A 57671-nucleotide genomic window follows, 5' to 3' on the forward strand; every position below is an offset into this window, starting at 1 on the left:
CGCCGTGGTTCAGCCAGACGCTGACGCTGCCGTCGTCGAGGATGGTGAGGTAGTCCGAGCGGCCGTCGCCGTCCCAGTCGGCGAAGCGGACCTGATCGTGCTTGCTGGTGATGCCCGAGGCGATGATGCCCCGGTTCTGCCAACCGCCGCCGCCATCGCCTCCGCGATTGATGTGGACGTTGACGGAGCCGTTGGGGTTGATGACCCAGTAGTCGGCCCTGCCGTCACCGTCGTAGTCGGCGAGACGCACGCGCGAGCGGTCCGTGGTGGTACCGCTGGCGACCCGGCCGATGCCCGCCCAGGCGTTGGGGCCGCGGTTCAGCCAGACGCTGACGTTGCCGTTCGCGGCGATGCTGATGTAGTCGGGCTTGCCGTCACCGTCCCAGTCGGCGAAGCGGATCTGGTCGGCGCCGCCGGCCTCGTTCGCGGCGGCGGAACGCCGCGGTTCGGTGGTCTTGGTGATCCACTGGGCGAGGTCGGCGATGCGGGCGGCGATGGCACCCGTGCGGGTTTCGGCCGGGTCGGTGCCCAGGCAGCCGCCCTGCCACGATCGGCTGTTGACGCCGACGAGTTCACCCGCGGTGTCGAGGAGGGGACCGCCGGTGTCTCCCTTGCAGAGGGCGTCGGTTCCCTTGCCGGTGATCGCCAGCGTGGTGGCGTCCGCGGAGTCGAGGGTGAAGGTACCGGTGTGGACCTTGCCCGGCACCCAAGCGGTCCTCGTCCGGCCGAAACCGGCGGAGTTGAGGCTTGTACCGGGGGCCGGGGCGGTGGCGGACACCTTGACCGTGGTCGCGCCCCTGACCGGCAGCATGAGACGGGCCAGGACCAGGTCGCGCTCGGCGCGGGGAACGAGTTCGGTGACTTCGCGGGTCTCCCCGCCGGCCAGGGTCACGGTGGCCGGCAGAGCGGGCTTCCCCGCGGGGACCTGCCCGCCCGCGCTCGTGGCGAAGCAACTCGCGGCGGTGACGATCCACCACTCGTCCACGAGCGTGCCGGTGCAGGCCCGGCTGTTCGCTTCGTCGCCGATGTCGACCTTGACGACGGAAGCGTACTGACCGGACGGGGCTTCGGAACCGGCGAGGGCCTGGGCGGGGGCCGCCGAGACCAGGCTTGCGGCCACCGCGGTGGCCGTGGCCAGCAGGCAGGTCATCCGCACCGAGCGCGGACGGGTATCAGTCATGGGCTTTCCTTCACGATGGGCCCCGCGACGGGCGCCTGGTGCCCCTGATGTCCCGGAGACGCCAGGGGCAGCGGGCAAGGCGCGGGTGTCAGAGGGTGCCGGTAAGGACGATGGCGCCGGGCACTGCCGGGACACCCCGGAGGTCGACCTGGCTGGTGGCGGTCCAGGTGCGGTCGGTGTGGCGGACCGTGTGCAGCGCCTTGTTGTCGGCGGTAGTGACGGCGAGCTGGAGTTCGCCGTCCACGGCGGCCGCGGAGACGGACGTGGCGGTGACGGTGCCGAGGATGCCCTTCAGGTCGCCGAGGGGGGTCCAGGTGCCGTTGCCGTTGCGGATGGCGTGGTACTGGCGGGTGCCGTTGTCGGTGGCGATGACGATGTGGGCGTCGTTGGCGGTACCGGCCATGCCGACGGAGGTGATGGGGCCGACGGGGGAGCCGACGGCCGCGGCGACGTCGCCCCACTTGGTCCACTGACCGGCGGTGTTGCGGATGGTGTGGTGGGCCTTGCCGCCGCTGATGGCGGTGACCTGGAGCTGGCCGCCGGCGCTGGCGGTGGCGGCGGCCGTGACCTGGCCGATCGGGCCGACGGCGCCGGCGATGTCGCCGAAGCTGGTCCAGTGGCCGGTGGCATTGCGGACGGTGTGGAACATCTTGCCGTCGGCGAGGGCGACGACGTGGAGGTCGTTGCCGATGGAGACGGCGGAGACCTGGGTGAGGTTGCCGAGACGGCCGGCGACCGCGCCGACGTCGCCGAAGGTGCCCCATGTTCCGTCCGCCTTGCGAATGGTGTGGAACAGGCGGGCGTCCTTGCTGATCGCGAGGACGTGGGTGTCGCCATTGATGCCGGCGGAGGCGGCGGCGCGGATGCCACCGATGTCACCGGCCTTGCTCTGGACGTCGGTGAAGCCTGTCCAGTCGCCACCGGCAAGACGGATGCCCTGGTAGACGGTGTTGCCGGCCTGGACGAGGGTCTCGGTCTTCCAGCCGGTGGCCAGGGAACGGGTCTGGAGAATCCACTCGCGCAGGTCGTCGGTGCGGACGGCGATGGCGCTCGTGCGGGTCTCGGCGGGGTCGGTGCCGAGACAGCCGCCCTGCCAGGAGCGGCTGCTGAGGGCGACGAGTTCGCCGCCGGCGTTCAGAACGGGGCCTCCGGCGTCGCCCTGGCAGATGGTTCCGCCCGGCCCGGCTTCGTCGAGGGTGAGGGTGGTGGCGGTACCGGCGGAGGCTTTGAACGAGGCCGTGTGCACCTTGCCGGGGACCCACTCGGTCCTGGTGCGGCCGTAGCCGGCGGCGGTGACCGCGGCGTCGGCGGCAGGAGCGGCGGAGGCGAGCGTGGCCGGGGTGACGTCGGTGACGAGCCGGTCCAGGCGCAGGAGGGCGAGATCCCGGTCCGTACGGGGAGCGAGCTCGGTGACGCGGTAGGTCGTCGAGCCCACGGTCGCCTTGATCGGCTGCTTCGACGCCCCGGCGGTGGCGTCCGTCCCCAGGCAGCTCTTGGCGGTCAGGAGCCAGTCGGCGGCGATCAGGGTGGCCGAGCACCCCCGGGCGTGGGCCTCGTCGCCGATGGTGAGCTGGGCCGTGTAGGCGTACGTACCGGTGTCCGGGGACCCGACGGTGGCGTGGGCGGAGCCGATGGCGAAGGGGAGGCTGAAGCCTATGGCGAGCGTGAGACCGGCCGCCATCCACGGACGCCGCGGACGCGTATCGAACATGAGCATTCCTTCTGCAGGGAGTGGAAGGGAGAGCCGAGCCGGAGAGCGCCGAACCGAGCAGCAACGGCACACCGCCCCGTTACGGTCCCGCGAGACACGGGGCACCGTCGGGAGGCGGGGGCCAGGAGACGACTCGGGCTCGGCGAGCGCCGTGATCTTCTTGTCGTGGGCGGGGCCAACGGGCCCGTGAGCGGCACCGGCGGCACCGGCGGCCGGATGAGTGCCCTTCTTAGGGGCGGAGGGCCGGCCTGGCGGCGGAAGGGCACCGCAAGCGCAGGCAGGCCTCAGCCCGTCACCCGGAGTTCCACGAGCACCGCGGGGCGGGGGTCCTTTTCGTCGCCCTCACCCACGGGCTTGTAGTCGTCCTTGGGGACATCGACGGTCGTGGTCTTCCCCTCCGCCGTGAGACTGGCCCGGACGGCACGGTCGTCGGTCCGGATGGCGTGGACGCGATCGACTTCGAGGCTGAGATATCCGGTCTTTCCCGACGTGCTGAAGCAGTACCGGCCCTCGGTGTTCTGCAGGGTCCACACCTGGATCTGATGGGGGGCGGAACACTCCGTCAAGGTGATGCGACCGTCACCGCGGTGCAGCCGGATTCCCTTTTCCTTGAGAATCCCTTCGGCGTCCGGGTAGGTGAAGTCCTCTACGGCGAAGGGCGGCTCCGCCTCTGCTCCGTTCGCGGCCGCCAGGGCCGTCGGCGCGGTCCGTGGAGCGGCGTTCGCCGAGGTGAGCGCCGAGAGCCCGGTGAGCGTCAACACAGTGCCGACGACGCCCGCGAGCATCATTTTACGCACGCCAAGTATCACGAGATTTTCCCTTCGAAGGACGCGGCGCAAGACGGCAGCCGCAAAGAAGGCCCGATCGCGTGGGCCTTTCCAAAAAGTATCACCTCCATTCACCGGTCCGTCACACCTTCGGCCCGCATAACGACGTCATAACAGATGACCGACCAATGGAACGCGGGAGCGTGACAACCCGTCACCCCCGGAATTTCCTATTCCGTATTTCGTGAGGGACGTCGGCGTCCTGAGATATATGCTGCGTCGGCCGATATTCGGCGACCTCGCCCTGACCAGGCGAGGTTTATTGAATGGAAAACTGAAACGTGAATAGAGCTGGGAGAAGGCGGGCGCGGGGCATGCGTACGGTGTGCCTCGGCGCCCTGACGCTCTCGCTGACCTTGGGAGCCCTGGCGCCGGCGCACGCGGACGACGCACCGGCTGCCACCGCGACGGCTCCCGTGACCGACCGTCAACGCATCCTGGACGCCTGGAATGCCGGCGGCCCCTCCGTTCGGGCGGCCGCAGAGGTGGCCCTGCAGGGATCCGAGGCCGACATCCGGCTGTTCCTCGACAAGGAGCAGGCCGTCGCGGAACGCCACGACGTGCAGATGCTGTTCTCGCAGCTGTACTCCGTGAGCGGACCCAAGGTGCGGGAAACGGCCGTCAAGGCCTTGGACAGCGGTGACGCCGACCAGGCACGCGCGTTCCTGCGTGACGGCTGGCGGGAGCCGCTGCAGCAGGACAGACAGCTACGGATCTCACAGCTGATCAGCGAGGGCGGCCCGAACGTCAAGTCCGCCGGTGTCGCCGCGCTGGACGGGGGGCCCGACAAGGTCCGTGAGTTTCTGGAGAAGGGGCAGTTCACCGCTGCCGAGGCGGACGACCGCCTCGCTCTCTCCCGCATAGTCAGCACCGGTGGGCCGGCGACCAAGGCGGCGGCGATGGCCGCCGTCGACGGCACCATCGAGGACGTACGGGAGTTCCTCCAGGTCGGGCAGTACATCGCCCGCGCGAGGGACAAGGAGCGGGCCACCGTCGCGGAGCTCGTGGAACGGGCGAAGGCGGCCGGAGCGCAGGCGAAGCAGCAGACCGATGCCGCCAAGGAGGCTTCGGCCCGAGCCGTCCAGGCGTCTGCCCTGGCGAAGGAGTCGGCGCTCCAGGCCGCCAGGGAAACCGCGGCGGCCGGCAGGGACGCGAAGCTCGCCTCCGCCGCCGCCGGAAGGGCCGCCCGCGCCGCCAAGGGTGCTGCCGCGGCAGCACAGCAGGCCATCGCCGCAGCCCGCGCCGCCAACGCCGCCGCACGGGTCGCCTCCGCCGCGGCATCGCAGGCCGCCTTCGCCGCGGCCGGCGCCGCGGACGCGGCCGCCCGCGCCCGAGGGGCGGCGTCAGCGGCCGCCACCGACGCCGGCCAGGCCTCCGCCGCCCGCAAGGCCGCGGAGGACGCACGGTCCATCGCGAAGCAGGCACGTCAGGCCGCGCTCGCGGCCCAGGCCGCCGGAGTCGCCGCGCTCGCCGCCGGTTCCGCCGCCGCGTCGGCCACGAGCGCGGGCCGCAACGCCGACGAGGCCGCCCGCGAGGCCGACCGTGCCGGCGCTCTCGCCCGTGCGGCCGGGGGGAGCTCCGCCGAGGCCGACGCGGCCGCCGCCACCGCCCGCCGCCAGGGCCGCGAGGCCGCCCGCGCCGCGGGTGTGTCCCAGAGCCTCGCCGAGGAGTCCGCCGCAGCGGCCCACCAGGCCAGGGACGCCGCCAACAGCGCCGCCGACCACGCCGACAACGCGGCCGGGGCGGCGGAGGAGGCGGCCAGGCAGGCCGGCAAGTCCGCCGACGCCGCCAAGGAGTCCACCGCTCACGCCGACGAGGCGAAGAAGGCCGCCGACATCTCGACAGTCGCGGTCAAGCAGGCGCGTGAGACCTTCGAGCTGACCCGCAAGAGCGAGGCCGAAGAACTCACCGCCCGAACCGCCGCGGCTCTGGAAGCCGCACGGGAGAGCCGGGCGGCCTACGAACGGAACGCGGCCCAGGCCAACAAGAACGCCAAGGCCCTGGACGGCCTGGACACCCTGGTCGACCAGGTCTCCGAGTACGCCGCCCGGCCGGACGCGGACCGGTCACGGATCGTCGCGAAGGGCCGCTGGGTCGCCCTGGTGACCATGAAGACGCGCGGCCCGTGGAGCAGCACCGCGGCCGGCGACGTCCTGGCGGGTTCCGACGAGGACGTCGTCGCCTACATGCGTACGGGCTGGAAGGAGGCCGCGCAACGGGACGAGCGGGCCCGTGTCGAGCGCCTGGCCGAGGAAGCGGAGTCGCCGGCTGTGCGCAAGGCCGCCGAGCAGGCCTTGGGCACGGACGCCACACGCATACACGCCTTCCTCACCACCGGACAGCACGAGGCCGCGGCCAACGACTACCGGCTGCGGATCTCGCAGCTCGTGAGTACCGGCGACGTGGCCACCAAAGAGGCGGCCACCGCCGCCCTGGACGGCAACACGACCACGTTGCGGACGTTCCTCACGTCCGGTCAATACACCGCGCGCGTCAAGGACGAGCAACTCGGCGCCTCGCGGCTCGCCAGCACCGGCGGCCCCGAGCTCAAGGCCGCGGCGAGCGTCGCCGTCGAGGGCACTCCCCAGGCACTGCACCAGTTCATCACGGTGGGCCAGCACCGGGCCCGACGCCAGGATGCGCTGGCCGCGACGCACATCGCCGACATCCAGCACATGATCGCCGAGGCGGCCGCCGCCGCCGCCACCGCCCAGCAGAACGCCGCCGAGGCGCAGCGGGTGGCCGCGCTCGCCCGGAGCAAGTCGGGCGAGGCCAAGACGTGGGCCGACAAGGCCGGCGCATCGGCGCAGGAGGCGAAGAAGTACGCCGCCGAAGCCGGCGAGTCCGCCAATCAGGCGTCCTCGTCGGCCGCAGAGGCCCAGAAGTCGGCCAAGGCGGCCCGCAAGGCGCAGGCGGACGCCGCGAAGGCCGTCGCCGAAGCACAGCTCTCGGCGGGGAAGGCGCGCACCTCCGCCGCGTGGGCCCGCCATTCCGCCGAGGACGCCTCCGAGTCCGCGCGGCAGGCGCGTGCGTCCGCCGAGGCTGCCGGGAAGGACGCGGCGGAAGCCGACAAGGCCGCCACCGAGGCCAAGGCGATCGCCGAGACCAAGAGGCGCGCCGAGGAAGAGGCCCGGCGCCGGGACGAGCAGGCCCGCAAGGCCCGCGAGGAGGCGCTGCGCAAGACCGCCGAGGAGGAGGCCCGGGCCGACGAGTGGACCTGGTCCGACAGCGGACACCTGCTGCTCGACGTCGCCGGCCTCGTCCCCGGCCTCGGTGAGTTCGCCGACGGCGCCAACTGCGCCTGGTACGGGGCGGAGGGCGACGCTGTCGACGCAGCCCTGTCCTGCGCCTCGGCCGTTCCGGTGGCGGGCTACGGGGCCTCCGCCGTGAAGTTCGGCAAGTGGGGTGACAAGGCCTACGGCATGTTCAAGGGCATGTTCGGCAAGAAGCCCAAGGTCTGCCCGGTGCCCCGGGCCAACAGCTTCACGCCCCGGACACCCGTTCTCATGGCGGACGGCACGCAGAAGCAGATCCAGCACGTACGACTCGGGGACCAGGTCCTCGCGACCGACCCGCGCTCCGGCCTGACGCTGCCGCAGACGGTACAGAGAGTGATCACCGGTACCGGGCCGAAAAGCCTCGTCCGTCTCACCCTGGACACCGATGGTCCGAGCGGCGGCGCCACGGGCTCGTTCACGGCGACCGACAACCACCCGCTGTGGCATGTCGACCGACGTGCCTGGGTCGAGGCCGGGCAGGTACGCCCGGGCGACCGGCTCCGCAGTGCCGACGGGCAGCTCCGTACCGTCGTCGCCACACGTGCGTGGGCGGAAACACGTACGGTCTACAACCTCACCGTCGCCCACACCCACACCTTCTACGTGAAGGCCGGCGCCACCACCGTCCTCGTGCACAACGACGGCGGCTTCGACTGGGAAAAGGGGCTGGAGGAGCTCAAGCGGGACTGGCAGTCGGGGAACCAGAACGACGACGGCCACCACTCACCTCGCGGTAACCAGGCGGAGAACAAGCAGTTCAAGGACGCCTTGCGGTCCATCGAGCGCGACCTCGGCCGCCAGGTGACCCCTGCCGAGCGCCGTGCCCTGCACGACCGGATCACCGGTCAGGGGTACGACTACCATCGCATCATCGATGAGGCCAAGGGGTTGTTCGGTGGATGCTGACATGGAGTCGACCGGCGTCCGGCGGCTGCTGACCGGAGCAGTGATCCGCTCGGTCGGCCGCGCCGCGGACATGGGAGTGCTGGAACTCACGGGCGGACAGGGGGAGGACCTCGCGCTGCACATCCAGTGCGCCTTCCGGGTGCTCCACGACGGCCAGGTACTGCTGGGCTCACGCGACATGACGTATGCGCGCGGCCACGCCGAACCGGACGCCTTCGACACCTTCGCCACCGTGTACGACGACCGCGCGGCGCTCCTCAGCCGCGTTCTCGGCGGGGCCTGCCCGCAGGTCGAGACGGTCCTTCAGGGCCCGGCAGGGGCACTGACCCTGGAGGCGAGCCGCGGGTTCAGGGTCGAGGTCCTCCCGGACCGCTCCGGCGCGGAGGAGTCCTGGCGCGCCTTCACACGAGGCGGACAGCACTACGGGTACCCGCCGGGCCTGGTCTAGGAGTCCGGCCGGGCGGCATATGAAGGACGGGCTCAGGGCACGCCACCCGCGTGGACGCGCCCTCTGAACGCGAGCGGGGCGGTACAGCTTTCTGTACCGCCCCGCTCGTTCTGTGGCAGCGCCTTCGCCGCCGTCCTCAGTGGCCGCCGGACCCTCGATGCGCGACGCTCCGCAGAAAGGCGTCAAGGTATTCGGCGAACCCCGGCGCCGCGGCGACGAAGTGACCGGCGCCCGGATGCACACTGCGCTTGCCACCGAGCGCATCCGCGAGGGCGTCGCAGATCCGCTCGAGCGCGGCCGAGTGGTCCCCGGACGCGACGAGCACCGGAACGCCGGTGTCCCGGATCACCTCGAGCCGTGGGCGCGCCTCGCTGGTCGGCCGGCTCCCGTGCGCCCGCCGGACGCCGGCGACCACGCCTTCAGGGAGCGGGCCGTCGCCGATGGGCGCGCCCGCGAGACGGAGGAACTCGCGCAGCTCGGTCGGGTCCGTACCCATTCCGTGGGTGAGGACCGCATCGCCGATGCGCTCGAGCCGCGCCACATCGGGATCGTCCGGGACAAGGTGGTTGAGCGGCGGTTCGATCAAGGTGAGTGAGCGCATGCCGCCCGGCGCGGCAGCGGCCGCGAGCAGCGTCCCGAGAACGCCGTAGGAGTGGGCGACCACGTGGGGGCGGCCGGCGAGCAGCGGCGCCAGGTCCCGGGCGTCCACCTCGAAGTCCTGGCGCTCCAGCGGTGGTGGACTCGGCGGATAACCCCGGCGATGGACGTACGCCAGCGTCCACCGGTCCGACAGTGGAGCGAGAGCGCCCCACGTCGTCCGCGGACCGGCACCGCCATGCACCAGCAGAACCTCCGGCCCAGAGCCATCGCGCACCACCACGATCTCGCCCACGGAAGCGAGCATAGCGGCGCACAGTGAGGACACGGAGCCGGGAACAGCCTCTTCAGCGGCACCTCGTGAGCCACCTCGCATGCCGGGCGGTGCCGGCCGGCAGCGCGAGCAACGCGGGCCGGAAGGCGGGCCGCACCTGCCGCCAGGGCCCTCCCCTCCCCCGCCGTCCGCGGGGTCCGCGGACCGCCGGCGGTGTCGCCGGTGAGGAGTCGCGCGTGGGCGGGCAGACGGATCGCGGAGGTGGCCCACCACCCGCGGCCGAGGGCGAGGGTGTCCACCGCGCGAGCCACGAGGGCCACCCCCACGGTGGCGTGACGCCGGCCGCCGGTCCGGACCGGCGGCATGGCGGGCATCGCCGTCGCCCTAACGCAGAGCGGCGGCGGCCAGGCCCTCGAGTGCCTCGCGCCGTACTTCCCCACCGTTCACCAGTCGGTCGAAGACCAGTCCGTCGAGGCACGTCAGCAGCGTGTCGGTCCGGTTATCGACGTCCGTGACGCCGTGGGCGGTGAGGAACCGGCGGACGGCCTCGCGGCCGGTGTTCTCACGGGGGACGAGGATGTCGCGCAGCTCCGGGTCGCGCACGCTCTCGACGGCGCAGGCATGGCGGGCGAGCGAGCGACGGCGTCCCTCACCGGTGAGTCGCCGCCGGGTGAGCAGCGCCATGCCGTCGACCAGGTCCTCGCGGTTACGGAGGGGTGGGAGCTCTTCGGCCGTCGCGTGCAGTTCCGCCTGGTCGAGGTGCACGAGGCGGGTGACGAGTCCGGTGAGCAGGGCGGCGCGGGTGCGGAAGTAGGCCGAGGTGGTGCCCGGCGGCATGGCGGCTCTCCGGTCGACCGCGCGGTGCGTCAGGCCGCGCATTCCCTCGTCGGCGAGTACGTCGAGAGCCGCGTCCGCCAGAAGGGTGCGCCGATCGGTAGTCATAGCTCCTTTCTACACCTGTAGAGAGCCGAGTTACCCTTCTTCTACAGATGTAGAAGAAGGGAGCTCCGGCATGGGGAGCAGGGCAGTGGTGGTCGGAGGCGGGATCGGCGGGCTGGCCGCCGCGATCGGTCTGGACCGGATCGGATGGGAGGTGACGGTGGTCGAGCGTGCGGCCGTGCTCCAGGACGCCGGGGCAGGCATTTCCCTGGCGGCCAACGGCATGCGGGCCCTGGACGAACTCGGTGTCGGCCAGGCACTTCGGGACGCGTCCCGAGGCCAGTACACCGGCGGAACCCGGACGCCCCGGGGCCGCTGGCTGACGCGGATGGACGGCGCGGCGCTGGAGGAAGCGGTGGGCACGCCGATCGTGGGCATCCCCCGCTCCACCTTGCACCGCCTGCTCCGCGACTCCTTGCCCGCCGCATCACTGGTCGTCGGCTTCGAGGCGGCCTCGGTGCGGCAGACCGGCCAGGCGACGGTACGCGTCGGCTGTGGCGAGACGGTCCTGGAGGCCGATCTGGTGGTGGCGGCCGACGGCATCCGCAGCACCGTCCGCGGCCACCTCTTCCCGGACCATCCCGGCCCGGTGCACAGCGGCTCGACGGTGCTGCGCGCCATCACCGAGCACGCGGTCGATCTCCACACCGACTTCGAGCTGACCTGGGGCCGGGGCGCGGAGTTCGGACACATCACCTTCCTGGACGGGAGGGCCGAGTGGCACGCCGTCCTCGATCTCCCCGCCGGAACGTGGTTCGCCGACCCGCTGGCCGAACTGCGCCGGCGGTTCCGCACCTGGCACGACCCGATCCCCGCCCTGCTCGACGCGACCCTGCCGGAGGCCGTGCTGCACCACGACGTTCACGAACTCCGCATGCCTCTCCCCTCGTTCACGGCCGGCCGGATCGCGCTGCTGGGCGACGCGGCCCATGCCATGACCCCCAACCTCGGGCAGGGCGCCTGCCAGGCACTGGAGGACGCGGTCACCCTCGCCGCCGCCCTCCGCTCCGAGTCCACCGTCGAGGCCGCGCTCGTCCACTACGACGCCGAGCGCCGGCCGCGCAGCCAGGCTGTCGCACGGGCCGCCCGGCAGGCCGGGAGAATGGGCCGGCAGCTCTCGCACCCCCTCGCCGTCGGCCTGCGGAACACGGCGATGCGGCTGACACCGTCCCGGATCGCCACACGCATGATCCTGCGTCACCACGCCTGGACACCCCCGTCGCTGCGGTGATCTCCCCCACACGCCCGTCGCCCCGCCACCGGACACGTGCCTTCACCTGCTTGCGGCGTCCGGCACAGGCCCGTACCGCTGCCGTGTTCCGGGCGAAGTCCCAGGTCGTCCGCGTTCCGCCCCGGCGGCCTGCGTGCACCCACCTCCCCGTTCCCGGCACGCCCGGTCCGCGACGGGCGACACCGGGCCTCGGCATCAATGGGTCGTGGCGCCAACAGGCCCTGGCCGCAACGGTCGTGGCGACAGGGGCCCTTGCCGAAATACCGGCCCGTCGTGCCCTTGTCGTCGTGACAAGGTGTCCCTTGAGTGAAGGAGGTGCTTCCCATCAACCCGACCAACGGAACCCCGCGGAACGCCCAGGTGACCGCCGCACTGAGCGCCGAGAACGCGTCGATCCGGCTACGGGCGGCCATGGCGGCGGGCTCGACCCCCGACCCTGGCTTCCTGGAGCCGCTCGTCGAGCGGTGCGCGGTCGAGCCGGACTTCTTCGTGCGGGACACGCTGTCCTGGGCCCTGGCCCGCCTTTCGCCGGAGATCACCCTGCCCCGGCTCCGCCAGGAGCTCGCCTCGGACCGGCCTCAGGCGCGCAGCCAGGCGCTGCACACGCTCTCGAAGATCGGTGACAAAAGCGCCTGGGCCTGGATCACGTGGTCCATGCTGCGGGACAGCGACGACGAGTTCGCGCGGACCGCGTGGCGGGTCGCGGTCGCCCTCGTACCCGAGGACGAGAGGGAAAGCTTGGTCGACGAACTGGTCATGCAGCTCGGCCGCGGGGATCGCCATGTGCGGCTGAGCCTCACCCGGGCCCTCGTATCCCTGGGAGACCTGACGGTGCCCGCTCTGACCAAGGCTGCGACGCACCCGGACCCGGCAGTGGCGACGCACGCCAGGGCCACCGAGCTGCTCCGGCTGAACCCGGCGACCGATTTCGACGCGGCTGTCGCCGAAGCGAGGCGCGTCGTCGCGCGGGGACCGGATCGAGCGACTGCCGCCGTGGCGGCGCCGCCCGCGGCCGGCACCGTAGCGATGACCGGTGCCCGGGAGACCGACGAGCCCGCTCCGCCGGCCGGGCCGGACGGGGCCGCGGTGGACGCCGACGCCGCGGAGCCTCGGGAGAATACGGAACGCTGACCGGCGAGGTGGTACGGCATTCGGGGTGAGCTCCCGCATGCTCCGGCGGCCCCTCGGCGGCCGCCCCCGTGAGCCGGTACCCGCCGCTGTGAGCCATGTGCCCGCCCCCGACGTCTTCGGGGGCGGGCACCGGCGCTCCTGGCGGAGACGACCGGACATACGGGGGCGGCCGGGCCTGCCACCGAGCGAGGCCATCGCCGGGGCACGGCTGACCACGCGCGCCCAGGCGCCGCCCCACGTTCTCCGGTGCCGTGGACGCGGGCCCGCGCGCCACGGGGGCGAGGGTGGACGGTCAGCGGCGTTCGTAGGCGGTGAAGGGCTTGTTCCGTGCCCCGTACGACTCGTAGCGGGCGCCGATGAACCGGTCCTCGTACGCGAAGAGGGTGTCCACCGGATCGTCGCCCTCGGGGAATCGAAGGACCTCGCGCTGCTCGCCCGTGGCACCGTCGAGGACCCGGAGGCTGTAGGTGGAATCGCGGTCGCCGAGGAAGGACGTCTCGTGGCGAGAGGTGAGGACGGTGATGTCCCCGTCCTGGGACTGGATGTGGTAGCCGGTGTCTCCGTCGAGGCGGTCGTCGTCCGGGTCGCCACCCCAGACCAGGTCTCCGGTGGCCAGGTCGAAGGCGGTCAGGCCGTAGACGTACCGGCTGATCCGCACCTGATGGCGGGTCAGGGCGTAGAGCCTGCTGCCGTCGGTCACCGCCGTGAGCCGCTGTTCACGCCGGATCTCGCCGTAGGGACCGCTGAAGTCGATGGGCGGGTTCGGGCGGCCGTTCCTGTCGAAGGAGAAGTAGGCGCCGAAGTCGGAGTCGCCCGATGCCGAAGCCGCCACGATCAGCGGGTCGGCCGAGACGAAGTCCGCCCGGGCGTCCCAGGGGACGGCGCTCCGGCCCCCGAGGGGAGCGGACCACAGGAGTGCGCCGGTGGCCGGGGCGAAGGCGGCGGCGTGCAGTTCGGCGTCCCTCGGGATCCTGTCGCCCCGGGGGTCGTCCGCTCCGCCGCAGGCGAGGAGCGCGACGACCTGGCGTTCGGCCACCGCGGTCCGGCCCGGGACGCAGCCCTTGGGCACGGCCGCCTTCCAGCGCGGCTTCCCGCTGTGCACGTCCACGGCGTGCAGCTCGTCCTGTGTGAGCAGCACGGCGACGCCGCCGCCGACGGACACCGGAGAGGGCTGGAGGGGATGGAGCCCGGACTCGCCGGCGGTGAGAGGGGCCTTCCAGATCTCGCGGCCGTTCTTCATGTCGATCGCGACGGCGGTGGCGCAGAGCTCCCCCTTGGCCGCGTGGGGAGCACCGTCCCCGTCGCGGGTGAGGACCAGGACCGAGGCGTCGGTGTCCGCGCGGGCGTGGCAGACCGCCGAGCGGCCGGGCGGCACGTACTCCCATCTCCGCTCGCCGCTACCGGCGTCGTACCCGCGCACCGCGTCGAAGCGGCTGCGGACCACGGTGGCGCCGGACAGCCAGGCGCCGTTGCCCTGCTGTTCCGCCTTGCGGTCCGCGGGGGTGTCCCAGACGACGCCCAAGTCCTCGGCCCCGGAGGAGCATCCGGCGATCGGTGCGCAGAGGACCACCAGAACCGCCACCGTCGCGAGAAGGGTGCGCCTGGTCCGTCTCCCGGACAGCCCGTCGTTCACCTGCGCCGTCATGTCTGCTTCCCCCGAGCGCGCCCGCCGTCGACGGTCCACAGGGCTTCCCGCGTGCCTCGGCGGCGATCAGCATAGGGAGCCGGTCCGCCCCGGCGGAAGGTGCTCCCGCCGGCCGGACGCGTACGGCGCGAGACCGGCCCTGCCGGCCAGGGGCCTGTTCCGCACCGGGACAGGCCCCTGGGCGTCGCGCCGGGTGAGGATCAGGCGGCGACGACGCCACACTCCTCGATGACGAGCTTCTTGGCGGTGGTGCCGGAGCGGCTGCCGAGGGCCTCGATCGCCTTGACGACATCCGCGCCCTCGACGACCTCGCCGAAGACGACGTGCTTGCCGTCGAGCCACGGGGTCACCACGGTCGTGATGAAGAACTGCGAACCGTTGCTGTTCGGGCCCGCGTTGGCCATGCTCAGCAGGAACGGCCGGTCGTGCTTGAGCTGGAAGTTCTCGTCGGCGAACTTCTCGCCGTAGATGCTCTTGCCGCCGGTGCCGTTGCCGTTGGTGAAGTCACCGCCCTGCAGCATGAACTCGGGGATGACACGGTGGAAGGGCGCGCCCTTGTAGCCGAAGCCGTTCTGGCCGGTGGCCAGCTCGCGGAAGTTGCGGGCGGTCTTCGGCACGACGTCGTCGAACAGACGGAAGACGATGCGGCCGAGGTCCTCACCGTTGGCGGAAACCTGGAAGTAGACGTTTTCACTCATGGTCCCGATTCTCCACGACGGTGGCGGTGCGCAGCCACCAGGGGGCGGCCGGACGGTGCGGTGCCCGGTCTCCCTACCTGCCACCGGGGGCGTTATCGTGCCCGGATGGAGGCCTGGGAGCGCTGGGAGCGGCGGGTGCAGACGGCGGCGCATCCCGTGGCGTACCGGCTGGTGCGCGCGGTCGCCGCCCGCGGCCCGGTGGTGCGGGTGCCGAAGGTCGGTGTGGTGGTGAGCGACGCCGGTCTCGCCCGGGCTGTGCTCACGGACCCGGAGGGGTACACGAAGACCGGGCCGGGCGCGGCGGCCGCGCTGTGGAGCCCGGTGCTCGGCTCGCGGGTGCTGATCACTCTGGAGGGCGACGAGCACGCGGCGCTGCGCAGGCGGCTCAGCGGGCTGTTCACGCAGGCTCATGTGGATGCCGTGTGCGAGCGGGTGCTGCGCGCTCCGCTCGGGGCACTGGAGCGGCGGCTGGCGGCGGGCGAGGAGGTGGATCTCGTCCCGGTGGTCCGGGACGGGGCGGCCGAGGTGATCCGCGAGCTGGTCGGGCTTCCGGCCGGTGGTACCGACTTCGCCGAGGCCGCCGCGGTGGTCTCGTCCGTACGGCTGTGGCGGACCACACTGACCGGGCGCCAGATGGGGCGTGCCCGGGCGGCACTGACCCGGCTGACCGAGGCGGCGGTGGCGGCCTACCGGGCCGGCGACGAGTCCACGGTTCCGGGGCGACTGCGCGCGCTGGGCTTGGACGAGACCGAGGCGCGGGGTGCCGTCGGACTGTTCCTGCTGACGGGCACCGAGACGCTGGTCTCCTTCCTGCCCCGGCTGGTCGCACTGGCCCATGACACGGGCCGGGGGCCGGACGCGATCACCGGCGCCCTGGTGGAGGAGGCGCTGCGGGTCACCGCGCCGACCCCGGTGATGCTGCGCAGCGCCGCCCGGGCCGGGCGGATAGGGGGCGTACGGGTGGACGCCGGGGAGCGCGTGGTGATCGCCGCACTTCTGCCTGGGGATGCCGCTGGCCATGGCGGAGATCCGTGCGGTGACCGCCGTCCTGCGCCGCTTCCCGCAGTTGGTGATAACCGCGCGGCGCCCGGCGCGCGGTGTCCTGATCCCCGCCTACGCTCGGCTGTCGCTGCGGGCGACGGGCTGAACCGCGGACGGCTCCGCTCGCCATGGGTACGGCGGGGCGGGCAGTTCGCTTCCCGCAGCCCCGGACCGGCCGGGGCGGTTGCCGGGTGCACGACCCGTTACCGCTTCTGGCAGCGGGACGGCACCTCGGAGGAGGGCTCTGCCGGGCTCCAGCCAAGGTCGACGGGTGTGCGGACAAGACCCACGCCGCCCGGAGAAACCGATTCCCCGCATGGATAAGGGGGCCCGCACCACACCGGATCAGGCCGATCATGTCCGCAACCACAAGGAGCTCGGCCCGCGGCGGGCGGCAAGACATCCTTCCGAGTGAGCCGGTGGTGCTCGCCACCCAGACCGCCAACGTCCGTTCGATCCGCCTCGCGGCCAAGCTGGCGTTTCACCGAAGCGGAGCGGTTCCGGGCTTGGGACGCGCCAACAGGCGGCTGTGGCCCCTTGACTCCGGGCACCCGATGCCGCGCCGCTGCCGACCCGGGTCAGGAGGCGCCCGGGCACGGAGGCGGGAGCGCGGCCGCCGACCCCACCGCGTCCCGGGCAGGCGCCGTGGACCGCATGCACAGGACCGGTTTGGGCGACATAAGACCTACGCGTCAGTTAGTCATACTGGATCAAGCCATGTACGTGCCGGATGATCACGGTCGAGAATCAGGAACGGGTGTGCGAGACACGTCGATTCGGCGGTGCCTCGCCACCCGCTACAGATGGAGACCCCCACCCGTGATAGTCCCGCCGCTCTTCTCCCCCATAGCGCCCGCGATCCACCCGCGGCACGCCGAGCTCGACCAGCGCACGGCCCGGTGGGCCGAGTCCCACCGGATCGGCTCCGATGATCTGCGCCGGCGGCTCGTACAGCACGAGATCGGAAGCTTCGCCGCCCGCGTCATGCCGCACGGCCGCGAGGAAGTCGTCGGCCTGATGGCCGACTTCGTCCTGTGGCTGTTCGGCGTGGACGACGGCTGCTGCGAGGAGGGAGACCTGGGCCGCCGCCCGGGGGAACTCGCCGGAACGCTGCACCGCCTGCTGCGTGTGGCGCAGAACCCGGAGGCGCCCCTACTGCTCGACGACCCGATGGCCGGTGGTCTGCGCGACCTACGAACCCGGGTCGACAGGTACGGCACGGCCGGCCAGGCGGCACGGTGGGTGGGGCACCTGCGGGAATACTTCTTCTCCGTGGTGTGGGAGGCGTCCCACCGGAGTGCGGGCACGGTGCCAAGCCTTTCCGATTACACCCTGATGCGGCTGTACGACGGGGCGACGACGGTGGTCTTCCCCCTGCTGGAGATGGCCCAGGGGTACGAACTCCAGCCGTACGAGCGGGACTACCGCGCTGTGCGAGCGGCCGAAGAAATGGCGTCCTTCGTCATCACGTGGGACAACGACATCCTGTCCGACCACAAGGAACGAGCAGGGCACGGCTACTTCCTGAACGTGCTCCGGGTCCTGGAAGCGGGGGGCCTCACCCCCCAGGAGGCGATGACCACGGCCATCGCCCAGCGGGACCGGGTGCTGGTGGCGTTCGCCCGCTTGGCCGACCATCTGTCCGTTGTGGGAAGTCCCCAGATGCGGCAGTACATGCAGGGCCTGTGCCACTTCATCCGCGGCTCGCAGGACTGGGGCGTCAGCTCCATCCGGTACACCACGCCGGAGGACCCGGCAAGGCTCCCCTTGGTCTTCACGGAGACGCCTACCGACGGCAGCGCCGAGCCGCTCGGGATCGACGCGGTCTCGTGGTGGTGGGACGTGGTACCCGCCGCCCCGGCCCAGGCGGGGCGGCGGGTGGCTCCCCGGCCGGGGGAGGGAAGTCTGGTCGGCACGGTCTGAGCCCGCGGGTCCCGCGGGCACGCCCGGCCTACGTTGGACCGACGGGACGGTATGACGAGCGAGCCACCACGGTCATCGGGATGCGATCGGCATGTGCGACCGCCGAGGCGACCTCCCGGGGCAGGTGCCCCGGCACGGGGACGAGCCGCCACTGGCGGAGGACGGTGGCGATGGCGATGGTCGCCTCGGTCCAGACGAACAGGTCGCCAATGCACTTGCGGTTGCCGGCGCCGAAGGGAATGTAGGCACGGCGACCCGGGCCCTCGGCCTGCCTCTCGGGCAGCCATCTGTCCGGGTCGAAGCAGTCGGCCTTGTCGTACAGGCTCGGGTCACGGTGCAGTGCGTACAGACTGAAAGCCACTTCGGTGCCGGCCGGCATCCGCACACCGCCCAGGGTGACGGGCTGCGTGGTTCTCCGCATCAGGAGCGTGACACCGTGCAGTCGGATGACCTCGTCGATCACCCTGCGGATGCCCTTCAGCTCGGGCACGTGCAGAGCCGTGACCGGCCCGTCACCCGCCACCCGGCGGACCTCGGCTACCAGGTCCTCCTCCACGTCAGGGCGGCCGGCCAATTCGTGGAAGGTCCACGCGAGGGTGGCCGCGGTCGTCTCGGCACCCGCGAACAGGATGGTGGCCAGTTCGTCGCGCACCTGGACGTCCGACATGCGGGCGCCGCTCTCCTCGTCCTGAGCGGTCAGGAGCAACGACAAGAGGTCGTCGTGGTGCGTAGGACCGGCCGCCCGTGAGGTCGCTACCACCTCGTCGATCACCGCGCGCAGTCTCGCCGCCGCCCGGTCGAACCGACGATTGGCGGGTATGGGCAACCGGTCGAACATCTTCGGCGAGGCGGCGCGTACGAGGAGGTTGGTCAGCAGCACCGGCAGGTTCTTGCGCACGGCGTCGACGGCCGGCAGACCGACATCGGCGGAGAACAGCGTGCGGGCCAGAGTCTCGACCGCGTACCCGGCCATGGCCGGCTCCAGGTCGATGACGTCCCCGGGTGCCCAGGAGTCGGCCAGGGCCTGGGCGTTGCTGCTCATGATCTCGGAGTAGCCGGTGATGCGGTCGCGGGAGAACATGGGCTGGATCATCCGGCGGTGCTTCCTGTGCAGCTCGCCGTCCGAGTTGGCGAGCCCGTTCCCGGCGAGGGGCCGCAGCCGGTCGAAGAAGCGGCCTTTCTCGAAGTTCCCGGCTTGCCGGACGGTCACCTCGTGGACCAGGTCCGGCGTGGTCACCACGTACATCGGCATGGTGCCCAGGTCGACGCGCAGGAGATCACCGTACTGCCGCAGTGACGACAGGAAGCCCAGCGGGTCGCGCCACAGAGCGAGGGCGTGGCCGAGAAGAGGCACCGCTCCGGGCACGCGCGGGACGGAGGCGAGTGGCCGCGCCTGAGCGATCGGTGGCATTCGAGGACCTCACTATCTTCGGGGTGTGCTTGGCAGGGATCGGCTTTCACCGCCCGGGCAGGCGGTGGGGGCGGTCCTCGCGTCGACGACGTCGACCGCTCCCGACCAAGATCAGCGATACCCCAGTTTGCGAGCGGGCTACCGCAGTTGAGACGGGGGGGGGTGCTCAACCTGCCGGTACAACCCGCCAGTAGGCTGCGCGGTGCTGACCTGCCGTCACTCTCGGTACGGAGTCGTCTCTACCCAGTCCCGCCGTCGCCCCGGAGGCCACGTGACCACCCCGCCCCCCATATGGACCAGCCCCGAGACGACAGCCCCTGTCGGCTGTCCCGCGCACATGCAGGCCACCGGTGGCTTGCGCGCGCTGTACGGGCCGGAGGCCGAGGCGCGGCCGTACGCCTTGTACGAGCAGCTTCGTGCCGAGCACGGCACTGTGGCGCCCGTCTTGCTCTACGGGGACGAACCCGCTTGGCTGGTGCTGGGACACCGCGAGAATCTGGAGGTGCTGCGCTCACCTCGCTTCTCCTCCGACTCCCGGCACTGGCGGGCCATCAAGGAAGGCACTCTGGCGCCGGACTCGCCGCTGCTGCCCATCACTGCTCCACAGCCACTGGTGGCCCTGACCGACGGAGCCGAGCACGCCCGCCTGCGCCAGGCCGTCACGGAAAGCCTCGCGCGTGTGAACCGCCCGCGGATGCGCCGGTACATCACCCGCTACGCCACCCGTCTTATCGACGACGTCATCACGGCGGGGAGGGCTGATCTGGTAGCCGATTTTGCGAGGAAGCTGCCGGCTCAGGTCGTTTGCCAACAGCTGGGCATTCAGGAGAGCGACGCCCTGACCGTCGGAGCAGCCGTAGCCGACATGATCAGCGGTGGTGAGTCGGCCATGGCGAGCAACGACCTCGTTGTCGAGATCGTGCGTGACCTGGTGGAGCGCAAAAGGCGGCAGCCTGGCGACGACCTCGCGAGCTGGCTACTCGTCCATCAAGCCGGCCTCACCGACGAAGAGGTCCGCGAACATCTGCGGCTGGTGCTGGTGGCCGCGCTGGAGCCCACCGCCAACCTCATCGCCAGCGCCCTGCGCATGGTTCTCACGGACGGGCGCTTCCGCGGCCATCTCTCGGGGGGCCAGATGACGCTGCCCGACGCGTTGGAACAAGTGCTGTGGGACCACCCGCCGCTCGCGGTCGTCCCCACCCGCTGGGCGACAGGCGACACGCAGCTCGGCGGCAAGCGAATTATGGCTGGGGACATGGTGATGCTCGGTCTGGCTGCCGGCAATGTCGATCCCGGTATCCGCCCTGATCCGACGATACCCATGCATGGCAACAGGTCCCACCTCGCCTTCGGCGCCGGCGTGCATGAATGCCCGGGCCAGGACCTCGGCCGCACCATCGCGGAGGCGGGTATCGACCTGCTCCTGGAACGCATCCCGGACCTGCGTCTCGCCGTCGGCAATGATCAATTGCAGGTCGTGGGCACATGGATGTCACGCCGCTTGACCAGCCTGCCGGTGACCTTCGCCGCCCAGCGCCAGGAGAAGGCGACGGCCGTCCGGCGCCCAGTCGAACCGCTGGTGGTACAGGAGGCCGCACACGCATCACACAGGCGAGTCCGGGGCGGATGGTTGCGACGGCGATAGACCACCGCTTTGGGAGACAAGCTTGACGGCGGCGTCCGGTCCGGTGAAGCCGTGCAGTACGCGGAGGTGCGGATGGGCGGGTACTGGAGGTGCCGGACGGGGCGGAAGGTGCGGGCGAAGACGTGCTCGACGTAGGTGCGGCCTGCTTGAGGGACTTGTCGCGGTGCTGATTCCGGTCCGGTGATCCGGTGCGCCGCCGACTTGGGCACCTCGAGCAGGGGAGCGTGCTGCCTCATCGTGAGTTCGCTCGCCGTTACGCCGCGACCGGCAGGGCCCGGCCCTCCAACGGAGAGCTCCGCGGCGGGCGTGGCGGACCGCGTCCGCACCCTGGCGCCGCAGAACCGTCACCAGTTGTCCGAGCGCGAGTGGGCTCAGCTCGGAAACGGGGCTGTCCAGGACGGATCCGACGCCGTCACCACACCAGCCATATCAAGATCGTGCCATCTGGTGACTGGCGACCGCCCCGCCTCTCAGCCGCCGCTCAGCGGAGACGCCCATGTGGGGTCGTGTCCGGATCTCCTCGTGAGGTGGGCCAGCAGGTGCTCCGCCGTGACGGAGACGGTGTCTTGCGGCGCGCCGACAACGGCCAGGGCGGTGATGAGCCTTGCCGATGCTGTTTCCGGCACGTCCGGGTCGGTCAGGAGAGGAAGCAGCAGCAGGAAGCGGATGGCCGTGTCCTGGACGCCGTCGTCCGCAAGGAGCGGGCCGTCAGCGATCCGGATCAGCTCATGCCATGTCAGCCCGGGCCCCGAGAAGTCTCCGTCCCAGCTGGCGATCTGCTCGACGTAGCTTCTGCCTGGATGGGTGAGGAGGTAATCGGTGCCGTAGTCGCCATCCAGGTTGCGGTAGATCACCACGGCTCCGGGGCCGTCTTCTGCCGGCACTCTGAACACTGGCCAGCGTTCAGGATCGAAGAGCACCTCGGACAGCGCATCGGCATCGGCGCCGTCCTCACCGAACCACTCCGGAACCGGGCGCTCGGCACACTCCCCGTCGCTACACATCGCCAAGAGGTAGTTCGACCAGAAGCCCGGTCGGACCGGTAGTGACTCGCCCGGCACCAACGGACCGACGTCATATCCCTTGATCAGCACCCGTCGATCCTGTCACCAGCCACCGGCACTGTCCGATCGGGGATCGGCAAAGGTACGACGCTCAGCCAGCGGGACAGCCCTTGGTCGCAGGGGCAGCATCTGTCATGGGGGTCGCGGTGGACAGCGTGCACGCCGCCTGGGACTGAGCGTGGCCGCTGGATCGTTCGATCGTGAGGTGCGCTCCGGCTGCGACGAGGACCGCGGCGGTTTCCGGGTGGGGGCCGTGGGTCGCCCAGTCCAAAGGAGACCAGCCGGTTCCGTGGTCTTCACGGAGGTTCGGGTCGGCTCCGTGCGCCAATAGTTCGCGTACTGTCTCGGCGTGCCCCCAGCATGCGGCTGCGCACAGCGGTGTGCCTTCCGAGCCCACTCCCCTGCTTTCCCTGTCGGGAGCGGCACCCGCCTCCATGAGCAGGCGCGCGATCTCCGTTTCCCCCTGTACGGAAGCCAGATACAGAGGGGTGGTGCCTTCGCTGCTCGCTGTCTCCGGGTGCGCCCCGCCCCGCAGGAGCGCCTGTACGCGTGCGGGTTCAGCCGCCAGGATCGCTGCGAAGAGATGACGGGAGAGCTTCTTTTGCCACCGCTTGTTCACAGTTGACAAGGCTATCGATGCTTGCCCCTGCCGCAACCAGTCCTGGCTGTTCAATGAGATGCGAGCTCGACGGGCGGGAGACAAGGGCTGGACGGTGCATGCGGCTAGGGCCGCGTCACCTGGCCGGGTTCGGGCCGCCGGAGGCGTCAGCGCCCTCGCCGTTTCACTGCCAGGCCGATACCGAGGACGGCGAGTACGACAACGGCAACGACGAACCAGGTGGGCATCGTGTCAAGGCCCTTGTAGGCGATCGGCAAGGCGTCCGTCGGCGGCATCGCGACTCTCCTCGGGTCGGGTGCTTCTCAGATGCCCCGAGGTGAGAGCGAGATGCCGCCGCAGGGCGACCAGTCACGTCCCTACCTCCGGGGAGGCGACCGCAGATCCGTGCCGGGGCCCGTCACCGGACGACGTCGAAGACCTGCTTCTGCAGGCCGTTGGGGTAGACCTCGTGCTCGACGAGGCGCAACTTCTGCGCGTCCTTGTCCGTGACACTGAACAGGCGCTTGCCCGCGCCGAGCAGGAGCGGGAAGACGAGCAGGTGATAGCGGTCGATCAGGCCTGCGTCCGACAGCGCCCGGTTCAGGGAGGCGCTGCCGTGGATGATGATCGGGCCGCCCTCGGTCTCCTTCAGCGCGGCGACCTCGTCGAGCGAGCGCAGGATGGTGGTCTGGCCCCAGTTCGGCACCAGGTCGTCCTCGGTGAGAGTGGTGGAGACGACGTACTTCGGCATCACCTTGTAGTCGGCGAAGTCCTCCATGTCGGGCCACACCGGGCTGAACGCCTCGTAGCTGACCCGGCCCAACAGCATGGCCGTGGCTTCCTTCTGCTCCCGTCCCTTGATCTCGAAGGCGTCGGGAAGGAACTCGATGTGCTTGAACGTCCACCCGGAGTTACGGTATCCGGGCTCGCCGCCCGGCGCCTCGACGACGCCGTCGAGCGAGATGAACGCAGTGCTGATCAGAGTGCGCATGGGTGGCTTCCTCGGTGTCTCGTGTGCGGCCGGCAGGCATGTCGATCGGCGTACGCGTCCACCGCACTCGCGGCCGCCGCGCGCCAACCATGATCTATGACTGTGGGGGCGGAGGAAATTCATCGGCCGTCGCCGATCCGGGCGCCGCACAGGCTGAGCGCGTCGGGCTCCGTACGCGTCCGGCCGGGCTGGTGCGATGCCCGGACGGCCACGCCGGCGGAGGTGACGTGCAGGTCCACGACCACCTCGTCGCCCTCCCAGCGGCCCCGCTGTGCGCTGGCCAGGCCGATCAACGCCCGCTCCGCCGCGCGGTCCCGCACGATGAACTGTTCGGGTGATTCCTCGCCGACGGGATATCAAGAGCGGCAAGGAAGGCGGTCGCCGCGGGCGTGCGGCCGGCGCGGCCGGCGCGGCCGCAGATGACGTATTCGATGCGGGCCGGCGCGTCGGTGACCTCGATGGTGGTCACACCGGTGAGCTGGGACGCGTACGCGGAGGGGAGCATGGCGATGCCCAGTCCCTGCCCGACCAGTCGAGCCAGGAAGTCCGCGTTGGTCACTTCGAAAGCGACGTCGCGACTGAGACCGGCGGCCGAGAAGGCCTGGTCGGACTGGACACGTCCGGCTGTATTGGCCGGCAGGTCCACGAACACCTCGGAAGAAAGCCTGCGAACGTCGACGGTCGGTTCCTCGGCGAGGGGGTGGTCCGGCGCGACCACGGCGACGAGCCGATCACGGGCGAGTTCGAAGGCGTCGACACCTTCGGGTCGCGCGGTGGTCGGCAGCCCGAGGAAGGCCACTTCGAGGGCCCCTTCCTTGACCTGCTCGACGAGTTCCTCGCTCGCGCCCACGCGCAGGCTGATGCGCACGTCCGGGTAATGCCGGCGGAAGTCGCGCAGGACGCTCGGGATGTCGACCGCGGCGACGCTGGGGATCAGGCCCACGGCGAGCCGTCCGCGTACCTCACCGACGGCCGCGGCGACCTCGGCGGCCGCACGCTCGGCGGCGTCCAGACACTGACGGGCGGCGGGAAGGAACGCCGCACCGGCCGGTGTCAGCCGCACCCGGCGGCTGGTGCGCTCGAAGAGTCTCGCACCCAGCTCCTTCTCCAGGCGGGCGATCTGGTGGCTGAGGGCGGACTGGACGACCAGGCATCGCTCGGCAGCCCGGGTGAAGTTGTTCGTTTCGGCGACTGCGACGACGTAGCGCATCTGCTGGAGCTCCATGGATTCATCTTCTCTGGCGATCAATTGGATGACGAACATGTGTTGGACTCATTGATCGCCGCGGAATGAGACTGCGGGCATGACCAGTCCAGCGACACAGAGAGTCCCCGCCGAGGCCGTCAGCGGGGTTCCGCACGGGCATCTGCCGCGTGCCGTCCTGACGGCGCTCACTCCCATGGCGTGGGGCACGACCTACCTCGTCACCACCGAGCTTCTCCCCCCGGGCCACCCGCTTTTCGCGGGAGTGCTGCGTGCGCTGCCCGGCGGCCTGATCGCACTGGCGCTCACCCGGACGCTGCCGCGCGGAGGGTGGTGGGGGAAAGCCGCGATGCTCGGCGTGCTGAACATCGGCCTCCCCTTCCCGCTGCTGTTCCTCGCGGCCGAACGCCTGCCGGGGGGCGTGGCTGCCACCCTGGCAGCGGCCCAGCCGCTCATCATCGCCCTCCTGGCCGTGGCACTCCTGCGCGAGGCGCTGTCCGCCTGGCGCCTCGCCTGGGGACTGGCCGGCATGGCCGGTGTCGGCCTGGTGGTGATCGGGCCGAGCGCGGCATTCGACGATGTCGGGATCCTGGCGGCCCTCGGCAGCGCGGCGTCCATGGCGCTCGGTATAACTCTCACCAAACGCTGGGGACGCCCTCCCGAGGCCGGCCCCACCGCTTTCGCCGCCTGGCAGCTCACCGCGGGAGGGCTGTTCCTGCTGCCCATCACGCTTCTGGTCGAGGGGGCACCCCCCGCCATCGACCTGAGCGCCGCCCTCGGCTACCTCTGGATGGGCCTGTTCGGCGGACTGATCTCGTACGTCCTGTGGTTCCGCGGCATCGCCACGCTGCCCGTCACCTCGGTCGCCGTTCTCGTCCTGCTCTCACCGCTGGTCGCCGCGGTGCTCGGCGCCGTCGTGCTCGGCCAGACCTTCGGTCCGGTCCAACTCCTGGGCTTCGGGCTCGCGCTCGCCGCGATCGTCGCGGGACAGCTGCCCACGCCCACCCGCTCACGCGGCTGATCTTCAACGGAAGGACTTCGTCATGCCGTACGACAAGACCGTTCTGGTCACGGGCGCGACCGGCGGCCAGGGCGGCGCCGTTGCCCGCGGACTGCTCGACAACGGCTGGGGGTACGAGCCCTCGTCCGTGACCCGGCAAGCAGGGGGCGAAGGATCTCAAGGCGCTCGGCGCGGAACTGGTCACCGGCGACCTCGACGACGCGCAGTCGCTGCGCACGGCGGCACAGGGCGTGCGGGGCGTCTTCAGCGTGCAGCCGGCCGGCATGGCCGACCCGCACCCCGAAGTCGAGGTGCGGCAGGGCAGGAACGTCTCCGACGCGGCCGCAGCCGCAGGCGTCGCGCACCTGCTCTACAGCTCCGTGGGCGCCGCAGCGCGTAGGTCCGGCGTCGCGCACTTCGAGAGCAAGGCGGAGATCGAGGCGCACACGATGCCATCGACGTGCCCACGACGGTGCTGCGGCCGGTGTTCTTCATGGATAACTGGCCGACCGCTCGCGGAGTGCGACGATATCGGCTTCGAGGGTCCGCGCGAAGCGATCGCGCGGTCGGTCGACCACCAGCCGCTGAGGACGCCGAAGGCAGGGGTGGCGCCGACGCCGATCGCCAGGTCGACGGATGACCCGAATGGATCAACTCGGGCCTGGGGAAGATGCTGGCGATGGTACGTCGAGCAAAGCTCGGCGATCGGGGCTCGCGATCGTGGGGCGGGGTGGCGAATGGCACGCTGGTGGCGGGGAAAGCAGAGGGCGGAAGGCGTCGAAGCCGCTCCCTCGGGGCAGGAGCGGCCCACGGACCCCGTGCACGGGGCGCTGCCCGGACAGGTCGACGAATCCGGCGGGCTGCGGGCGGTGATGCTACGCGTGCACGACAGCGGTCTCATGCTGACCGCGGATGACGGCGCGGGGCGGTCGGCCCGGGTCCCTCGGATGTATCCCTGGGCCGAGATCACGCACGTATGGTTCGCGAATGATCTCGATGGACATTCCACCGAGGGCGACTCGGTCGTCACGCGGTGGGTCTACGTCCAGCGCCTTGAGTTGGCCGACGGCACTGTAGTGACCTCCCGGCTGGCCGACCCGCCGGTCACCACCCCCGGGGCCGTCTTCCGCACGGGCCGGATCGCCGATCACCCTCCTTCCGCCCTCTGGCCGCTGCTGGCGCACATCCACACCCGCGTGACCGCGGTGCAACTGGCCAAGGCCGAGACCATCCTGGCGGCGGGAGGGCGGGTGGAGTTCGGTCCTCTGACCGCTGACGGAGGCGGCCTTCACCACCAGGACACCCACATCCCGTGGGACGACATCACCGTGCTGCGCTACAGCTTCGTCCACGCCAGCGTCCACGAAGAGGAGCTGGGCGCCTACCTGCGAATGGAATTCCGCGACCGCGAAGCCGGCGCATACGGTTTCCCCTTCCGGTGGCTGCGAATACCGGCCCTCGACGTACCGGACATCGAGGTACTGGAGCGGCTCGCAGCGGAGCGTCGCGTCTGAGGGCCCGAACCCCCGTGCGTCCTCGTGCACCGCGCCTCGAGCCCGCCGCGCCACCCGTGCCGCTGTCCTCCCGCCGTCCCACCGCCGCCGGGAGCCGCAGCCCTCCCGGCCGTGCTGATGCTGCGCCGGGCCCGGTGCGCGGTCTCCGTGTCCGTCTTTTGTCGTGCGCTCATTTCCCGTCGCTCTTGGCCCCCTTGCTGACCCCCACCGGATGGGAGCAGCCGGCCGGACGTGACATGGGCCTGTTATGACGGGCGGCACACTCGCGGCGGAGGGTGGCGAGGGGCCGTGCGAAGTACGGATCGGCGAAGGCGTCGGGGCCGGCGGTGAGGGAGGAGAATGGGCGGCATGGCCATGGTGAAGGACATCGACGTTCGCGGGATGCAGCACTGTGAGACGACGGCACTGGGCGTGCTGTTGCGGCATGAGGGACTCGACCTGTCCGAACCCATGCTGTTCGGACTCGGCTCCGGGCTGTCCTTCATCTACTGGGACAGCAAGAGCATGGGCTTCCCCTTCCTGGGGGGCCGGGTCAAGCCGTTCGAGCTCACCAGGAACCTGGCCGCCGTCCTCGGCGCCGAGCTCCTGGTCGGGGAGACCACGTCCCCGCGCAAGGCGTGGCAGAACGTCGCGGCACTCCTCGACGCCGGTCGGCCTGTCGGCCTCCAGCTCGACAGCTACCACCTGGACTACTTCAGCACCAAGGTGCATTTCGGCGGGCACGTCGTGGCCATGTACGGCTACGACGAACAGCACGCCTATCTGGTGGACACCGAACCGCAGGGCAGCGCCGTCTCGACCAGCCTGGCCAGCCTGGCCATGGCCCGGGCCGAGCGTGGCCCCATGACCGCCAGGCACCGCTCCTTCACCATCACCGCGCCCGCGGGGCTTCCGTCGCCGGAGGACCGGGTCGTCCCCGCGATCAGGACCTGTGCCGAGGCCTTCCTGAACCCGCCCATCGCGAACCTGGGTCACCGGGGCATCGAGAAGGCCGCCAAGCTCCTGCCGACGTGGCTGCGGCGCAGCGACGATCCGCGGGAGGACCTGCCACGGGCCGCCCTCCTGATGGAGAAGGCCGGCACCGGCGGCGCCCTGTTCCGCAATCTCTACCGGGACTTCCTGGCCGAGTGCGCCGAGCTGGTCGACAGCGATCACCTGCGTACCGGCCACCGCCTGTACACCGAGGCCGCCTCGTTGTGGACCCAGGTGGCCGCGCTCGTCGCGGCGGCGGGCGAGTCCGGTGACACCGAGGACCTCGTACGGGCGGGCTGCCTCCTCCACGACCTCTCGCGCATCGAACGCGACGCGATGCGGGCACTCAGCATGTTGTAGGAGGCCCCGAGCCAGGGGGTCCGCGCCAGTGGGTCCGCGCCAGCAGGTCCGCGCCAGTGGGCCCGCCGCGGTGTCCCGCGCCGCTGGACCTGCCCCTTCCGCCGGGGCCGCCCGGTGGCGGCGCTCTTCCTGACGGCAACGCGTCCGTGCGATCGTGGGTTTCGCCGAGGATGCGGGTACGAGGCCGATGGCACGCGAGGGCAGCGCGGGGCGTCTGGTGGCGGGCCGCTACCGGCTCGTCGACAAGCTCGGGTCCGGCGGGTTCGGGCACGTGGGGAAGGCCGAGCCGGTGGCGGGCCGCTCCCTGGGCGCGCCTTGCACGGCCTCCTGGAGCAGGCCATCACCCGCCGGTGAGCCCCCGGCCCCTTGGCCGGCGACAGTAGCCTGTGGCCCATGGGGACCCGGACGACCGGGCGCCCCACGGCCGACGAAGAGGAGAGGGCCGGCGATGCGGGTCGCATACGACGCCTCGGCGGACATGGCGTACATCTACCTGACCGACGGCATCGCGTCCGGCGAAGCGGTCCGGCAGGTAGCGGCGGAGGACGGCACGGCGGTCCTCGACTACGACTCGGAGGGACGGCTGCTGGGCATCGAGGTTTTCGGCGCCGCCCGCCGGTTGCCGAGGAGCCTGCTGGAGGCCGCGGGGAGCACCGTTCCCGCGTCGGCTCCGCCGGCAGCGCGGGGCCGGGGAGTTGACGACGACGGCCGTCCGACTGCGCCCTGACGGCACCGACGAGGCACGGCCATGGGGCTCGGCTGACCCCGACGCCATTCGTTAGACAGGCGAAAAGTTTCCCTACATAATCCTTAGACATGGGAAAGACTTACGAGCGCATCGACGGCAGACTGCGTACCTTCATGGAGCAGCAGCCCATATTCTTCACCGCGACCGCCCCGTTGGCCGGCGATGGCACGGTCAACCTCTCCCCCAAAGGCCTCAAGGGCTCCTTCGCGGTGCTCGACGAGGAGCGGATCGCCTACCTCGACTTCGCCGGCAGCACTGCCGAAACGATCGCGCACCTGCGCGAGAACGGCCGCATCACGGTGATGTGGTGCGCCTTCCAGGGGCCGCCCAACATCGTGCGGGTGCACGGCCGGGGCGAGCCCGTGTTCCGTGACGACCCGCGCTTCAAGGAACTGCTCGCGCACTTCCCGGACATCGATCCGACACTGCACGGCCTGCGCGCGATCATCGTGGTGACGGCCGAACTCGTCCGGGACTCCTGTGGGTACGGGGTGCCCTTCATGTCGTACGACGAGGATCGCGACCTGCACGGCAGGCGCTTCTCGCGGGAGGACGATGCTTCCCTGAGCGCGTACTTCGCCAAGAAGGACCACATCGCGCGGAGCCTCGACGGCCTGCCCGGGCTGCCCCTCCCGCTGCCTCCCGGCGACTTCTGAGCCGCCGGCCCTGCCCCGTTCCACGACCGGTGCGGGCGGGGGCGGTTGTCCGCCGCGCCATGCTTCGTGATGTTGTGGCGGCCGGCGGAGGGCGCCCCGGCGCCTGTCCCCCTGCCCCTGCCCCTGGCCCCGGGGCGGGGCGAGCCGGAGCGCTCCCCGTGGCGGGGCCGTGGCTCAGGTGTACGACCAGGCCGGGCCCGTACAGTTGGACGTCCGCTGGGTGGGGACGTGGTATTCGCAGACTTCGTAGTAGAGCAGGCCGTCCTCCGCGAAGCTCTTGTTGACGTTCGTCCAACCGGCGGCCTTGCCGTGGTCGTTGTAGATCACGCCGCTGCGGCTCGGGTACCCCGGGTTGCTGTAGGACCACTTGATGGCGACGGGCAGGCCGTCCGCGTCTTCGTCCTTCAGCCAGAACCACTCGCCGTACGGCTCGAAGCACGCGGTGGCGTTCCAGGTGATGAGCCCGCAGTACCCGGAGTCCGGGCCGCTCCCGCCGACCACCGACGCACGCTGCACACCGTCGGCCGCCGACGCCGGCGACGTGGTGAAGCCCAGGACGAGCGCGGCACCGAACAGCCCGCTCGCGAGAATCCGTCCTCGACGCACAACTGCTCCCCTCTGCTCTGCGGTACACGGATACGTTGCGGAACCACCGTGCCCGGCCGGCCTTCGCGGAACCTGCCGCAAACCTTGAACCCGCTGCTCAGGCCCGTCCGGCCCCTCGTCGTGCGGGATCAATCGGACCGAAGCCCGTTGCGGCAGGGGCGCGTTGCGTTACAGTCGGCGCTCTGCGTCACTGCGCGCTGCCGGTGGGTGTGCAGCGGGGGGCGGAAGGGCGGGGGCATGACGGAGGCTGCTGCGGCGTGGCCCGCGGAACGCGGCACGGCACCGTACGTCGAGGGGAACCCGGCCGGACGAGCGGTCCTCGCCGAGTACTTCGCCATCGGTGACCGGCTGGTGGTGTTCGTGCTACGGCCCGAATCCGACCACCCGTACGTGGTCGAACTGCCGGTCGACCGCAGGCGGGCCGCGGCGCTCGTGGCCGACTCCGCCGTCGCGCCGGGACCCGACGGCAGGCCCCTGGGGGACGCCGAGGAGTGGGCGGAGACCGCCCGTGCCCTCGTCGAGCCCGCCGTGCGCCACAGCCGTCCGGGCGAGGTCCTCTGGTTCGTCGGCCACGACGTGCTGCACCTGCTGCCGCTGCACGCCGCACCGCTGCCCGGGGGCGAATGGCTGCTGGACCGCAACCCCGTGTGCTACGCCCCCAGCGCCACCGTGATGCAGCAGTGCCGGCGCAAGGTCCGCGGGGACGGCCGGGGCGCCCTCGTCGTGGGGGACCCGGGCGGAGACCTGCGGAACGCCCGGGAGGAGGCCGTGGCCGTCGGCGAAGTCCTGGGCACCGACCCGCTGATCGGGGGCCGAGCCACCCGCGAGAACGTACTGGCGCGGCTGGAGCGGGAGGACCCCGCGCTCGTGCACTTCGCGTGCCACGGCTCCTTCGACGCGGCCGATCCGATGTCCTCGGGGATCGACCTCGGGACCGGCGGCGAGGACGACCGGCTGACGGTCCGGGACCTGCTGACCGTAAGGATGCGTCCCGATCTCGTCACGCTCGGCGCCTGCCGCACCGGCCTGCACCGGCTCGCGCCCGGCGACGAGCTGCTCGGCCTCGCCCGGGCCCTGTTGTACGCGGGCGCCCGCGCCACCGTACTGAGCCTGTGGAACGTGGCCGACCTCTCCACGCGGCTGCTCATGGGACGGTTGTACGCGGAGCTGCGCACGGAAGCGGACGTGGCCGCCGGTCCGCCCGGGTCCGCCGGTCCGCCCGGGGCCGCCGTCACGGACATGGCCGCCGGCCGGGCGCGGTCCCCGGTGGAAGCACTGCGGGCGGCGCAGTTGTACCTGAAGTCGCTGACCGTGCGGGACGTCCTCGACGCCATGGACGGGGAACAGGCGCCCGCCGCCGACGATCCGGAGCGACGACTGACCGCACTGCTCGCGCGGGCGCAGATGCAGGCCGCCGCGCTCGACCCGGGAGAGGCCGCCGCCGGATACCTGGCCGCGCTCGACGTGCTCCCGGCCCTGCCGGGCCCCACGGATCCGTCATTGGCCCCCCGGCTGTCCCGGCGGGCAGCCCTGCTGCGTTTCAAGGCCCGCCTCCCCGCCGCGCCCGACTACGGCAGGCGTCCCTTCGCCCACCCCTACCACTGGGCGCCGTTCGTCCTGCACGGCGACTGGTCCTGACCCCCGCCCGGGGCTGCTGAGGTATCCCGTGATCCGACTGACCGACAGAATCCGCCCGCTCGCCGTCCTCACCGCCGGGAGCGACCGCGACGAGGCCCTGGCCGCGCTCGACGCCGCCGGGGCGGGGTACGCCGTCGTCGACCACTCCCTGCCGGGTCACCGCGCGTCCGGCCATGCCGAGTCCGGTTACGCCGAGACCGGCCGTCCCGCACCCGGCCGTCCGCGGCCCGGGTCCGGCGCCCGCTGTTCCGGGGCGTTCAGCCGCGCTCTGCTGGCCGGGCTGCCGGCCGGTTCCCCCGTCGGCGCGTGCGCGGACCGCGCGCCCGTCTCTCCCGTCCTCCACGTCGACCGGCCCTCCGACCTCGACGACCTCACCGTCGGCGAGGCGGAGGCGCTGGCGCTGCTGGCGTCGGACGGTACGGAGGGTCTGGTGATCGTCCAGGGCGGCCGGCCGGTGGGGTTCGTCCCGTGGCTCGACCTCGCCGAAGCGCTCCCGTTCCCGGCCGACGAGCAGGAACGGCCGGGCGGCGGGATCCCGATGACACCTGCCCGCTGTTACGTCTGCCGGCGCTGCGACCCGCCGGTACGCCGGCTCCCGCGGGCGGGGCGCGAGCGGCCCGTCTGCCCGGTGGACCTGCGGCACGGCCCGATGGAGCGGGAGGCCACCTGGTGCTGACGACCGTCCTGGCCCGGGGGTCGGCGGTGTTCGACCGCAGGACGCTCCTGTCCGCCTTCCTGCCCGCGGTGGTCTTCTGGGGCCTGACAGCCGTCGCGGTGCTGGACGCCGCCGTGGGCCGGCGGGCCGCGCTGCACGGCTGGCAGGCGGTGGGCGCGGTCGCCCAGGGGCTGGCCCTGGCGGCCTTCCTCGTCTGGTGCGGTCTGTGGGCCTTCCTGACCGCCGCCATGAGTACCCGGTCCCTCCGCTTCCTCGCCGGTCACGGCTCCGGGCGGGGCGCGGCGGGAGCTGTCCGGGGCCGGCTGCGCGCCCGGCACCTGAGGACCGTGGACGCGCTGGAGGCGGCCGACACGGTCCTGGAGGTGCGGCACTTGGCGCTGCTCGAAGCCGGCCGTCTGCTGGTCCCGCCGGATCCGCCCGCCCCACCGGCCCCACCGAACTCACCGGACTCACCGACCCCACCGGCCCCGCGGGATCCGCCCGCCCCACCGGATCCGGCGCGGGGCGACGGGGACCCCGCCGTGGGTGGCGATGGTCCTCCCGGTACCGAGGAGGAGCGGGAGGTGTTGCTGGAACGGGCGGAGTCGGCCGGCGACCTGAGCGACGAGGACGTCCGGGACCTGCCCGGCCGGTTGCGCGCCTGGTGGGACTGGTCGGCGCCTCGCCGGCCGGTCGCCACGGACGGCGCGGCGCGGGCGGAGCTCTCGCGCCGGCTGGACGCCGCCGTGCGCGTTCTCGCCCGGCGCGTCGCCAGGTCGGAGCGGTCGGTGGAGGCGGAGCGCGCCGAACTGCTCGCCCGGCTCGGCACCTACCCCGCCGAACGGTCGCTGGTCATGCCCACCGCCCTCGGCAACGTCGTACGCGCCGTGGAGGGTTACGGGGGCGAGCGGTACGGGGTGGACACGGTGCTGGTGTGGCCCCGGCTGCACCCGCTGCTGCCCGAGGTGGTGGTGAAGGCGGAGGCGCAGGCGCGTACCGTCCTGGACCTGCTGCTCAACGTGTGCCTGTCCGTCGTCCTGTTCGGGCTGCCGCTGTCGGTGGCCGTACCGTTCGGCGGCGTACGCCCGATGCCGTGGTGGCTGCCGCTCCTGCCGCTGCTCTGCGCGGTGGCCGTCCGTTCCGCGCCGGCCGCCCTGCTGTCCGCCGCCGCGCTGGCGGTACGGGTGCCGGAGCTACCGGACGGCTGGTCCGACGGCCGGGCCGGCGTGGGCCTCCCCTGGGCGCTGACGGGGCTCGCGGTGGTGACGCTGCTGGCCACGGCCACGTACCGGGCGGCGGTGGAGAGCGCCGTCGCCTGGGGCGAGCACGTGAAGGCGGCCGTGGACCTCCACCGGTGGCGCCTGCTGGACGAGTTGCACATGGGGCGTCCGGCCGACCCCGGGCAGGAACGCCTCGTGTGGGGCGAGGTGACCGGCCTGCTGCACCGCGGCTACGCGCCGGACCCGTCCCTGGTGCGGTACGGGGGCGCCGAGCAGGCGTACGACGCCGGTGCCCCGGCCCCCCGGCTGTACCCCGTGCCCGTGCGGACGCTGCCCGCGTTCCATCCGGTCGCCCCGGCCGACGTCCAGCCGCGCTGGGTCTGGCGCCAGGTGCCGGACGAGCTGTGCGCCACCGCCGTCGAGGACGTCGTGGGGCGGTGCCCGTTGCAGCCCCTGGAGGCCGGCCGGCCGGTCCCCGTACGGCTCCTGCTCGGCGCGGACGCGGCGGCGGGCCCGGCGGGAACGGGCGCGGCGGACGGTGCGGCGGACCCGGGCGGAAGCGGTCCGCTGACCGCGGTGGGGCTCGCCGTCACGGGCCCGGACGGCCTCGGCGGCACCCTGCGTCCCGGCGACCGGGTCGACCTCTCGCTCTTCGCCGCCGACCACACCGTCGCCGCGGAGTACCCCGGTGTCCTCGTGCTCCGCCACCTGCCCGCGCCCGCCGCCTCCGGGCCCGGCGCCGGGGCGGGCGGCGGCCCGGGCCTTGGGCCGGACATCGGGCCGGACGCGGGGCCGGACACCCTCGTCGTGGCCGTCGAACCCCTGCTCGCCGCGGAGCTGACGCGGGCGGCCCGTGACACGACGGCCGTGGTCACCAGGCCGCTTCCGCTGCCGCCCGGACCGCCTCCCGCCGCCGGGCCGCGTCCCGTGCCCGGGCCGAGTCCCGCCCCGGCGGGCGGCGTCGGCGCACCCGACCCGGGAGGCGCCGTCACATGACCCGGCACCACGACTTCGAACAGGCCCTCAAGGGGCTGCTCGTCGACCCGCGATCCGACGAGCGGGCGCTGCGGCGCGGGCTGCGCCGGCTCCCCGCGGTCGGCCCGGCCGAGGTCCTGGTCCTCCGGGAGACCGGCATCCGGCTGATCAACGACGTGTCGGTGGAGGCCACCTGGCCGCTCCTCCGGCTGCGCGGGCTCACGCTCGCGCTGGCCATGAGGGACCCGGGCGCGGCGACGGGACTGGCCGTCGTGGCGCACGAGATCGAACTGGCCGGGACCGGTCCCCTCGGCACCCCCGTCGATACGCTCAACCACCGCGGTTGCGTGCTGGCCGAGCACGACCGGTTCCGTGCCGCCGTCGCGCACTTCTCGGCCGCCCTCGACGCCGACCCCGGCTTCGTACCCGCTCGGGTCAACCGTGCCCGGTGCTCGCTGGAACTCGGCAGGACGGGTGAGGCCCGCGCGGACGCCGCCGAGGCGCTGCGCCGGGATCCCGGCCACCCGCCCGCCCGGCACACCGACCGGCTGGTGCGCACCCTGCTCGCCCTGGCCGACGACAGCCCGCTGCCCATGGGCCTGCTGGCGGCCGCACACGGTCTGCGCGTACAGCTCCGCACCTACGACCGGCCGGCGCGCCCCGGCGAGGTCCGGCGCGGCGACCCCTGGGACGAGGAGCCGTTCACTCCCCCGCCCGAGCCGCCGGTGTCGGCGACCGCGGCGGAGCTGATCCACTACGGGGTGGTCAGCGGCCGGATCGGCCGGTACGCCGAGGCGGCCCATGCCTTCGAGGCGGCGCTGGTCAAGGACCCGAGGGACAAGCGGGCCCGGTACAACCTGGCGAAGGCCCACCAGATGGCCGGCGACCACGAGCGGGCCCTGGCGGAACTGCGGCGCCTGAAGAACCCGTCCGCGGAGGCCCGGGCCTTGCGCGCCCGGTCGCTGCGGGCCCTGTGGCGCATCGAGGAGGCCCGCGCCGAGGACGCCGCGGTGGACGGCCCGGCACGGAGGAGGTTCCGGTCCCGTGCCCCCGCCCCGCCGGACCTCCCCGACCTGTCCGAACTCCTCCGGGCCCTGGCCCGGCAGCCGGTCGCCCTCGAACCCTGGAGCCGTGAAGAGGTCGAGTCGGCCCTCTCCCAGCTGACCCGGCTGTCCGCCCGGGGCCGCCACGACGTGGCGCTGCGGCTGCTGGTCCGCAAGGCCCAGCGTCCCGCGCCGACCGTGACCCTCCGGGCCAGGCTCCACGAACGGCACGCGGTCGCCCTCGCGGGACTCGGGCGGCGCGCCAAGGCGCGCGAGCAGTACTCCGCCGCCCTCGCGCTGCTGCCCGAGGGCTCCGCCGACGATGTCCGGACGCGCTGCCTCGAGGGCAGGGCCGCCTGCGCCGCGGACCACGCCGGGAAGGCCCGCACGGAAGACCTGCACGCGGCGCTGACGGCCGCGCTGCGGACGGCCGACCGGTCCGCCGAGGCACGGTTGAGGACATCGTTGGGCCGCGCCGCGCGGGCCGCGGGGCGCCCGCACGCGGCGGCGGCGTGGTACCGGTCCGTGCTGGAGCCCGCGCGTGAGGCCGAGGACTGGCGGACCGAGATCGGCGCGCTGCGGGAGTGCGTCGCACTGGCCGAGCGGCTGGGACGCGCCGAGGAGGCACGCGCGTACGGTGAACGGCTGGGCAGCGCCCGGCGGGCGGCGGGCGACCTGGCGCTCACGGTCGACGGCGACGTGGACGCCGTGGTCCGGGCGGCCCGGCGGACCCTGCTCGCCCGGGCACCCGGCAGGCCCGCCGTCACGGGCGGCGGCAGCGAGGACCTGGAGGCGCTGCTGGACCACGCGGACCGGCTGCGCGGTCCGGAGGGGCGCCCCGGCGACGCCCTGGCCTGCTACTACCCGGCGCTGGCGGTGTGCCTTCAACGCGAGGACCCGGACGACACGACGAGGTGCCTGACCGGGATGGGCGCCGCCTACGAGACGCTGGCGGGCCGGGCCACGGAGCAGGCGATCGGCGGGCTCGTCGCCGCGTTGAGGGAAGGCCTGCACGAGGGCGTGCCCTGGGGCCTGCGAGGCACCCTGACCGACGCCGCCCGCGCCCTGACCGGCGGGGAGCCGGGCGAACTGACCGCGTGCGCCCGGGCCGCCTTCCGGTGGGCCCTCGCCCTGGCCGGCGGCCGGGGGGACCAGGTCGCCCAGGCCACGGCCCTGAGCAACCTGGCCATGACCGAGGCGCGGTTGGGGAACCTCGACACCGCGGCCCGCTACGAGCGCTGGGCCCTGGGCGTGCACCTGCGTGCCGAGGCTCACGCCCACGCCCGCATCACCCTGGGACGCCTGGCGCTCATCGCGGAACGGCTCGGTGACGAGGAGAACGCCGCCGCGCTGCGCCGCCGACAGGAGGGACTGGGCCGTGGAGAAGAGGACTGACAAGGCCGGCGCGCGCCGGACGGGCGCCGACGAGCGGCCGGACGGAACGCACCGGCCTCGCGCCGAGGAGCGGCCGGACGGGGCGGGCCGGACGGGCGTCGAGGAGTGGCTGACGGTCGTCTTCGGCGAGGTCCTCGACGTGCGGGACGCAGTCGCCGAGTTCCGGGCGCTGCTCCGGAAGGTGCCGGAGGGCACGGCCGAGCGGCTGACCGCCCAACTGGCCGAACTCGCCCGGCACGCCCACGAGTCGGCGGACGGGCCCGACGCGGTGACGCTGCTCGCGCTCCTGGACGTGGCCGCCGACGCCACCGGCACCCGCGCCGCCCGCTTCACGGCCGCGCTGGAGCAGGGGCTGTACTTCCTGCGCGCCGGACTGCCCGGCGACTCGGTCCCCCGGTTCGCGGAAGCGCTGGAGCTGGCCGGATCCGCCCAGGACCGGTGCCGGGCCGTCTTCCACCGCGGCGCCGCCTGGATGGAACTGGGCGATGCCGCGGAGGCGGAGGGCGCCTTCCGCCAGGCCTCGGTCCTGGCGACGGAGGCCGACGACATCGAGGGGCTGGTGCAGGCCGCCAACCGGCTGGCGGCGCTCGCGACCTGGCGGAACGCGCCCGGTGAGGCGGACGGGATCGTGGACTTCGCCCGGGCGCGCGCCGAACAGGCCGGGCGCACGGACCTGGTGCTCCACCTGATGATGGTGTCCGGGGTGCGGTTCGCCTACGGCGGGGAATGGGACAGGGCCGAGGAGGAATACCTGCGCCTCGCCGAGCGGGCCCGGGCCCGCGGTTCCACGAGGGACGCCGGTGAAGGCCGCGCGGCCGAGGCGGCCGCCCTGTCCGGCCGGATCACCCTGGGGCTGCGGCGCCAGGACCTCACCGAGGCCGAGCGGCTGGCCCCGCGGCTGCGGGCCCTGCTCCCGGACGTCGGCGCGAGCGAGGCGGTCAGGGACCTGATCCGGCTCAGTCAGGTGGGAATGCTGCTGGGCGACCAGGACGGGGCGCTGAAGGACGCCGTCCGGGCCGTGGAGCTCTCCGCCGGGGAGCGGCTCCGCCCCGAGCAGACCGAGGCCCTCGCCCAGCTCTCCTCCGTGCACCTCGCCCGGGGTGCGTACGAGCCGGCGCACCGCACCTGTGTCGCCGCGTTGCGCCTCGTCGAGGACAGCCGCGCGACCGTGGGTGACGCGCGATCACGGCTGGCCTTCGTGGAGGACCGGTCCGAGTTGTACGAACAGGTCGTGCAGCTCTGCCTGGTCCTGGCCGACACGCTCCAGGACCCGGCATACCTCACGGAGGCGCTCACCTGGGTGGAACGCGGCAAGTCGCGCACGCTGGGCGAGCTGCTGGGTCTCGGCACCGTTCCCGCTCCGGCGGGCGTCCCGGCGGCCGTGCTGGAGGCGGAGCACGAACTGGTGCGGCGCGTACGGACGCACGAGTCGGCCGGCGGCCTGTCCCGCGACGAGTACCACGAGGCGTGGCGGCGTCTGGAGGCACTGTGGCGGGAGATGGAGGACGAGGCGCCCGACTACGTGGCGCTCAGGAGGGGGCGGAGCGCGCGCCCGGACGAGATCCGTGACCTGCTGGCCGGCGCGGGCCCCACGGCGGGCAGGTGCCCCGGGGCCGCCGGGACCGGCGGCCGGTCCCGGCCCGTGGAGCCGGCGCTGCGGCTCCGGCCGTACGAGACGGCACGCGAGGTCGACCTGGAACTTCCGGAGGGCGGCCGGCGGCCGGTGCTGATCCTGGCCGGTCCGCACACGGACAGCCGCCGCCGTCTGCTCGACCGCGTCAGCGGGCCCGCCCCGGTGGGCGAGCGGCTGGTGGAGCTGGTGGCCAACCTCGCGGCGATCGACGCCGCCTGGTGGTCACGGTTCGGGACGGCCGTGGACCAGGGCCGTGTGCCCGACGGGGAGCGGCTGGGGCGGTGGCTGCGGCGCTGTGTGGCACGGTGGGGTTCGGAGGACCAGTGCCGGGCGGCGGAACGCTGGGACAACGACCGCCTGGTGTCCCAGCTCTGCCGCGGGCTCCCCTCCCGCCCGTCCGACGAGGCGTCCTGGACGGCGGTCGGAACCGTGCTGCGCAAGGACCGTACGGCTGCCGAGGCGTGCCGTGTGCTCCACGACCGCCGGCTGTTGCCCGAGGACCCCGGCGCCGACGCACGGCTCGCCCGGGAGGAGGACCGGCTGACCGGGTACTTCTTCGTCCGCCTGGCCCAGGAGGTGCGCGACGCCTCCCGGAGCGGCCCGCCGGGCGCGGCGACGGCGCGCTTCCGGCTCGGGTTGCGAGCGGCGGTGCGGCTCGTACCGGGTGACGCGCACCTGTTCGCGGCGGGCGCCGGGTTCGTCGAGGAGTTCCCCGAACACCGCTACGCCTGACCCGGCGCCGCCGGGGGGGGGAGGGAGGGACGGCCGGTCTTCCGACCCGGCCGGTCCTATCCCCCGGCCGGTCCTGTCCCCCAGCCGGTCCTCAGTCCCGGTCTCCGGTGCCGGCCGAGCTGGCGGTTGCGGTTGCGGTTGCGGTTGCGGTTGCGGTCAGGATGAGGACGGCCTGGTCGTCGTCCATGCCGTTCTCGCCGGTGAAGTCCCGCACTGCCTGGGTGAGGGCGTCCAGAACGGCGGGAGCCCGGCGCAGCCCGGGGGACAGCGCCCGGACGAGGCGGTCCTCCTCGAACTGTTCCCCCCCGGGCGTCGCGTGCCTCAGTGATGCCGTCGGTGTAGAGGATCAGGCTCTCGCCGGGGGCGAGGTGCAGGTGGCGGTGGCCAGGTGCGGGTCGGGCAGGATGCCGAGGAGGGGGCCGTCGCTATGGACGGGCCGGGCGCCGGCCTCGCCCAGGTGTACGGGGAGGGTGTGGCCGGCGCGGACGAGGTCGATGTCCAGCCCGGCGCCGGTGTCGGTGAAGTGGCCGTACACCAGGGTGACGAAGCCGCTGCCGTGTTCGCCGTGCCGTCTGGTGAGGGCGCGAAGAACGTCGGATTGGCGGCCTCCAGCAGGTGGGCGGGTCCGGCCATCGACGCGAACACGGCCGTCGACTCGCCGAACAGCACCCGGAGGTCCGCCTCGTCGGGTGAGTCCCGGCCGGCTTCGGGGTCGTCGGACGGACGGCGTGGCCGCCGTTGTGGTGCGCTGCTCATCCGACCCATCCCCCGCCGCCGACGGCTTTCGTACGTCACTGTGCAGACGGTCATGCCCGCTTTCACCCGGGGTAAGGGCCCCTGCGCGCGGGTGTGCGCTACATCGCGTCGCGGGCAGCGCGCTCGGGCACCGATATGTCGCGACCACTCTCTAGCGGCCGGGGTCGGTGGAGCGCGTGGGGCCGCCGGGTGTGACGAGTCCCGTCTCGTAGGCGAGGACGACGGCCTGGGCCCGGTCACGCAGGCTCAGTTTGGCGAAGATCCGCGCCACATGGGTCTTCACCGTCGCTTCGCTCAGGGTCAGTTCCCGGGCGAGTTCGGCGTTGGACAGGCCCCTGCCCATGAGGGCCAGGACCTCGTGTTCGCGGGGCGTCAGGACGGCGAGGTCGCGGTGGACGGCGGGGGTCGTCGCACCCGGGCCGGTCCGTGCGGCGGCGGCGTGACGTTCGACCAGGCGGCGGGTGATCGAGGGGGCGAGCAGGGCGTCACCGGTGTCGACCAGGCGTACGGCCGCGGCGAGGTGCGCGGGCGTGACGTCCTTGAGCAGGAAGCCGCTGGCGCCGGCGGCGAGGGCCGCGTAGACGTAGGAATCGAGGTCGAAGGTGGTGAGCATGATCACGCGGCAGCCCGGGGTCCGGGCGAGGACCTGCCGGGCGGCTTCCAGGCCGTCCATGGCCGGCATGCGGATGTCCATGAGGACGACGTCGGGCCGTGTACGTCGGACGACCTCGACGGCCTCGGCCCCGTCGGCGGCCTCGCCCACCACGTCGATGCCGCGCGCGTGGAGGATCAGCCGGAAGCCGGTGCGGACCAGCTCCTGATCGTCGGCGATGACGACGCGGGGGGCGTGTGCGGGGGGCGTGGTCACGGCCGGTCCAGGGGGATCCGCGCCCGGACGCGGTAGCCGCCGCCCAGGCGGCGCCGGGCGTCCAGGTCGCCGCCGTAGACGGCGACCCGCTCGCGGAGGCCCAGCAGCCCTCGGCGCGCTCCGTCGGCCCGGTCCGGGGCCGGGCGGGGACGGGGCCCGGACAGGTCGCCGGACAGGACGCTGGGGCCGCTGTTCAGCACTTCGACGCGCAGGAAGCGCTCCGTGTACCGCACCGTCACCTCGGCTTGCGCTCCTTCGCCGTGTTTGAGGGCGTTGATCAGCGCCTCCTGGACGATCCGGTAGGCGGTGACGTCGATCCCGGTCGGCAGCGGGCGGGGCTCCCCGGAGATCCTCACCTCGACGGGCAGTCCGGCGAAGGCGATCCTGTCGATCAGCGTGCCGAGCCGGCTCAGGCCGGGTTGCGGTGCCAGGTCCCCGCCGGGGTGCTCGTCCTCGCCGCTCTGCGAGGGGGCGAGGAGGCCGAGCAGATGCCGCAGTTCGGTCATCGCGGTCCGTCCGGCGCTCTCCACGGCACCCAAGGCGGCCTCGGCCTCGTCGGGCAGGGAGGCCAGCACCTCGCGGGCGGCTCCGGCCTGGACCACCATGAGGCTCACGTTGTGGCTGACGATGTCGTGGAGCTCGGCCGCGATCCTGGCCCGCTCGGCGTCGACCGCGTTCCGCGCCGCGCTCTCCCGCTCGCGCTCCAGCAACCAGCCGCGTTCCTCGACGGCCGCCCGGTGCCGCCGCCGGGCCCGGACGAGCGCCACGCCCAGGAGGACGACCGCGGCGCACGCCGCCGCCAACGCCGTACCCAGCCAGATCAACCCAGTACTCCCCACCGCACGAGCTTCGCAGCCCGGACCGCCCACCCGCGTCATGCCCGGGGCCCAGTCTCCTACATCCCCAGGATGACCCACCCGGCCGGTTACACCCGGGGAGGGACGTCGTACCCGTCCCCCAACTCCTACGTTCGTCCCATGACTTCGGAACGGGACACCATGGAGAAGGTCGTCGTGCGGCTGGACGACGTGCACAAGGAGTACGGTGACGCGAGGGCCCTGGACGGGCTCAGCCTGGAGATCCGGGCCGGGGAGGCGGTCGCGGTGATGGGGCCCTCCGGATGCGGCAAGTCGACCCTGCTCAACATGATCGCGGGGCTGGACCGCCCGACCTCGGGGACGGTACGGGTCCAGGGCCAGGACCTCGGCCGGCTGAACGAGACGGGACTGGCGCTGTTCCGGCGGCGGCACATCGGCATGATCTTCCAGTTCTTCAACCTGATCGACGACCTGCCGGCCCTGGACAACGTCATGCTGGCCGCCCAGCTCACCGGCACGTCCACCCGGCAGGCCCGCCGCCGGGCACTGGAACTCCTCGACGAACTGGGCATCGCCGACCGCAGGGACGCCTACCCGGCCGCGTTGAGCGGTGGTGAGCGGCAACGAGTGGCGGTGGCCAGGGCGTTGATGAACCGTCCGGCCCTGCTGCTGGCCGACGAACCGACCGGAGCGCTGGACAGCCGCTCGGGCGAGCAGGTCATGGACCTGCTGATCGACCTCAACCAGATCGGGCAGACCCTGCTGATCGTCACGCACGACCCTCACCTCGCCACCCGCTGCGCCGGCCGCCTGATCGAGGTCGCCGACGGCCGGGTCGCCGGCGAGCGCGCCCTGGAGCCGGTCGCATGAGCGCCGTGTGGAGGGCCGCGCGGGCGGCCGTGCAGCGCCGCAGACTCCAGACGGTCGTCATCGGGCTCGTCGTGTTGTGTTCCACCACGACCGTGCTGCTGGGGCTGGGGCTGCTCACCGCGGCCTCGGGCCCCTTCGACAAGGCCTTCGCCCAGCAGCGCGGTGCGCACGCGGTGGCGGCGTTCGACCTGTCGAGGGTGACGGAGCGGGAGTTGGCCGGGACGGCCCGGCGTCCCGGCGTGGAGGCCGCGGCGGGTCCGTACGGGCAGGTGGTTCTCGACATGCCCGAGGACTGGTTGTGGATGTCGGCCGGTTCGCTGTCCGTGGTGGGGCGGGCGGCTCCCGACGGCCCGGTGGACCGCGTCCGTCTCCTGGAGGGGCGCTGGGCCACGGCCCCCGGTGAGATCGTCGTCAGCTGGCCGGTGGACGGGACGCCCGGGCCGGGTCAGCTCGGCACCCGGATCAGGCCCCGGGGGGCGCCGGCCCTGACCGTGGTCGGCTTCGCCACCAGCATGAGCAGGTCCGCCGGAGCCTGGGTCTCCCCCGAGCAGATGGACCGGCTCCACCCGACCTCCGCGCAGATGCTGTACCGCTTCGCGGACGCGTCGAGCGAGGAGCGGCTCCGTACCGGTCTCGCGAGCGCCACCGCCGCACTGCCCGCCGGTTCGCCGACCACCACGCAGTCCTACCTCACCCTCAAGCGGGCCTTCTCCGCACAGGCCGACGCGTACCTGCCGTTCATGACCCTCTTCGGCGTCCTCGGCCTCCTGGTCTCCGTCCTGATCGTGGGGAACGTCGTCAGCGGAGCCGTCGTCTCCGGACACCGGCACATCGGCGTGCTCAAGGCCCTGGGCTTCACCCCGAACCAAGTGGTGGCGGTCTACCTGACGATGGTCTCGGTGCCCGCGGTCATCGGCTGCGTCATCGGCACCCTGGTCGGCAACGCGGTGGCCGCCCCCGTCCTGCGGGTGGCCTTCTCCGGCATCGAGACCGGCAGCGCCTCCGTCGGCATGAGCCCGTGGCCGTCCGTCCTGTGCCTGGTGGGCATGCCGGCCCTCGTCGTCCTGGCCGCCCTGGTCCCCGCCCTGCGCGCGCACCGGCTGTCCGCGGCCCGGACCATGATGGCGGGCGGCGCGCCGCGGACCGGACGCGGGCGGCGCGTCCAGCGCCGGCTCGGCGGGACCCGGCTGCCCCGTGCGGTGAGCCTGGGACTCGGCCAGCCGTTCGCGCGTCCGGGCCGTTCCCTGCTGACCGTGGCGGCCATCGTCCTCGGGGTCACCACGGTGACCCTGACGACCGGGCTGACCAGCACCATGGTCGCCTACGGGAACGCCGGCAAGGGCGACGGTGCGACCCGTGTCGACGTACTGGCGGAAACCCCGGCCGGGGGCGGGGCCGCCGCTCCGGAACGGAGCGACGCCGGACGGACCGAACGGCGACTGCGCTCCCTGCCCGGCGCGGACGGGGTCACCGCCCGTGCCCTCACCAAGGTGAGCCTCGCCGGGTACACGCAGACGGCGTTCGTCAACTTCTACCGCGGGGACACCCGGGACCTGGCCGCCGGGATCGTGAAGGGGCGCTGGCCGAGCGGTGCCGGCGAGGCCGCGGCAGGGCCCGCGTTCCTCCAGCAGCACGGGCTGTCCGTGGGCGACCGGGTCACCGTCCGGCTGAACGGCGAGCAGACGCCCGTCACCCTCGTGGGCGAACTCATGGAAGGCAACGCCCAGGCACTGGATTCCAACTGGCAGACCCTGGCGCGGCTCGACCGCGCGGTGCAGCCCGGCGAGTACACGGTCCGGCTCGCCCGCGACGCCGACGCGCAGGGTTACCTCCGAGCGGTCGAGGCGGCCGACCCGGCCCTCCGGGCGGCGCTGCGGCGCCCGGACGACACCGCGACCGTCACCGTTGTCGGCTTCGCGTCGGTGTTCTCGGTTCTGCTGACCGTCGTGGCCGCCCTCGGTGTCTTCAACACCGTCCTGCTCAACGTACGGGAGCGGCGCCGTGACCTGGGCATGCTCAAGTCGATCGGGATGACGCCGCGCCAGGTCGTGGTGATGACGGTGGCGTCCGTCGCGGCGCTGGGGGTGGTCGGCGCGCTGCTGGGGATCCCTCTGGGGGTCGCCGCGCACCGGCTGGTCGTGGACCATGTGGGAGTGGTCTCGTTCCCGGAGTCCATGAAGCAGGTATGGCACCTGCCGCACCTGGCCGTGCTGGTCCTCGCGGGGGTCACGATCGCCGTGCTCGGCGCGCTCGTACCGGCGCGGACGGCGGCGCGGCTCACCATCTCCGAGGTGCTGCACACCGAGTAGGCCGGGGACGCCCGGTACGCAGGCCGGGGACGCCCGGTGCGTAGGCCGAGGAGGCCCCCCCCCGCGCGCCGGATGGCCGGCGCGCGGCGGCGGCTGGGGCCGGGCGGACCCCCGGCCGATGCGTCCGCCGGCATCAGACCCGATTAGTTGCCCGGGCAGGAATCGGTTGGGAGCTAGAGCTCCTCCCCCGGTGCGGCCGCAGCCTCGGACAGGCCGGCTTCGATCGCTTCCAGCGACCGCAGCGCCTCATCGCGCTGCGCGGGCGTCAGTCGGGCGGTGACGAGGTGTTCGAGCTGCGCCCACAGCCCCTCGACCTCCCGGCGCAACGCGATACTGGCGGCGGTGGGCTCGATGATGACGGCCCGCCTGTCGGTCGTACTCGGCCGCCGGCGGACGAACCCCGCGCGCTCCAGGCGCTGGACGGTACGGGTCATGGTCGCGGCGTCGGAGTCGAGCAGCCGGACGAGGTCGGTCTGGCGCTGCGGCCCCAGCTCCCACAGTTGCATCATCACCAGCTCCTGACCGGGGTGCAGACCGACGCGGCGCAGGAGCTGCCCGGCGAGCATGCGGTGCAGCCGGGCGACACGGAAGATCGCGTGGCTGATGGGGCCGCCGCTCGCGGACGCGGGGACGGGCACCGTCGCCGCACTCTCCACCGCCTCGGCCGCATCCCCGGCCGACAGGCCGGGACGGCCGCGCCCCCCGCCTGCTCCGCTCATCCCGCACCCGCTCCTCGACGCCGCACCCGACTGGACAGCACACAGGGTAGGCCAGCACCGCCGCCCGCGTTTCCCCGCGCGTGTCCGACGCCGCCGGGCGCGCCTGTGCGGCAGGTCACTCCCCGTACGGAATGACGCGAGTGCTTTACTTGTTCAGACAGGCACTAAAGCCGTCCGTGCTGCCCGTCGGGCGCGGAGACCGTCCACGTCGAAGGAACCCTGATCATGAAGACCGCTTTCACCCCGCTCGAGCTGGGCGGCGTACGCCTGGCGAACCGCATCGTCATGGCCCCGATGACCCGCAGCCGCGCCTTCGGCCCGGGCGCCACCCCCACACCGTCGATGGCGAGGTACTACGCCCAGCGGGCCGGTGCCGGGCTGATCATCACCGAGGGAGCGCAGCCGTCGGTGGTGGGGCAGGGCTATCCGGACACCCCTGGCCTGCACTCGCCGGAGCAGGTGGCCGCATGGCGCGCCGTGACCGACGCCGTCCACCGGGAGGGCGGGGTCATCTTCGCGCAACTGATGCACACCGGCCGGATCGGTCACCCCAGCCTGCTGCCGGAGGGCATGGTCCCCGTCGGCCCCTCGCCCGTCGCCGCCCGGGGCCAGGTCTTCACCCACCAGGGTCCGAAGGACATGGTGACGCCGAAGGAACTGACGGAACCCGAGATCCGGCGGACGATCGCCGACTTCGCCGACGCGGCACGCAACGCGATCGCCGCGGGCTTCGACGGGGTGGAGATCCACGGTGCCAACGGCTATCTCATCCATCAGTTCCTGGCTCCTCACAGCAACCGCCGCACCGACGCCTGGGGTGGCGGCGCCGAGGGCCGGATCCGCTTCGCCGTCGAGACCGCCGCGGCCGTCGCCGACGCCATCGGCGGCCACCGGACGGGCATGCGCCTCTCCCCCGGCAACCCGTACAACGACATCGCCGAGGACGACCTCGAAGAGACGTACGGGTCCCTCACCGATCGTCTCGCCCAACTGGACCTGGCGTACCTGCACCTGTTGGAGGGCCCGGACCGCGACCTGACCCGCCGCCTGCGCAAGGACTGGCCGGCCGCCTTCATCCTCAACCCCTTCACCCACCCGGCCCCCACGGGCCCCGAGGCCCTCGCCCTGATCGAGGACGGCACGGCCGACCTCGTCTCCTTCGGAGCGATGTTCCTCGCCAACCCCGACCTGCCCCACCGACTGGAACGGGGCGGCCCCTTCAACTCCCCCGACCAGGCCACCTTCTACGGCGGCGACGACCGCGGCTACACCGATTACCCCGCCCTGTCCTCCTGAGGAAACGGGTCACGGCCCGGCCCGGCCACCGCCGTGCCGGGCGGCCTCCGGCCCACCGGCGGCGAGGGCCGTGCACGGTCCTACTGACGACCGGCCAAGCCCTGCCGGACGCAGCAGCGGGCGGGGCGATGCCGCCCCCTCCCCGGAAAGGGGCGGCACCGTGACGGGCGCCCGCACGTGGGGGTGTGGCCCGGTCAGGCGGTGTGGAGCCGGAGGCCGTAGCGGGCGAGGATCTCGTTGACGGGCTGGAACCACGTCTCGCCGCCGGAGGAGCAGTTGCCCCATCCGCCGGAGGTGACGCCCTGGGCCTGGTCCCCGCTGATGAAGGACCCGCCCGAGTCGCCACCCTCGGCACACACACTGGTCTTGGTCATCTGATGGACGGCGCCCTGGCTGTAGTTGACGGTCTCGTTCTTCGCCAGGACCGTGCCGCAGTGCCACCGTGTCGTGGAGCCCGACCGGCAGACGGAGGCTCCGACGGGCGCCTCGGCCGAGCCGCGCACCAGGCGGTCCGGCACCGTGCCCCAGCCGAGCACCACCGGGACGGTCCACCAGCCGCTGTGGACGCTCACGTACGCGTAGTCGTCGCCGGGGAAGGAGGAGCCCTGGAACGTTCCCATCGCGGAGCCGTCCCAGCCGCGCACGGCGGCACCGGCACGACCGCAGTGACCGGCGGTGACGAAGCCCCCGTGCACGGAGAAGCCGATGGAGCAGCGGACGTTGCCGGTGTAGTAGGGGTCGCCGCCGACGGTGCCCGCCGCGTACGTGATCGGGGCACGTTCCGTTTCGGTGACCGTGACGGGGCCGGTGGTGCGGGCCCGTGCGACGAACGCCCGCACGGCGGGGTCGTTCCGGTCGGTACGCACCACGGTGACGGCGACGCGGTTGGCCCGGGGGTCGACATGCCAGCCGGCCACCCCGGCGGGCGCGCGCAAGGCATCCAGCCGGCTCTTTACCCGGTCGAGGAGGGCCGCGTCGTGCCGGACGATCCGGGTGTCCGCGCCCAGTGCCCGCACGCCGCGGACCTTCGCGCGGTCGGTGAGCGCGACGACGAGGCGGCCCTTCGCCGGGTCGAACCAGGAGCCGCCGTACGCGGAACCGGCGTGACGCCGTGCCTGCCGCTCGACCGTCACCGCGGTCCGCTCGGCCAGCAGCCGCTGTTCGGCCTGTTCCCGTGTCAGACCCAGGTCGCGGCGCATGCCTTCGACGATTCCGGCCGATGCCGGCCGGGGAGCCTCGGGTACCCCGGCTGCCGCGGCCTGCGGTCCGGTGCCGCTCAAGGCGGCCGTGAGCAGTAGGACCGCGGCGGCGGCACGCTGGATGGAAAGGCGTCTCATGCTTCCTCCGATGGGCGACGGGGTCCGGCGACCACCGGCCCCGACCAGTTGGTGAGAGCGCTCTCAATGCCCGTCAGGTTAGCCGGGCCTACTTGTCAGGTCCATACCATCCGGGTGGGAATCGCTGCGGTCGGCCGCCCGCGCCACCGGCCACGCTGGAGGGAGGGAGGGGGTTATCCCCCCGGAATACGTGGAGGACGGCACCAGTGCGCCGCTCCCCGCCGAACGCCAAGATCGAGGGAACGAGAGCACGAGGACTTCTCATGGCGGGAGCGGCGCACGATGAGGCACGGCAAGGGCATCGCACGCAAGGGGGCGCTGAGGACGACCACGGCGTTCGCGGTCGCCGCGTTGGTTGCTCCGGTACTGGCGGCTCCGGCTTCGGCGGCTTCGGCTCCGGCGGCTGCCGTCGGTGCCACGGCGCCGACCTCGGTTCCGGCTGGCACCGGGACCGGTACACCGCCGGCGGACGGTCAACGGACCGCTGCCGTACGCGCGCTGGAGCGCATGGCCCATCCATTGCGCTCCACCGCACCCTCGGGTGGCACCACCGATCTGCGGGCGCTGGGCGCGATGATCGGCGACGCCCGGGTCGTCGGCCTGGGTGAGGCGACGCACGGCTCGCACGAGTTCTTCACCATGAAGGAGCGGGTCTTCCGGTACCTCGTGGAGGAGAAGGGCTTCACCACGTTCTCCCTCGAGATGAGCTGGTCCGCCGGGCTGGAGATCGACGACTACCTCCAGGGCGGCGGAGGGAGCGCGCACCGGATCGCCGAGGAGACCCTGGCCGGGTCCCCGTGGGAGCGCGACGAGTTCGTGCACCTGATCGACTGGATGCGTGACCACAACCGCCGACACCCCGAGCGCACGGTGCACTTCATGGGCGACGACATCGGGGCACCACGGCTCGGCGACCGGGTCTTCGACCGGGTGACCGCCCAGGTGGCCCGGTCGCGTCCCGCGTCGTTGCCGCGCCTCCAAGAGCTGTACGCGGGTTTGCGCCCGATGGACGACATCTTCGCCTACCTGGAGAAGCCGACGTCGGAGCGACGGCAGAACGCCGCCAGGGCGCAGGAGGCCCTGGACCTGGTGACCGCCGCCGTTGAGGCCTCGGGGGGCGAGGCGGGCGAGTGGGCGGTGCAACACGCGCGGAACATCGCCCAGACCTTCGCCTTCGCCGGCTTCGACGCGGGAGACCCGTCCTCGGTCGCCGCCGCCCAGCACCTTCGTGACCGGGTCATGGCCGACACCGTCCTGTGGTGGCACCGGCGGACCGGCGACAAGATCCTTCTGTCGGCGCACAACGGGCACATCGGGTACCTGTCCTCCTATCCGGAGCTGTATCCCGTGCCGCAGGGCGCCTCCCTTCGTGACGCCCTCGGCCGTCACTACGTCTCCATCGGGTTCACCTTCAACCGCGGCTCGTTCCTCACCGGAGACGTCGCCGGCGGCGAGTGGAAGAAGACCACCGTGCCCCCGGCCACCCGCGACATGCACGAGCACACGTTGGACCGGGTCCGGCACCGGGACTACTACGTCGATCTGCGCACCGCCCCGCCCGCGGCACGCAGGTGGCTGGATGTCGCGCGTCCCACCTATGACGCCGGTTCCCTCTTCGAGGCGAACCCCCTGCCCGAACTCGCCGTCGGCCGGGCCTATGACGTCCTCATACATCTCCACCGAGTGCGCGAAGCCCGGCCGCTGCGGTCCCGCGCCACCCCCTGAGGCGATGGGAACCGCACCCCCCGGCAGCCACACCCCCGGCCGCTCCGGCGGATCCCCCCCTCGCTACTCCGCCGGAACCTCTCCCACCTCCGAACTCGGCTGTCCCGAACCCGGGTTCATCGCCTGCTATACGGTGGCGGCATGGCGCTGCACCTTTTCGAACTGAACTGCAAAGCCCGTGACGACCGGGCACTGGGCCGGTTCTGGGGGGAGGCACTCGGGTGGAGTGTTTCCAGCGAGGAAGCCGGGGCGACCAGCGTCAAGCCGGTGGGTCCCCCGTGGCCGGACCCGGCCGCCGTCCGCATCGACGTCATCGCCGTCCCGGACCCCGGAACGGTGCGGGACCGGGCACACATCGAACTGGCCACCACCTCCGCCGAGCATCACACGGAGTTGGTCGCACGCCTGAAGGCATTCGGCGCCACATCCACCGACGCGGGAACCGGTGACGCCCGTCGGACCGTTCTGGCCGATCCCGAGGGCAATGCGTTCTGCGTGGTGGCGCCTCGGGAGACGCACCGGGACACCGGACCGATCGCCGCGGTGGTCGTGGACTGCGCGGACCCGCGGGCCATGGCCCGGTTCTGGGGCGCGGCGATGGACTGGAGCGTGCACGAGGTGACCGACGACCACGCGGTGCTGCGCTCCGCCAAGGGTGCCGGCCCCCGTCTCGAGTTCCTTCGCACGCCCCACCTGACGGGCGTGACGCACCGGGTGCACCTGGACCTGGCACCGTACCCCTTCGGCGCCGACGGTCAGGCGGCGGAGGTGGCGCGGCTCGAAGCGCTCGGGGCGATGCCCGCTGACGCGGGCGGGGGCGACTTCCCGTGGAGGGTACTGACCGATCCGGAGGGCAACCAGTTCTGCGTCCTCGGGCCGGCCTGACGCGGAGGTTCCCGCCCGCTCCGCCACCGGAGACCGCCGCCGCGCCGTCCTGGACGCCCGCGGCGGCGCGCGCGAGGCGGGAAGGGTGGGTGAGGGAAAGAGCAAAGGCAAGGAGAGCACTCTCCTTGCCACTCTCAACTTATAGCGCGATGGGGGGCTTGCGGCAAGGCCCCGTGGCTGGCGCACAATCAGCGGCCTGACCACGACCTGCGGAGATGAGGGCGCGAAACATGCGTGTGTTGTTGTCGGCGTACGGGGGACGCGGTATCGCCGGCCCCATGGAGGAAGCGCCGGACGGGGAGACGCGGGTGAGGCGATCGGCCGCCGCGCGGCCACGGAACTCGGCCGTCCCGGAGGTGAGGCGATGACGGAGCGATACGTGTGGGACCTCCGGGAGGCCGACGAGAGGCACGTCGACGTCGTCGGAGGCAAGGGCGCGCAGTTGGGCGCGCTGTCGCGGATCGACGGCGTCCCGGTGCCCGAGGGCTTCTGCGTGACGACGGACGCCTTCCGCCGGATCATGGCGGAGGTGCCGTCGATCGACGAACGGCTCGACCGGTTGGCTGGCCTGGACGCGGACGACCGGGAGGGGATCCGCACGCTCAGCGCGGAGATCCGCGGGAGCATCGAAGGGACCGCCGTCCCGGACGAGGTCGCGGCGGCGATCACCGGAGCGCTGTCCGGGTTCGGTGAGCAGGCGGCCTACGCCGTCCGGTCCAGCGCGACGGCGGAGGACCTGCCGACGGCCTCCTTCGCCGGCCAGCAGGACACCTACCTGAACGTGATGGGGCCCGCGGCGGTCCTCGAACACGTCAGCCGGTGCTGGGCCTCGCTGTTCACCGAGCGGGCCGTGACCTACCGCCGGCGCAACGGCATCGACCACGGTACGGTCCGCATGGCCGTGGTCGTGCAGCGGATGGTGTTCCCGCACGCGGCCGGCATCCTGTTCACGGCCGACCCGGTCACGGGCAACCGGAAGGTCGCCACCGTGGACGCCGGCTTCGGCCTGGGCGAGGCGCTGGTGTCCGGCCTGGTTAACCCGGACGTCTTCACGGTGCGGGACGGCGAGGTCGTCGCCCGGTCGATCGCCGCCAAGGAGCGTGCCGTCCTCGCCCTGCCGGCCGGGGGCACGCGGGAGGTGGCGGTCGACGCGCGGCAGCGGGAGCAGCCGGCGCTGACCGACGCGCAGGCCGTACGGCTCGTCGAGCTCGGGCGCCGGATCGAAGCGCACTTCGGCCGCCCCCAGGACGTCGAGTGGTGCCTGGTCGACGACGGCTTCCGGATCGTGCAGAGCCGCCCGATCACCACGCTGTTCCCCGTGCCCGTCCGCGAGGCCGCGGACCAGGGCAACCGCGTCTACGTGTCCGTCGGCCACCAGCAGATGATGACCGACGCCATGAGGCCCCTGGGGCTCTCCATGTGGCAGCAGACGGCCATGGTGCCGATGCACGAGGCGGGCGGGAGGCTGTTCGTCGACGTCACCGGAAGGCTGGCCTCGCCCGCGAGCCGCACCGGTTTCCTGGACCTCGTGGGCAGGGGCGATCCGCTGGTCAGGGACGCGCTGGAGACCGTCCTCGACCGCGGCGACTTCGTCCCGTCGCTCCCGGACACGGGCCCGGGCGGGCCGCCGCCCGGTCGTGCGGCCGCCACTGTCGAGACGGACCCGGCCGTCGTCACCGCGCTGATCGAGCGCAGCCGGGCGTCCGTCGCCGCCCTGGAGCGCGACATCCGGGCGAGGACGGGGGCGGAGCTGTTCGACTTCCTGCTGGAGGCCTTCGAGGAGCACAAGCGGGTCCTCAGCGATCCGCAGAGCCTCCAGGTGATCATGGCGGGGATGGACGCCACGTGGTGGCTCAACGAGAAGCTGCGGGAGTGGCTGGGCGAGAAGAACGTGGCCGACACGCTCACGCTGTCCGCCCCCGACAACATCACCTCGGAGATGGGGCTGGCGCTCCTCGACGTCGCGGACGTGATCCGCCCGCACCCGGAGGTCGTGGCGTTCCTGCGGGGCGTCCAGGACGAGGGGGCCGCGGACGGCGGGGACGGGGACCAGGGCTTCCTGGACGCGTTGGCGAAGCTCCCGGGCGGCGCCCAGGCGCGCGACGCCGTCGAGGCCTACCTCGAGCGGTACGGCATGCGCTGCGTCGGCGAGATCGACATCACCAGGCCGCGCTGGCGCGAGCGCCCCACCACGCTCGTGCCCGTGATCCTCGACAACGTCAGGAACTTCGAGCCGGGGGCCGCGGCACGGCGCTTCGAGGAGGGGCGCCGAAAGGCGTGGCAGAAGGAACAGGACGTGCTGGCGCGCTTGCGGGCCCTGCCGGACGGGGAGCGGAAGGCCGACGAGACCAAGCGGATGATCGACCGGGTCCGCACCTTCATCGGCTACCGGGAGTACCCGAAGTACGCCATCATCACCCGCTACTTCCTCTACAAGCAGGCGCTGCTGGAGGAGGTCGGGCGTCTTGTCCGGGCAGGCGTGCTCGCCGAGCGGGAGGACGCCTTCTACCTCACGTTCCGGGAACTGCACGACGTCGTGCGCTCCCAGCGGGTCGACCACCGGCTCGTCCAGGAGCGCAAGGAAGCGTTCCGGTCGTACCAGGCGCTCACCCCGCCCCGGGTGCTCACCTCGGACGGTGAGGCGGTCAACGGTGCGTACCGGCGCGAGGACGTGCCGGACGGCGCCCTGATCGGCCTGCCGGTGTCCAGCGGGACCGTCGAGGGGAGGGCCCGCGTCGTCCTCGACATGGCGGACGCGGATCTCGAAGCGGGCGACATCCTGGTCACGGCCTTCACGGACCCGAGCTGGTCGCCGCTGTTCGTCGGCATCGCGGGTCTGGTGACGGAGGTCGGCGGCCTGATGACCCATGGCGCGGTGATCGCCCGGGAGTACGGCTTGCCGGCCGTGGTGGGCGTCGAGCGCGCGACCCGGCTGATCCGGGACGGGCAGCGGATCCGCGTGCACGGAACCGACGGGTACATCGAGATCCTGTCCTGACGAGCCACGCGGAGAACCACCATCGGTAGGTGGTCGCCGCCCTAGGGAGTGTCCGGAAAGTATCGGCGTCCGCCCGGAGGGCGGGAACCGCGGCGTCCGGTGCGTGCGATCGCACGGCGGAGGAGGGAGTCATGGCGGTGGGGGCACCTCCCGTGCCCGAAGGGCTACGGGGGACCATGACGACCGACGACAACGCCGCGAGCGCGCGTGCGGGACACCGCGGGCCAGGCGAGACTTTGCGGACACGACCTAGCGCTCCCGGGCGCGCCCCACCGGCCCGCCCGGCAGCGCTCAGCCGTCCGTCGAGCCCCCATGGCCGGCGGGGAGCGCTACGCGAGTACCGCGGCGCCGGGGAGGAGGGTGATGCCCCGCGTGCCGGCGAAGACCCGGCCGCGTGGGCGTCGGCCAGCCGCTCGTGATCCCGTCGGATCCGGAGCGCGGGTCGCCGCGCAAGGCAACGGACGAGAGCTGCACGGGAGGCAGGGACATGGGCGCGGTGCTCGGGACGATCGAGCGGATATGGCGGTACCCCATCAAGTCCACCGGCGGTGAGCTGCTGGACGAGGCTCCCGTGGACGCCCGGGGCCTCGTCGGCGACCGGCTCTACGCGGTGCGGGACGCCGAGGGCAAGTTCGGCTCGGGGAAGAACACACGACGCTTCCGGCGCATGCCCGGGCTGTTGCAGCTGCGGTCGCGCTACCCCGGAGGAGCGGTGACGAAGGGGCCCGAGCTGCTGGCGCCGGACGGCGTGCCGGTACCGGACCCCACCGTCTACGTGCGGCGGTACCTGGACCGGAACGACGTAGAAGTGGCACGTGAGGACGCGGTCTCGCACGTCGACCAGCTCCCGCTCAGTCTCCTGACCACGGCCACCCTGGACTGGGTCCGCGCCGCCGTGCCCGGTGTGCCCGTCGACGAGCGCCGGTTCCGGCCGAACCTGCTGGTGCGTACACCGCCCGGCACGCCCGCCTTCGTGGAGGACGAGTGGTTCGGCCGTACCGCCCGCATCGGCGACACCCTCCGCCTGCGGTTCGAGCGCTCCAGCGAGCGGTGCGTGATGACCAACGAGGCCCAGCAGGACCTACCGCACTCCCCCTTGGTGCTGCGAGCCATCGCGCGGGCACACGACATGCGGCTGGACGCGCTGGCGACGGTCGCACGGCCGGGAAGCGTACGACTCGGCGACACCCTCGAACTGGAGCCGTAATTCGGGTGCGGGCGTCGTATGGCCGCCCCTAGGCTGCGCCCGCGGCCGCGGGCGCCGCATCGAGCGCGGTCGATCGGAGAAGCACGGGACATGACGAGTCAACTGTTCGCGATCTGCTACAACGCGACCCGGCCGGCGGACCTGGCGCGCTTCTGGTCCGGGGTACTGGGCTGGAAGGCGGTCGAGGGGCCGGACGACGACGTCTGCGTCCTGCCCCCGGAGCCCGCCGGGTTCCGTCTGCGCTTCCTGCCCGGCCGGGAACCGAAGACCGGCCAGAACCGCGCGCACTTCGACCTGACCAGCACGTCCCCGGAGGACCAGCGACGGACGGTGGCCAGGGCGCTGGAACTCGGCGCACAGCACATCGACATCGGCCAGCTCCCCGAGGACGAGCACGTGGTGCTCGCCGACCCGGACGGCAACGAGTTCTGCGTGATCGAGGCCGGCAACGACTTCCTCGCCGGCACCGGCGTCATCGGGGCGCTGGCGTGCGACGGCACGCAGGAGGTCGGGTACTTCTGGAGCGAGGCGCTGAAGTGGCCGCTGGTCTGGGACCAGGACCAGGAGACCGCGATCCAGTCGCCGGACGGCGGTACGAAGATCACGTGGGGTGGCCCCCCGGTCGCGCCGAAGACGGGAACGAACAGGCTGTACCTGGAGCTGGTGGTCCCCGCCGGCACCGACGGGGAGGCCGAGGTCGAGCGCCTGGTCTCGCTCGGCGCGACGCGCACCGGCGCCGGTGAGGGCGTCGGCGCCGGTGAGGGGGGCGGCGACCGGGTGCTGCTGCTCGACCCGGACGGCAACGAGTTCTCCGTACGGAGGCACCTTTAGCGGCGCTCAGCGACGCGTCGGCCGGGGACGCCACCGTGTGCCGCCCCCGGCCGTCCGTGGCTGCTCGGCAGCCGTCACCGGGTCAGGGGGTCCAGTCGCCCAGCCAGTCGGCGACCTCCTGGGACGCGGCCCGGGCGTCGGTGAGGTGGGGCCGGTCGGTGCTCTTCGGACCGGCGCCCGGTCCGGTGTTCAGGTACTCGGCGAAGCGGTCGTCCTTCCAGGAGAAGCCGCCCATGTCGGTCCAGGGAGCGCGCTTGATCGCGGCGCTGAGCTTCGAGTTGCGGACGGTGGCCTGGGGGTCGGCCGTCTTGTCGCCGCCGGGGTGCCAGTTCCGGCCGAGGTGGAAGGAGGACGGGGCGACATCACCATCGACCGTGCAGCGGTTGATGAGGATGCCGTTGCGGCCCGCCGGGGTGCTCGGGGCGGTAATGTAGCCGGCCGAGGTGCCGTTCCACCGCTTCTTGAGGGTGATGACGGACCGGTCGATGACGGCGGTGGCGCGACCGAAGATGAAGTCGACGTTGCCGATCACGTAGGAGTTGGTGACGTAGACACGCCCGGGCTTGTCCTTGGCCGGGGTCTCCAGTTCCAGGGTGTCCTGGTCGCCGGTAACGATGAGGCCGTCCAGCACGATCCGGTCCGCGGTCGTGAGCAGGGCGACCGCCTGGTGGTCCTTCAGGGACTGGTGCGCCGCCTCGTCGAAGTCGTTGGAGACGGTGAGGTTGCGGACCTGGGAGTCGTCCGACCGGACGGCGACCGTGGCGCTGCCCGGGGTGCCGTACGTACCCGAACCGTCCGGCTTGCGCATGCCGGCCGCGTTGCCGTACACGATGACGGTGTCCTTGCGGCTCGCGCCCGAGCCCTGGATGGTGACGTGCGGCTTGTTCGCCGGGACGTCCACCGTCTCGCGGTACGTGCCCGGCTTCACGGAGATGATCACGCGGGAGCGGTTGCCGGCGGGCACGGCGTTCACGGCCGCCTGGACCGTCCTGTACCGGCCGCTGCCGTCCTTGGCGACGGTGAGGGTCGTGGGGGCGGCGGCCGCCGCGGCACCGGTGGCCGTACCGGCACCGCCGGTCACGGCGGCACCACCGGTCACGGCGGCACCACCGGTCGCGGCCGGGGTACCGAGAGAACTCCGCGGACCGGCCCCGGACTTCACC

45 protein-coding genes and 3 pseudogenes (2 of these 48 running past the window's edge) are annotated in these 57671 nt (G+C 72.6%); 26 read left to right on the top strand and 22 right to left on the bottom strand.

Annotation, left to right across the window (positions count from 1 at the left end; genetic code table 11):
- From ACZ7LK_RS26185 to ACZ7LK_RS26195, 3 genes are all read right to left on the bottom strand, one after another.
- On the bottom strand, nt 1–1180 hold the 5' portion of the coding sequence (locus tag ACZ7LK_RS26185) for an FG-GAP-like repeat-containing protein (RefSeq protein ID WP_471143725.1). It extends 362 nt beyond the left edge of the window; only the first 1180 of its 1542 coding nucleotides appear in the window; it begins with the start codon at nt 1178–1180; its stop codon lies off the left edge, out of view.
- 88 nt (nt 1181–1268) lie between these two features.
- Complete coding sequence (locus tag ACZ7LK_RS26190) at nt 1269–2891, bottom strand: trypsin-like serine protease (protein WP_471143727.1); 1623 nt, start codon at nt 2889–2891, stop codon at nt 1269–1271.
- A gap of 284 nt (nt 2892–3175) precedes the next feature.
- The gene (locus ACZ7LK_RS26195; protein ID WP_471143728.1) at nt 3176–3700 is read right to left on the bottom strand and encodes a hypothetical protein; all 525 of its coding nucleotides are present in this window, start codon (nt 3698–3700) and stop codon (nt 3176–3178) included.
- A gap of 332 nt (nt 3701–4032) precedes the next feature.
- Here ACZ7LK_RS26195 and ACZ7LK_RS26200 point away from each other — a divergent pair, with 332 nt between their 5' ends.
- The gene (locus ACZ7LK_RS26200; RefSeq protein WP_471143730.1) at nt 4033–7902 is read left to right on the top strand and encodes a polymorphic toxin-type HINT domain-containing protein; all 3870 of its coding nucleotides are present in this window, start codon (nt 4033–4035) and stop codon (nt 7900–7902) included.
- A complete protein-coding gene (locus tag ACZ7LK_RS26205; protein WP_471143732.1) occupies nt 7892–8350 on the top strand; it encodes a hypothetical protein in 459 nt (152 codons plus the stop codon). Before ACZ7LK_RS26200 ends, ACZ7LK_RS26205 begins: the two co-directional genes overlap by 11 nt.
- 136 nt (nt 8351–8486) lie before the next feature.
- Here the strand turns inward: ACZ7LK_RS26205 and ACZ7LK_RS26210 are convergent, their stop codons facing one another.
- Both ACZ7LK_RS26210 and ACZ7LK_RS26215 read right to left on the bottom strand, forming a co-directional pair.
- The gene (locus tag ACZ7LK_RS26210) at nt 8487–9242 is read right to left on the bottom strand and encodes an alpha/beta fold hydrolase (protein ID WP_392277280.1); all 756 of its coding nucleotides are present in this window, start codon (nt 9240–9242) and stop codon (nt 8487–8489) included.
- Nucleotides 9243–9605: 363 nt separating this feature from the next.
- The gene (locus ACZ7LK_RS26215; RefSeq protein WP_471143734.1) at nt 9606–10163 is read right to left on the bottom strand and encodes a TetR/AcrR family transcriptional regulator; all 558 of its coding nucleotides are present in this window, start codon (nt 10161–10163) and stop codon (nt 9606–9608) included.
- Nucleotides 10164–10233: 70 nt separating this feature from the next.
- Between ACZ7LK_RS26215 and ACZ7LK_RS26220 the strand changes: the two genes are divergently transcribed.
- Both ACZ7LK_RS26220 and ACZ7LK_RS26225 read left to right on the top strand, forming a co-directional pair.
- Nucleotides 10234–11391 carry an FAD-dependent monooxygenase gene (locus tag ACZ7LK_RS26220; RefSeq protein ID WP_471143735.1) on the top strand — a complete coding sequence of 386 codons (1158 nt, stop codon included), beginning with the start codon at nt 10234–10236 and terminating at the stop codon, nt 11389–11391.
- 306 nt (nt 11392–11697) lie between these two features.
- Nucleotides 11698–12522, top strand: coding sequence for a HEAT repeat domain-containing protein (locus tag ACZ7LK_RS26225; protein ID WP_392277283.1), 825 nt, complete (start codon nt 11698–11700; stop codon nt 12520–12522).
- 292 nt (nt 12523–12814) lie between these two features.
- Here ACZ7LK_RS26225 and ACZ7LK_RS26230 read toward each other — a convergent pair whose 3' ends face one another.
- Together ACZ7LK_RS26230 and ACZ7LK_RS26235 are read right to left on the bottom strand one after the other, a co-directional pair.
- Nucleotides 12815–14167, bottom strand: coding sequence for an outer membrane protein assembly factor BamB family protein (locus tag ACZ7LK_RS26230; protein ID WP_471143737.1), 1353 nt, complete (start codon nt 14165–14167; stop codon nt 12815–12817).
- Between the two features lie 200 nt (nt 14168–14367).
- On the bottom strand, nt 14368–14865 hold the full coding sequence (locus tag ACZ7LK_RS26235) for a peptidylprolyl isomerase (protein ID WP_392277285.1): 498 nt from the start codon (nt 14863–14865) through the stop codon (nt 14368–14370).
- A 105-nt stretch (nt 14866–14970) separates the two neighbouring features.
- On the opposite strand from ACZ7LK_RS26235, the gene ACZ7LK_RS26240 reads away from it, so the two are divergent.
- From ACZ7LK_RS26240 to ACZ7LK_RS26250, 3 genes and pseudogenes are all read left to right on the top strand, one after another.
- The gene (locus ACZ7LK_RS26240; RefSeq protein ID WP_471143739.1) at nt 14971–16230 is read left to right on the top strand and encodes a hypothetical protein; all 1260 of its coding nucleotides are present in this window, start codon (nt 14971–14973) and stop codon (nt 16228–16230) included.
- 77 nt (nt 16231–16307) lie between these two features.
- A pseudogene (locus ACZ7LK_RS26245) lies at nt 16308–16422 on the top strand (GNAT family N-acetyltransferase); the annotation flags it as partial.
- A gap of 303 nt (nt 16423–16725) precedes the next feature.
- Complete coding sequence (locus ACZ7LK_RS26250; RefSeq protein ID WP_471143861.1) at nt 16726–17829, top strand: selina-4(15),7(11)-diene synthase; 1104 nt, start codon at nt 16726–16728, stop codon at nt 17827–17829.
- A gap of 28 nt (nt 17830–17857) precedes the next feature.
- Here ACZ7LK_RS26250 and ACZ7LK_RS26255 read toward each other — a convergent pair whose 3' ends face one another.
- A complete protein-coding gene (locus ACZ7LK_RS26255; RefSeq protein WP_471143741.1) occupies nt 17858–19240 on the bottom strand; it encodes a cytochrome P450 in 1383 nt (460 codons plus the stop codon).
- 337 nt (nt 19241–19577) lie between these two features.
- Here ACZ7LK_RS26255 and ACZ7LK_RS26260 point away from each other — a divergent pair, with 337 nt between their 5' ends.
- The gene (locus tag ACZ7LK_RS26260) at nt 19578–20885 is read left to right on the top strand and encodes a cytochrome P450 family protein (RefSeq protein ID WP_471143742.1); all 1308 of its coding nucleotides are present in this window, start codon (nt 19578–19580) and stop codon (nt 20883–20885) included.
- Between the two features lie 182 nt (nt 20886–21067).
- On the opposite strand, the pseudogene ACZ7LK_RS26265 reads toward ACZ7LK_RS26260, so the two are convergent.
- The 6 genes and pseudogenes from ACZ7LK_RS26265 to ACZ7LK_RS26290 form a co-directional block, all read right to left on the bottom strand.
- Nucleotides 21068–21313 (bottom strand): annotated as a pseudogene (locus ACZ7LK_RS26265) (IS5/IS1182 family transposase); the annotation flags it as partial.
- A gap of 42 nt (nt 21314–21355) precedes the next feature.
- Nucleotides 21356–21979 carry a hypothetical protein gene (locus ACZ7LK_RS26270; protein WP_471143744.1) on the bottom strand — a complete coding sequence of 208 codons (624 nt, stop codon included), beginning with the start codon at nt 21977–21979 and terminating at the stop codon, nt 21356–21358.
- 178 nt (nt 21980–22157) lie between these two features.
- Nucleotides 22158–22568, bottom strand: a pseudogene (locus ACZ7LK_RS26275) (ankyrin repeat domain-containing protein); the annotation flags it as partial.
- A 397-nt stretch (nt 22569–22965) separates the two neighbouring features.
- Nucleotides 22966–23538, bottom strand: a complete 573-nt coding sequence (locus ACZ7LK_RS26280) for a dihydrofolate reductase family protein (protein WP_392277290.1) — start codon at nt 23536–23538, stop codon at nt 22966–22968.
- 119 nt (nt 23539–23657) lie between these two features.
- Nucleotides 23658–23831: a hypothetical protein gene (locus ACZ7LK_RS26285; protein ID WP_392277291.1), complete on the bottom strand. Its 174-nt coding sequence runs from the start codon at nt 23829–23831 to the stop codon at nt 23658–23660.
- Nucleotides 23828–24763 (bottom strand): LysR family transcriptional regulator, encoded by a 936-nt coding sequence (locus tag ACZ7LK_RS26290; RefSeq protein WP_469463771.1) that lies wholly within the window; start codon nt 24761–24763, stop codon nt 23828–23830. The genes ACZ7LK_RS26285 and ACZ7LK_RS26290 overlap by 4 nt, the downstream gene beginning before the upstream one ends.
- A 79-nt stretch (nt 24764–24842) precedes the next feature.
- Here ACZ7LK_RS26290 and ACZ7LK_RS26295 point away from each other — a divergent pair, with 79 nt between their 5' ends.
- From ACZ7LK_RS26295 to ACZ7LK_RS26315, 5 genes are all read left to right on the top strand, one after another.
- Complete coding sequence (locus ACZ7LK_RS26295) at nt 24843–25763, top strand: EamA family transporter (RefSeq protein WP_471143747.1); 921 nt, start codon at nt 24843–24845, stop codon at nt 25761–25763.
- A 176-nt stretch (nt 25764–25939) separates the two neighbouring features.
- Nucleotides 25940–27256, top strand: a complete 1317-nt coding sequence (locus tag ACZ7LK_RS26300) for an NmrA family NAD(P)-binding protein (protein WP_471143863.1) — start codon at nt 25940–25942, stop codon at nt 27254–27256.
- A 348-nt stretch (nt 27257–27604) separates the two neighbouring features.
- Complete coding sequence (locus tag ACZ7LK_RS26305) at nt 27605–28588, top strand: BtrH N-terminal domain-containing protein (protein ID WP_469463757.1); 984 nt, start codon at nt 27605–27607, stop codon at nt 28586–28588.
- Nucleotides 28589–29036: 448 nt separating this feature from the next.
- The gene (locus ACZ7LK_RS26310; RefSeq protein WP_471143749.1) at nt 29037–29315 is read left to right on the top strand and encodes a DUF2283 domain-containing protein; all 279 of its coding nucleotides are present in this window, start codon (nt 29037–29039) and stop codon (nt 29313–29315) included.
- A gap of 89 nt (nt 29316–29404) precedes the next feature.
- A complete protein-coding gene (locus tag ACZ7LK_RS26315; protein WP_469463772.1) occupies nt 29405–29992 on the top strand; it encodes a pyridoxamine 5'-phosphate oxidase family protein in 588 nt (195 codons plus the stop codon).
- 174 nt (nt 29993–30166) lie between these two features.
- On the opposite strand, the gene ACZ7LK_RS26320 is transcribed toward ACZ7LK_RS26315, so the two are convergent.
- Nucleotides 30167–30598, bottom strand: a complete 432-nt coding sequence (locus tag ACZ7LK_RS26320; protein WP_392277297.1) for a hypothetical protein — start codon at nt 30596–30598, stop codon at nt 30167–30169.
- Between the two features lie 237 nt (nt 30599–30835).
- Between ACZ7LK_RS26320 and ACZ7LK_RS26325 the strand changes: the two genes are divergently transcribed.
- The 5 genes from ACZ7LK_RS26325 to ACZ7LK_RS26345 are packed head-to-tail and all read left to right on the top strand — an operon-like array spanning nt 30836 to nt 39889.
- Nucleotides 30836–32236: a CHAT domain-containing protein gene (locus ACZ7LK_RS26325; RefSeq protein WP_469463760.1), complete on the top strand. Its 1401-nt coding sequence runs from the start codon at nt 30836–30838 to the stop codon at nt 32234–32236.
- Between the two features lie 28 nt (nt 32237–32264).
- On the top strand, nt 32265–32912 hold the full coding sequence (locus ACZ7LK_RS26330; RefSeq protein ID WP_392277299.1) for a hypothetical protein: 648 nt from the start codon (nt 32265–32267) through the stop codon (nt 32910–32912).
- Nucleotides 32906–35107, top strand: a complete 2202-nt coding sequence (locus ACZ7LK_RS26335) for a hypothetical protein (protein WP_471143751.1) — start codon at nt 32906–32908, stop codon at nt 35105–35107. Before ACZ7LK_RS26330 ends, ACZ7LK_RS26335 begins: the two co-directional genes overlap by 7 nt.
- Nucleotides 35104–37524, top strand: a complete 2421-nt coding sequence (locus ACZ7LK_RS26340; RefSeq protein WP_469463763.1) for a tetratricopeptide repeat protein — start codon at nt 35104–35106, stop codon at nt 37522–37524. Before ACZ7LK_RS26335 ends, ACZ7LK_RS26340 begins: the two co-directional genes overlap by 4 nt.
- On the top strand, nt 37508–39889 hold the full coding sequence (locus ACZ7LK_RS26345) for a hypothetical protein (RefSeq protein ID WP_471143753.1): 2382 nt from the start codon (nt 37508–37510) through the stop codon (nt 39887–39889). The genes ACZ7LK_RS26340 and ACZ7LK_RS26345 overlap by 17 nt, the downstream gene beginning before the upstream one ends.
- Nucleotides 39890–39945: 56 nt before the next feature.
- Here the strand turns inward: ACZ7LK_RS26345 and ACZ7LK_RS26350 are convergent, their stop codons facing one another.
- The 4 genes from ACZ7LK_RS26350 to ACZ7LK_RS26365 all read right to left on the bottom strand — a co-directional run bounded on the left by ACZ7LK_RS26350 (nt 39946) and on the right by ACZ7LK_RS26365 (nt 42337).
- Complete coding sequence (locus ACZ7LK_RS26350; RefSeq protein WP_471143865.1) at nt 39946–40263, bottom strand: hypothetical protein; 318 nt, start codon at nt 40261–40263, stop codon at nt 39946–39948.
- Nucleotides 40236–40424, bottom strand: a complete 189-nt coding sequence (locus ACZ7LK_RS26355; RefSeq protein ID WP_471143754.1) for a hypothetical protein — start codon at nt 40422–40424, stop codon at nt 40236–40238. The genes ACZ7LK_RS26350 and ACZ7LK_RS26355 overlap by 28 nt, the downstream gene beginning before the upstream one ends.
- 372 nt (nt 40425–40796) lie before the next feature.
- Nucleotides 40797–41513 carry a response regulator gene (locus tag ACZ7LK_RS26360; protein WP_471143756.1) on the bottom strand — a complete coding sequence of 239 codons (717 nt, stop codon included), beginning with the start codon at nt 41511–41513 and terminating at the stop codon, nt 40797–40799.
- Entirely contained in the window at nt 41510–42337 is an 828-nt protein-coding gene (locus ACZ7LK_RS26365; RefSeq protein ID WP_471143758.1) for a sensor histidine kinase, read from the bottom strand. Before ACZ7LK_RS26365 ends, ACZ7LK_RS26360 begins: the two co-directional genes overlap by 4 nt.
- 153 nt (nt 42338–42490) lie before the next feature.
- Here ACZ7LK_RS26365 and ACZ7LK_RS26370 point away from each other — a divergent pair, with 153 nt between their 5' ends.
- Together ACZ7LK_RS26370 and ACZ7LK_RS26375 are read left to right on the top strand one after the other, a co-directional pair.
- Nucleotides 42491–43201: an ABC transporter ATP-binding protein gene (locus ACZ7LK_RS26370; RefSeq protein ID WP_392277306.1), complete on the top strand. Its 711-nt coding sequence runs from the start codon at nt 42491–42493 to the stop codon at nt 43199–43201.
- The gene (locus ACZ7LK_RS26375; RefSeq protein WP_471143759.1) at nt 43198–45510 is read left to right on the top strand and encodes an FtsX-like permease family protein; all 2313 of its coding nucleotides are present in this window, start codon (nt 43198–43200) and stop codon (nt 45508–45510) included. Before ACZ7LK_RS26370 ends, ACZ7LK_RS26375 begins: the two co-directional genes overlap by 4 nt.
- A gap of 173 nt (nt 45511–45683) precedes the next feature.
- Here ACZ7LK_RS26375 and ACZ7LK_RS26380 read toward each other — a convergent pair whose 3' ends face one another.
- On the bottom strand, nt 45684–46229 hold the full coding sequence (locus ACZ7LK_RS26380) for a MarR family winged helix-turn-helix transcriptional regulator (protein ID WP_471143761.1): 546 nt from the start codon (nt 46227–46229) through the stop codon (nt 45684–45686).
- Nucleotides 46230–46454: 225 nt separating this feature from the next.
- Here ACZ7LK_RS26380 and ACZ7LK_RS26385 point away from each other — a divergent pair, with 225 nt between their 5' ends.
- Nucleotides 46455–47525, top strand: a complete 1071-nt coding sequence (locus tag ACZ7LK_RS26385) for an alkene reductase (RefSeq protein WP_392277309.1) — start codon at nt 46455–46457, stop codon at nt 47523–47525.
- Nucleotides 47526–47719: 194 nt separating this feature from the next.
- On the opposite strand, the gene ACZ7LK_RS26390 is transcribed toward ACZ7LK_RS26385, so the two are convergent.
- A complete protein-coding gene (locus ACZ7LK_RS26390) occupies nt 47720–48862 on the bottom strand; it encodes a S1 family peptidase (RefSeq protein WP_469464093.1) in 1143 nt (380 codons plus the stop codon).
- A gap of 507 nt (nt 48863–49369) precedes the next feature.
- Between ACZ7LK_RS26390 and ACZ7LK_RS26395 the strand changes: the two genes are divergently transcribed.
- The 5 genes from ACZ7LK_RS26395 to ACZ7LK_RS26415 all read left to right on the top strand — a co-directional run bounded on the left by ACZ7LK_RS26395 (nt 49370) and on the right by ACZ7LK_RS26415 (nt 56508).
- Entirely contained in the window at nt 49370–50587 is a 1218-nt protein-coding gene (locus ACZ7LK_RS26395; RefSeq protein ID WP_471143762.1) for an erythromycin esterase family protein, read from the top strand.
- Nucleotides 50588–50728: 141 nt separating this feature from the next.
- Nucleotides 50729–51472, top strand: a complete 744-nt coding sequence (locus ACZ7LK_RS26400; RefSeq protein WP_392277312.1) for a VOC family protein — start codon at nt 50729–50731, stop codon at nt 51470–51472.
- Nucleotides 51473–51836: 364 nt separating this feature from the next.
- Nucleotides 51837–54470: a rifamycin-inactivating phosphotransferase gene (gene rph, locus ACZ7LK_RS26405; protein WP_471143764.1), complete on the top strand. Its 2634-nt coding sequence runs from the start codon at nt 51837–51839 to the stop codon at nt 54468–54470.
- Nucleotides 54471–54957: 487 nt separating this feature from the next.
- Entirely contained in the window at nt 54958–55677 is a 720-nt protein-coding gene (locus ACZ7LK_RS26410; protein WP_469464096.1) for an MOSC domain-containing protein, read from the top strand.
- Nucleotides 55678–55767: 90 nt separating this feature from the next.
- On the top strand, nt 55768–56508 hold the full coding sequence (locus ACZ7LK_RS26415; protein ID WP_469464097.1) for a VOC family protein: 741 nt from the start codon (nt 55768–55770) through the stop codon (nt 56506–56508).
- 82 nt (nt 56509–56590) lie between these two features.
- Here the strand turns inward: ACZ7LK_RS26415 and ACZ7LK_RS26420 are convergent, their stop codons facing one another.
- Nucleotides 56591–57671: the 3' portion of a pectinesterase family protein gene (locus ACZ7LK_RS26420; RefSeq protein ID WP_471143766.1), read on the bottom strand. Its footprint extends 1034 nt past the window's final position; 1081 of the gene's 2115 nt are visible here — the last part of the coding sequence; the start codon falls outside the window, past its right edge; the stop codon is at nt 56591–56593.

Source organism: Streptomyces sp. NPDC039423 (genome assembly GCF_055598725.1).

What these genes read in the sequence shown, in the direction of transcription:
- ACZ7LK_RS26220 (WP_471143735.1), top strand. Translation starts at nt 10,234, where the DNA reads ATGGGGAGCAGGGCAGTGGTGGTCGGAGGCGGGATCGGCGGGCTGGCC.
- ACZ7LK_RS26310 (WP_471143749.1), top strand. Translation starts at nt 29,037, where the DNA reads ATGCGGGTCGCATACGACGCCTCGGCGGACATGGCGTACATCTACCTG.
- ACZ7LK_RS26235 (WP_392277285.1), bottom strand. Translation starts at nt 14,865, where the DNA reads ATGAGTGAAAACGTCTACTTCCAGGTTTCCGCCAACGGTGAGGACCTC.
- ACZ7LK_RS26230 (WP_471143737.1), bottom strand. Translation starts at nt 14,167, where the DNA reads ATGACGGCGCAGGTGAACGACGGGCTGTCCGGGAGACGGACCAGGCGC.
- ACZ7LK_RS26415 (WP_469464097.1), top strand. Translation starts at nt 55,768, where the DNA reads ATGACGAGTCAACTGTTCGCGATCTGCTACAACGCGACCCGGCCGGCG.
- ACZ7LK_RS26395 (WP_471143762.1), top strand. Translation starts at nt 49,370, where the DNA reads ATGGCCCATCCATTGCGCTCCACCGCACCCTCGGGTGGCACCACCGAT.
- ACZ7LK_RS26295 (WP_471143747.1), top strand. Translation starts at nt 24,843, where the DNA reads ATGACCAGTCCAGCGACACAGAGAGTCCCCGCCGAGGCCGTCAGCGGG.
- ACZ7LK_RS26260 (WP_471143742.1), top strand. Translation starts at nt 19,578, where the DNA reads ATGCAGGCCACCGGTGGCTTGCGCGCGCTGTACGGGCCGGAGGCCGAG.
- ACZ7LK_RS26400 (WP_392277312.1), top strand. Translation starts at nt 50,729, where the DNA reads ATGGCGCTGCACCTTTTCGAACTGAACTGCAAAGCCCGTGACGACCGG.
- ACZ7LK_RS26305 (WP_469463757.1), top strand. Translation starts at nt 27,605, where the DNA reads ATGGCCATGGTGAAGGACATCGACGTTCGCGGGATGCAGCACTGTGAG.
- rph (WP_471143764.1), top strand. Translation starts at nt 51,837, where the DNA reads ATGACGGAGCGATACGTGTGGGACCTCCGGGAGGCCGACGAGAGGCAC.
- ACZ7LK_RS26200 (WP_471143730.1), top strand. Translation starts at nt 4,033, where the DNA reads ATGCGTACGGTGTGCCTCGGCGCCCTGACGCTCTCGCTGACCTTGGGA.
- ACZ7LK_RS26290 (WP_469463771.1), bottom strand. Translation starts at nt 24,763, where the DNA reads ATGGAGCTCCAGCAGATGCGCTACGTCGTCGCAGTCGCCGAAACGAAC.
- ACZ7LK_RS26315 (WP_469463772.1), top strand. Translation starts at nt 29,405, where the DNA reads ATGGGAAAGACTTACGAGCGCATCGACGGCAGACTGCGTACCTTCATG.
- ACZ7LK_RS26340 (WP_469463763.1), top strand. Translation starts at nt 35,104, where the DNA reads ATGACCCGGCACCACGACTTCGAACAGGCCCTCAAGGGGCTGCTCGTC.
- ACZ7LK_RS26280 (WP_392277290.1), bottom strand. Translation starts at nt 23,538, where the DNA reads ATGCGCACTCTGATCAGCACTGCGTTCATCTCGCTCGACGGCGTCGTC.
- ACZ7LK_RS26215 (WP_471143734.1), bottom strand. Translation starts at nt 10,163, where the DNA reads ATGACTACCGATCGGCGCACCCTTCTGGCGGACGCGGCTCTCGACGTA.
- ACZ7LK_RS26190 (WP_471143727.1), bottom strand. Translation starts at nt 2,891, where the DNA reads ATGTTCGATACGCGTCCGCGGCGTCCGTGGATGGCGGCCGGTCTCACG.
- ACZ7LK_RS26255 (WP_471143741.1), bottom strand. Translation starts at nt 19,240, where the DNA reads ATGCCACCGATCGCTCAGGCGCGGCCACTCGCCTCCGTCCCGCGCGTG.
- ACZ7LK_RS26370 (WP_392277306.1), top strand. Translation starts at nt 42,491, where the DNA reads ATGACTTCGGAACGGGACACCATGGAGAAGGTCGTCGTGCGGCTGGAC.
- ACZ7LK_RS26325 (WP_469463760.1), top strand. Translation starts at nt 30,836, where the DNA reads ATGACGGAGGCTGCTGCGGCGTGGCCCGCGGAACGCGGCACGGCACCG.
- ACZ7LK_RS26410 (WP_469464096.1), top strand. Translation starts at nt 54,958, where the DNA reads ATGGGCGCGGTGCTCGGGACGATCGAGCGGATATGGCGGTACCCCATC.
- ACZ7LK_RS26385 (WP_392277309.1), top strand. Translation starts at nt 46,455, where the DNA reads ATGAAGACCGCTTTCACCCCGCTCGAGCTGGGCGGCGTACGCCTGGCG.
- ACZ7LK_RS26240 (WP_471143739.1), top strand. Translation starts at nt 14,971, where the DNA reads ATGGAGGCCTGGGAGCGCTGGGAGCGGCGGGTGCAGACGGCGGCGCAT.
- ACZ7LK_RS26375 (WP_471143759.1), top strand. Translation starts at nt 43,198, where the DNA reads ATGAGCGCCGTGTGGAGGGCCGCGCGGGCGGCCGTGCAGCGCCGCAGA.
- ACZ7LK_RS26390 (WP_469464093.1), bottom strand. Translation starts at nt 48,862, where the DNA reads ATGAGACGCCTTTCCATCCAGCGTGCCGCCGCCGCGGTCCTACTGCTC.
- ACZ7LK_RS26380 (WP_471143761.1), bottom strand. Translation starts at nt 46,229, where the DNA reads ATGAGCGGAGCAGGCGGGGGGCGCGGCCGTCCCGGCCTGTCGGCCGGG.